At 71.0% G+C, this 42084-nt stretch carries 33 protein-coding genes and 3 pseudogenes (1 of these 36 only partly in view); 14 read left to right on the top strand and 22 right to left on the bottom strand.

The window, feature by feature from the left end; all coding sequences use genetic code 11:
* The 8 genes and pseudogenes from ACIHCL_RS08800 to ACIHCL_RS08765 form a co-directional block, all read left to right on the top strand.
* Positions 1–855 (top strand): annotated as a pseudogene (locus ACIHCL_RS08800) (histidine kinase); the annotation flags it as partial.
* A 9-nt stretch (positions 856–864) separates the two neighbouring features.
* Positions 865–1278: a roadblock/LC7 domain-containing protein gene (locus tag ACIHCL_RS08795; protein ID WP_399858974.1), complete on the top strand. Its 414-nt coding sequence runs from the start codon at positions 865–867 to the stop codon at positions 1276–1278.
* A 129-nt stretch (positions 1279–1407) separates the two neighbouring features.
* Positions 1408–1815 (top strand): DUF742 domain-containing protein, encoded by a 408-nt coding sequence (locus ACIHCL_RS08790; RefSeq protein ID WP_399858642.1) that lies wholly within the window; start codon positions 1408–1410, stop codon positions 1813–1815.
* A complete protein-coding gene (locus tag ACIHCL_RS08785) occupies positions 1796–2377 on the top strand; it encodes a GTP-binding protein (RefSeq protein ID WP_399858640.1) in 582 nt (193 codons plus the stop codon). Before ACIHCL_RS08790 ends, ACIHCL_RS08785 begins: the two co-directional genes overlap by 20 nt.
* A gap of 350 nt (positions 2378–2727) precedes the next feature.
* Positions 2728–6045 carry a nitrate- and nitrite sensing domain-containing protein gene (locus ACIHCL_RS08780; RefSeq protein WP_399858637.1) on the top strand — a complete coding sequence of 1106 codons (3318 nt, stop codon included), beginning with the start codon at positions 2728–2730 and terminating at the stop codon, positions 6043–6045.
* A 10-nt stretch (positions 6046–6055) separates the two neighbouring features.
* Positions 6056–6469: a roadblock/LC7 domain-containing protein gene (locus ACIHCL_RS08775; RefSeq protein WP_030757628.1), complete on the top strand. Its 414-nt coding sequence runs from the start codon at positions 6056–6058 to the stop codon at positions 6467–6469.
* Positions 6470–6556: 87 nt separating this feature from the next.
* Positions 6557–7183, top strand: a complete 627-nt coding sequence (locus ACIHCL_RS08770; RefSeq protein WP_399858635.1) for a DUF742 domain-containing protein — start codon at positions 6557–6559, stop codon at positions 7181–7183.
* Entirely contained in the window at positions 7164–7745 is a 582-nt protein-coding gene (locus ACIHCL_RS08765; protein ID WP_399858632.1) for a GTP-binding protein, read from the top strand. The genes ACIHCL_RS08770 and ACIHCL_RS08765 overlap by 20 nt, the downstream gene beginning before the upstream one ends.
* Before the next feature lie 192 nt (positions 7746–7937).
* Here the strand turns inward: ACIHCL_RS08765 and ACIHCL_RS08760 are convergent, their stop codons facing one another.
* The 7 genes from ACIHCL_RS08760 to ACIHCL_RS08730 form a co-directional block, all read right to left on the bottom strand.
* Positions 7938–8138, bottom strand: coding sequence for an acyl-CoA carboxylase subunit epsilon (locus ACIHCL_RS08760; RefSeq protein ID WP_399858629.1), 201 nt, complete (start codon positions 8136–8138; stop codon positions 7938–7940).
* A gap of 108 nt (positions 8139–8246) precedes the next feature.
* Positions 8247–9830, bottom strand: coding sequence for an acyl-CoA carboxylase subunit beta (locus ACIHCL_RS08755; RefSeq protein WP_399858626.1), 1584 nt, complete (start codon positions 9828–9830; stop codon positions 8247–8249).
* A gap of 425 nt (positions 9831–10255) precedes the next feature.
* Entirely contained in the window at positions 10256–12637 is a 2382-nt protein-coding gene (locus tag ACIHCL_RS08750) for a polysaccharide lyase 8 family protein (RefSeq protein ID WP_399858624.1), read from the bottom strand.
* 106 nt (positions 12638–12743) lie between these two features.
* Positions 12744–13046, bottom strand: coding sequence for a hypothetical protein (locus tag ACIHCL_RS08745; RefSeq protein ID WP_399858621.1), 303 nt, complete (start codon positions 13044–13046; stop codon positions 12744–12746).
* 214 nt (positions 13047–13260) lie between these two features.
* Entirely contained in the window at positions 13261–14130 is an 870-nt protein-coding gene (locus ACIHCL_RS08740) for an MBL fold metallo-hydrolase (protein WP_399858618.1), read from the bottom strand.
* A 243-nt stretch (positions 14131–14373) separates the two neighbouring features.
* Positions 14374–14772 (bottom strand): hypothetical protein, encoded by a 399-nt coding sequence (locus ACIHCL_RS08735; RefSeq protein ID WP_399858617.1) that lies wholly within the window; start codon positions 14770–14772, stop codon positions 14374–14376.
* A 367-nt stretch (positions 14773–15139) separates the two neighbouring features.
* On the bottom strand, positions 15140–16132 hold the full coding sequence (locus ACIHCL_RS08730) for a LacI family DNA-binding transcriptional regulator (RefSeq protein ID WP_399858615.1): 993 nt from the start codon (positions 16130–16132) through the stop codon (positions 15140–15142).
* Between the two features lie 117 nt (positions 16133–16249).
* On the opposite strand from ACIHCL_RS08730, the gene ACIHCL_RS08725 reads away from it, so the two are divergent.
* The 5 genes from ACIHCL_RS08725 to ACIHCL_RS08705 all read left to right on the top strand — a co-directional run bounded on the left by ACIHCL_RS08725 (position 16250) and on the right by ACIHCL_RS08705 (position 20421).
* Complete coding sequence (locus tag ACIHCL_RS08725; RefSeq protein ID WP_399858614.1) at positions 16250–17170, top strand: ribokinase; 921 nt, start codon at positions 16250–16252, stop codon at positions 17168–17170.
* Positions 17171–17210: 40 nt separating this feature from the next.
* Complete coding sequence (locus ACIHCL_RS08720) at positions 17211–18557, top strand: NtaA/DmoA family FMN-dependent monooxygenase (RefSeq protein ID WP_399858611.1); 1347 nt, start codon at positions 17211–17213, stop codon at positions 18555–18557.
* A 35-nt stretch (positions 18558–18592) separates the two neighbouring features.
* Positions 18593–19117, top strand: coding sequence for a flavin reductase family protein (locus ACIHCL_RS08715; RefSeq protein ID WP_399858608.1), 525 nt, complete (start codon positions 18593–18595; stop codon positions 19115–19117).
* Positions 19110–19568, top strand: coding sequence for a riboflavin kinase (locus ACIHCL_RS08710; RefSeq protein WP_399858606.1), 459 nt, complete (start codon positions 19110–19112; stop codon positions 19566–19568). The genes ACIHCL_RS08715 and ACIHCL_RS08710 overlap by 8 nt, the downstream gene beginning before the upstream one ends.
* 115 nt (positions 19569–19683) lie before the next feature.
* Complete coding sequence (locus ACIHCL_RS08705) at positions 19684–20421, top strand: nicotinamide riboside transporter PnuC (protein ID WP_399858603.1); 738 nt, start codon at positions 19684–19686, stop codon at positions 20419–20421.
* A 399-nt stretch (positions 20422–20820) separates the two neighbouring features.
* On the opposite strand, the pseudogene ACIHCL_RS08700 reads toward ACIHCL_RS08705, so the two are convergent.
* From ACIHCL_RS08700 to ACIHCL_RS08680, 5 genes and pseudogenes are all read right to left on the bottom strand, one after another.
* Positions 20821–21069, bottom strand: a pseudogene (locus tag ACIHCL_RS08700) (hypothetical protein); the annotation flags it as partial.
* 170 nt (positions 21070–21239) lie between these two features.
* Positions 21240–23387, bottom strand: a complete 2148-nt coding sequence (gene helR, locus ACIHCL_RS08695) for an RNA polymerase recycling motor ATPase HelR (RefSeq protein WP_399858601.1) — start codon at positions 23385–23387, stop codon at positions 21240–21242.
* Positions 23388–23745: 358 nt separating this feature from the next.
* Positions 23746–24735 (bottom strand): hypothetical protein, encoded by a 990-nt coding sequence (locus tag ACIHCL_RS08690; RefSeq protein WP_399858598.1) that lies wholly within the window; start codon positions 24733–24735, stop codon positions 23746–23748.
* A 110-nt stretch (positions 24736–24845) separates the two neighbouring features.
* A pseudogene (locus ACIHCL_RS08685) lies at positions 24846–25436 on the bottom strand (helix-turn-helix transcriptional regulator); the annotation flags it as partial.
* Between the two features lie 337 nt (positions 25437–25773).
* Entirely contained in the window at positions 25774–26298 is a 525-nt protein-coding gene (locus tag ACIHCL_RS08680) for a hypothetical protein (protein ID WP_399858595.1), read from the bottom strand.
* Positions 26299–26555: 257 nt separating this feature from the next.
* Here ACIHCL_RS08680 and ACIHCL_RS08675 point away from each other — a divergent pair, with 257 nt between their 5' ends.
* Complete coding sequence (locus tag ACIHCL_RS08675) at positions 26556–27179, top strand: YceI family protein (protein ID WP_399858593.1); 624 nt, start codon at positions 26556–26558, stop codon at positions 27177–27179.
* Positions 27180–27373: 194 nt separating this feature from the next.
* Here ACIHCL_RS08675 and ACIHCL_RS08670 read toward each other — a convergent pair whose 3' ends face one another.
* From ACIHCL_RS08670 to ACIHCL_RS08625, 10 genes are all read right to left on the bottom strand, one after another.
* On the bottom strand, positions 27374–30244 hold the full coding sequence (locus ACIHCL_RS08670; RefSeq protein ID WP_399858590.1) for a SpoIIE family protein phosphatase: 2871 nt from the start codon (positions 30242–30244) through the stop codon (positions 27374–27376).
* 119 nt (positions 30245–30363) lie between these two features.
* Positions 30364–31812, bottom strand: coding sequence for a hypothetical protein (locus ACIHCL_RS08665; RefSeq protein ID WP_399858587.1), 1449 nt, complete (start codon positions 31810–31812; stop codon positions 30364–30366).
* 256 nt (positions 31813–32068) lie between these two features.
* Positions 32069–33676: a citramalate synthase gene (gene cimA, locus ACIHCL_RS08660; RefSeq protein WP_399858586.1), complete on the bottom strand. Its 1608-nt coding sequence runs from the start codon at positions 33674–33676 to the stop codon at positions 32069–32071.
* A 278-nt stretch (positions 33677–33954) separates the two neighbouring features.
* Positions 33955–35298: an MFS transporter gene (locus tag ACIHCL_RS08655; protein WP_399858583.1), complete on the bottom strand. Its 1344-nt coding sequence runs from the start codon at positions 35296–35298 to the stop codon at positions 33955–33957.
* Between the two features lie 231 nt (positions 35299–35529).
* Positions 35530–36153 carry a TetR/AcrR family transcriptional regulator gene (locus ACIHCL_RS08650; protein ID WP_399858581.1) on the bottom strand — a complete coding sequence of 208 codons (624 nt, stop codon included), beginning with the start codon at positions 36151–36153 and terminating at the stop codon, positions 35530–35532.
* Positions 36154–36245: 92 nt separating this feature from the next.
* Positions 36246–37259 carry an agmatine/peptidylarginine deiminase gene (locus tag ACIHCL_RS08645; RefSeq protein ID WP_399858578.1) on the bottom strand — a complete coding sequence of 338 codons (1014 nt, stop codon included), beginning with the start codon at positions 37257–37259 and terminating at the stop codon, positions 36246–36248.
* Between the two features lie 90 nt (positions 37260–37349).
* Positions 37350–39038 (bottom strand): urease subunit alpha, encoded by a 1689-nt coding sequence (locus ACIHCL_RS08640; RefSeq protein ID WP_399858575.1) that lies wholly within the window; start codon positions 39036–39038, stop codon positions 37350–37352.
* A complete protein-coding gene (gene ureA / locus ACIHCL_RS08635; RefSeq protein WP_399858572.1) occupies positions 39035–39814 on the bottom strand; it encodes an urease subunit gamma in 780 nt (259 codons plus the stop codon). Before ureA ends, ACIHCL_RS08640 begins: the two co-directional genes overlap by 4 nt.
* Positions 39815–40248: 434 nt before the next feature.
* The gene (locus tag ACIHCL_RS08630) at positions 40249–41337 is read right to left on the bottom strand and encodes a branched-chain amino acid aminotransferase (protein WP_399858570.1); all 1089 of its coding nucleotides are present in this window, start codon (positions 41335–41337) and stop codon (positions 40249–40251) included.
* 404 nt (positions 41338–41741) lie between these two features.
* Positions 41742–42084 carry the final stretch of a 3-isopropylmalate dehydrogenase gene (locus ACIHCL_RS08625; RefSeq protein WP_399858568.1) on the bottom strand. 701 nt of this gene lie beyond the right edge of the window, so the window shows 343 of its 1044 coding nt (coding positions 702–1044); its start codon lies beyond the right edge, outside the window; its stop codon occupies positions 41742–41744.

The following is a 42084-nucleotide window of genomic DNA, read 5'->3' as shown; positions in this document are numbered from 1 at the left end:
GACCCCGCGGGCACGGCGCAGTTCGCCCGTCCGGACTTCGGGCAGCACCAGGACCCGGCGAACACCGGGCAGTTCACCCGCCCCGACTTCGGGCAGCACCAGGACCCCGCGGGCACGGCGCAGTTCGCCCGTCCGGACTTCGGGCAGCACCAGGACCCGGCGAACACCGGGCAGTTCACCCGCCCCGACTTCGGGCAGCAGCCCGCCCCGGTGCGGGATCAGGGGCTGTCGGCGCCGCGCCAGCGCAGCCGGGACGACGAGGACTTCGGCGTACCGCAGTCGCCCGCCGCGCCCACCGCCGCCGGTGACGGACAGTACCGCCCGGTCCCGCCGTCGCAGCCGCGGCACGACGCGCTGCCGCCCGTCGCCCTCCCGGGCGACGGCGGTACGCCGCTGTACGACACCCTGGAGACCGACTGGTTCCGCGGTCCGCAGCAGGGCGGCCAGCAGCCGCCCGACGAGCCGCAGGAGCCGGCCTCCCACCAGCGGACCGACCCGGAGGAGCCTTTCGCTCCTGCCGCGCCGGACCTCGTGGGAGAGGACTCGGGTGCCCCCACGAGCACCTGGCGCCCCTCGCCGAACGACGAACTCGTACGGCAGGCGGAGCGGGTCAAGAATCCCGCGGCAGGCGGAGTCACCACTTCCGGACTGCCTCGCCGGGTACCTCGCGCGAACCTGGTGCCGGGCACCGCCCAGCAGCAGAACCACCAGCCGGGTCCCCAGGTGTCGCGTGCGCCCGATGATGTGCGCGGGCGGTTGACCAATCTCCGCCGGGGCATCCAGCAGGGTCGGCAGGCCAACAACCAGTCGACCGGCAGCTTTCCACTCGGCCCCACTCACCAGCAGGAGCGTTAGTTGAGCCCGATGAGTCAGGCCGCGCAGAATCTGAACTGGTTGATCACCAACTTCGTGGACAACACCCCCGGGGTGTCCCACACGGTGGTGGTCTCCGCCGACGGACTCCTGCTGGCCATGTCCGAAGGTTTCCCCCGTGACCGAGCCGACCAGCTCGCGGCCGTCGCCTCCGGTCTGACCTCGCTGACCTCCGGCGCCTCCCGGATCTTCGAGGGCGGCGCCGTGAACCAGACGGTCGTGGAGATGGAGCGAGGGTTCCTCTTCATCATGTCCATCTCCGACGGCTCCTCACTGGCCGTACTCGCCCACCCGGAAGCCGACATCGGCCTGGTCGGCTACGAAATGGCCCTCCTGGTCGACCGAGCGGGCACCGTCCTCACCCCGGACCTCCGAGCCGAACTCCAAGGAAGCCTGCTCCAGTAGGCGACCGCGGAACCGGCACAGACCCGACCGCTCAGGAAACGCCCACAGCCCTCGCCCGTCCGGCCGCCTAGAGCCCCACCGGCCCTTCAGACGGCAAGCCGACACTCTGCTGTCACGCCCGGAGGATTCATGACCCCGCCACCCGCCTCATCCGATCCGTACGGCGCACTGCACCACGCGTCGTACGACGGTGAAGGCGACCAGCCGCTGGTCCGCCCGTATGCCATGACCGGCGGCCGGACCCGGCCCCGCTACCAGCTCGCCATAGAGGCGCTGGTCTCCACCACGGCCGACCCCGCGCACATGGCGACACTGCTCCCCGAGCACCAGCGGATCTGCCACCTCTGCCGTGAGGTCAAGTCGGTGGCCGAGGTCTCGGCGCTGTTGTCGATGCCGCTCGGCGTGGCCCGGATCCTCGTCGCGGACCTGGCGGAAGCCGGCATGGTGGCCATCCACCAGCCGGGCAACGGAGACGTCGGCGGCACGCCGGACGTGACACTGCTCGAAAGGGTGCTCAGTGGACTTCGCAAGCTCTAGCGGCGGAGCGGCCCGGGCCACTACCTCGGCGAAGATCGTGGTGGCAGGGGGCTTCGGCGTGGGCAAGACCACGTTCGTCGGTGCCGTCTCGGAGATCAACCCGCTGCGCACCGAAGCCGTGATGACCTCGGCCTCCGCGGGCATCGACGACCTGACGCACACCGCCGGCAAGACGACGACGACCGTCGCGATGGACTTCGGCCGGATCACGCTGGACCAGGACCTGATCCTGTACCTCTTCGGTACACCCGGACAGGACCGCTTCTGGTTCATGTGGGACGACCTCGTCCGCGGCGCCATCGGCGCCGTCGTCCTCGTCGACACCCGCCGCCTCGCCGACTGCTTCCCCGCCGTCGACTACTTCGAAAACAGCGGACTCCCCTTCATCATCGCCCTCAACGGCTTCGACGGACACCAGCCCTACACCCCCGACGAAGTCCGCGAAGCACTCCAGATCGGACCCGACACCCCGATCATCACCACCGACGCCCGCCACCGCGCCGACGCCAAGAGCGGACTGATCACCCTCGTCGAACACGCACTGATGGCACGGCTCAAGTAGGTACAAGTCGGAACAGCGGTACGGTAGTTACCTAAGCGACCCGCGGGGGCGGGGCTGTGTCCTTTGACACGATCCGCCCCCCGCTTCATAACGTTTCGACAGAGAATTACCCCGAGTTCAGCACCCGAAGCGACCGATCGGTGCCGCTACGCTCACATGAGCCTCGCCTTTTGGCGGGGCTTGTTCTTTATGCCCGTTTTATCTGAGGCTTGGACCACTCGGAATGGCCGATTCCGAGTGTTTGGAACGCGACCGCTCCCCGTGCTGGAATTCGACGAACTTCTGAGTAGTACGGCCCTGAACGAAATACGGCACAGCGTAGGTGCCGACGCCGAGAGGTTGTTGTTCGAGTGAGGCGAAGCAAGGATGGCTCCGCGGCGCAGCCTGAGCGGGGCAATTTCACCCCGCCGCCGCCGCGTGCCGTGGCATCGCCCGTCGACGCGTCCGAAGCGACGGCGCCCCGTGGCAGTACGAGCCGAATGGCCCCGCGCAACTGGCGGGTGCCCACCCGGCTGAACGCCATCCTCCTCATTCCGGTGCTGGTCGGCCTGGTCATGGGCGGCTTCCAGGTGAAGGGGTCCATCGACACCTGGCGGGAGGCCCAGGACGCGGAGAAGACCGCGCTGATCGTCCGTGCGGCCTCGGAGTACGGTCAGGCGCTCCTCGACGAACGCGACCTCTCCGCCCGCCCGCTGCTGTCCAACAACCGCGACGACGCCACCATCGACCAGGTCCGGGCCACCACCGACGCCGCCGCGGCCAAGTTCGACGAAGCCGTGAAGGACATGCCCGCGAAGCACGGTCTGGAACGGCGCCTGCGGCTGTTCCGGCTGGAGGAGCCCAAGCTCCCCGAGCTGCGCAAGTCCGCCTACGCCGAGGGCATGGACCCGGTGAGGACGGAAGAGGGCTACGTCCAGGTGCAGCACTCCCTGATGGAGTTCGCCAACGAACTGGGTCTGGGCACCGGCAACATCACCAGCTACGGCCGCACGGTCTACGCGATCCAGCTGGCCCAGGCCGCAGAATCGCTTCAGCGCTCCATCGGCATGCATCTGCTGGTGCGGCCGAGCCGGAAGGACGCCACCTTCGACGCCCAGGTGAAGGCGTTCGGCTCGTACAACTACCTGGAACGGATCGCGCTCAACGAGTTCAGCTCCGGTGGTACGGAGGCCGACGCAAAGCGGCTGAAGCAGGTCATGACCGCCCAGTCGGCCGCCGGGGCTCAGGAGCTGAAGAAGGCGAAGGAGCGGGCCGAGGCGGCGGGCACCCCGTTCGTCGAGCCGCCGAGCGCCGACGGCTCGGTCTTCGACGGCATGGCCCAGCACATCGCGCGGGGCGAGTCCCCCGAGAAACTGGCCGCGAAGGGCGTCACACCGGAGACGTGGATGGCGGCCGCCACGGCCAAGTTCGAGGGTTACGGCACGGTCGAGAAGGAACTCGTCGACAAGGCGGTGGCCGAGGCGGCGGGCATCTCGTCCGAGGCCCGCAAAGACGCCGTCGTCGACGCCGCGGTCGTACTCGTGGCCCTGCTGGCCGCCTTCGTCCTGGCCGGACTGATGGCACGGCAGATGAGCCGTTCGATGCGGGAGCTGCGCACGGCCGCCTTCCAGATCGCCGAGCAGCGGCTGCCGATGCTGGTCGACCAGCTGTCCAGGAACGATCCGGGGCTGGTCGACACCCGTGTCCGGCCGCTGCCGATCGACAGCCACGACGAGATCGGCGAAGTCGCCCGCGCCTTCGACCAGGTGCACCGCGAGGCGGTCCGGCTGGCGGCCGAGCAGGCCATGCTCCGGGGCAATGTCAACGCGATCTTCACCAACCTCTCGCGTCGCAACCAGTCCCTGATCGAGGGCCAACTGACCCTCATCACCGACCTGGAGAACAACGAGGCCGACCCGGACCAGCTGGAGAACCTGTTCCGGCTGGACCATCTGGCCACCCGCATGCGCCGCAACGGCGAGAACCTCCTCGTCCTCGCGGGCGAGGAGCCGGGCCGCCGCTGGAACCAGCCGGTCCCGTTGGTCGACGTGGTGCGGGCCGCGTGCTCCGAGGTGGAGTCGTACGAGCGCATCGATGTGTCCGGTGTGCCGGAGACCGAGATCCACGGCGAGGCCGTCACCGACCTGGTCCATCTGCTGGCCGAACTGCTGGAGAACGCCACCACGTTCTCCTCGCCGCAGACCAAGGTGCGGGTCACCGCGACCCGGCTGCCCGACGGCCGGGTGGTGATCGAGATCCACGACAAGGGCATCGGGCTCACCCCCGAGGACTTCGCCGACATCAACCACCGGCTGGCCAACCCGCCGACGGTGGACGCCACGGTGTCCCAGCGGATGGGCCTGTTCGTGGTCGGCCGGCTCTCGGACCGGCACGGCATCCGGGTCCAGCTGCGTCCCTCGGGCGAACTGGCGGGCACCACCTCGCTGGTCATGCTGCCGGACGTCATCACGCACGGCGGCGGTGGCGCACCCGCCGAGGCGCAGGGCGACTTCACCGTCTCCTCGATCATCCCGGAGCAGCCGGGGACCGAACAGCCCGTCGCGCCGAACCGGATGCGCACGGCGGCCGAGCTGGGCTTCGACGACTCCCGCTACGAGCAGCCCACCGGGGCCGCACCGATGGACCCGGTGGGCCGCTCGCTGCTGCGCGAGGAGCGCCGGGCCGCGCTGGGCGGCCCGGCGGCCGGTGAGCAGCCTCAGTTCACCCAGGATCCGTACGCGGAGAACGGGTACCCGGAGCACGGGTACACCGGGGCCGGGTACACGGAGAACGGATACCCGGAGAACGGCTACGGCCAGGAGCGGTACGCGAGGGAGCCGGAGCAGCAGCAGTACGCCCAGGGACAGTACGGCGGGGAACAGTACGGGCAACAGCCTTACGGCCAGGAGCAGTACGGGCAGGGGCAGTACGGCCAGGAGCCGTACGCCGCGGCTCCTCACGCGGGCGGCCACGCGTCCCCCGCCGGACAGCCCGGTCCCATCGCCCCGGACGGGTACCCGGAGCCGGCCTATCCGGAAGCCTCGTATCCGGAAGAGGCATATGCGTCCGGCGTCGCCGGCCGGCCGGTGCAGGAGGAAGCGTTCACCACTGGTCCGCAGCAGGACGAGTGGGCGGACCGGGACGCCCAACAGGAGTCGTACGAGCCGCTGTCCGGGGCGGAAACGGAATCGACTCTGAGCGCCCCCGCCGAAGCGCGGGAAAGCGTAGGCTTCAACCGTCCGGGGCCCATCCCGAACTCCGGCCACGAGTTGACCGAAGCCGGTCTGCCGCGGCGGGGCGGTCAGCAGCACTGGCAGCCCACCGGTCGCGGCGACAACCAGCCGCTTGCCGCGCAGCGGCCGGAGCAGCGGGAGGAACCGCCGCGGCCGTCACCGGCGCGGCAGGACGACGGCTCCGACGACTGGCGTTCGACGAACGACGAACGCTGGACGCGGGCCGAGCAGCTCCGTGACCCGAAGGCGGGCGGGGTCACCCCGTCCGGACTTCCCCGGCGGGTGCCCAGGGCCAATCTGGTCGAGGGTACGGCGGAGCAGACACCGCAGGGCGGCCCACAGGTCTCCCGCGCGCCCGAGGACGTCCGCGGCAGGTTGAGCAACCTGCGGCGAGGCGTACTGCGGGGACGTAACGCGGGTTCGGACACAAGTAACACCTACAACCAGGAGCGTTAGTGTGAGCCCGATGAGCCAGGCGGCGCAGAATCTGAACTGGTTGATCACCAACTTCGTGGACAACACCCCCGGGGTGTCCCACACGGTGGTGGTCTCCGCCGACGGACTCCTGCTGGCCATGTCCGAAGGTTTCCCCCGTGACCGAGCCGACCAGCTCGCGGCCGTCGCCTCCGGTCTGACCTCGCTGACCTCCGGCGCCTCCCGGATCTTCGAGGGCGGCGCCGTGAACCAGACGGTCGTGGAGATGGAGCGAGGGTTCCTCTTCATCATGTCCATCTCCGACGGCTCCTCACTGGCCGTACTCGCCCACCCGGAAGCCGACATCGGCCTGGTCGGCTACGAAATGGCCCTCCTGGTCGACCGAGCGGGCACCGTCCTCACCCCGGACCTCCGAGCCGAACTCCAAGGAAGTCTTCTTAACTGAGAAACGGACAGTGCGTTTCACGCCACCGAGCCATAAGGTGCGGTGGCGCGGACCCACCGGTCGGGACCGGCAGGCGGAGGAGGAATCGTGACAACACCCCCAGACGGGCACCGGTACAGCCGTGGCCAGGACGTGCCGGGTGAGCACGGGAGCAACCCCTTCAACTTCCCCTCCGCTCCCAGCGGACAGGGCGTACAGCGGCCGTACCGGCCCTACCAGCCCCAGGAGTGGCCTCAGCAGCCGGGGCAGCCGCAGAACGGCCCGCAGGAGCCCGCGTGGCCCTCGCAGCGGCCGTACCACGACGTCCCGCCCCGATCGCCCCGTAGTCAGCCCGTGCCGCCGCGACAGGCCACCGAGCCGGCCGCTGCCGCGCACATCCCCCTCGTCCGTCCGTACGCCATGACCGGCGGCCGGACCCGACCGCGCTACCAACTCGCGATTGAGGCGTTGGTCAGTACCACGGCCGATCCGTCGCGGCTGCAAGGGCAGTTGCCCGAGCACCAGCGGATCTGCCGGTTGTGCTTCGAGATCAAGTCGGTCGCCGAGATCTCGGCGCTGCTCTCGATACCCCTCGGCGTTGTCCGGATCCTCGTAGCCGACCTGGCGGAGGCCGGACTCGTCGCTATCCATCAGCCCGGCGGCGACGAGTCCGCCGGCGGCCAGCCAGATGTGACACTGCTCGAAAGGGTGCTCAGTGGACTTCGCAAGCTCTAGCGGCGGAGCGGCCCGCTCCACTACCTCGGCGAAGATCGTGGTGGCAGGGGGCTTCGGCGTGGGCAAGACCACGTTCGTCGGTGCCGTCTCGGAGATCAATCCGCTGCGCACCGAAGCCGTGATGACGTCCGCGTCCGCGGGCATCGACGACCTGACGCACACGGGGGACAAGACCACCACGACGGTGGCGATGGACTTCGGCCGGATCACGCTGGACCAGGACCTGATCCTGTACCTCTTCGGTACACCCGGACAGGACCGCTTCTGGTTCATGTGGGACGACCTCGTCCGCGGCGCCATCGGCGCCGTCGTCCTCGTCGACACCCGCCGCCTCGCCGACTGCTTCCCCGCCGTCGACTACTTCGAAAACAGCGGACTCCCCTTCATCATCGCCCTCAACGGCTTCGACGGACACCAGCCCTACACCCCCGACGAAGTCCGCGAAGCACTCCAGATCGGACCCGACACCCCGATCATCACCACCGACGCCCGCCACCGCGCCGACGCCAAGAGCGGACTGATCACCCTCGTCGAACACGCACTGATGGCACGCCTGCGCTAATGCCGTGACCTCCGTGTTCTGCTCGGGGACGTCCACGGGCGTCCCCGAGCAGAACACGGAGAGGGAACGCCGTACGACGCACTGATGCCCCGTACCTCCGGTCTCCCGGAGGTACGGGGCATCAGTGCGTCGTGGCGTCCCTCAGCACTGCCGGGAACTCAGCGCTCTCAGGAGCCCAGCGCTGCCAGGAGCTCAGCGCTGCCAGGAGTGCGGGGCGCGGAAGCCCGAGGTGCGCTCCAGACGGCGCCACCCGGCGGTGGTACGGCCGCAGTGGGCGGGGGTGTCGGGCTGGGCGGCGGCGCGGGCGAGCAGGACGGCGGTTATGGCGGCCAGCTCCTCGGGCTCGGCAAGGCCCTTTTCGACGCGCAGCACGGAGGCTGTGGCAGTGCTCATGGGTGGATTCTCCGTCTTCTCGGCAGGTCTTCGCAGGTCAGGGCGGGTTCTTCGCGGATCGTCGCGGGCCCGGCGGCCTCGCGGTGTTCTCGCGGCGGTGGCCGGGGACTACTGCGGGGGGTTGCCGTGCTTGCGGGCGGGCAGGTCGGCGTGCTTGGTGCGGAGCATGGCGAGCGAGGCGATGAGCACCTCGCGGGTCTCGGCGGGGTCGATGACGTCGTCGACCAGGCCGCGCTCCGCCGCGTAGTACGGGTGCATCAGTTCGGCCTTGTACTCCTTGACCATGCGGGTCCGCATGGTCTCCGGGTCCTCGGCCTCGGCGATCTGCCGCCGGAAGATCACGTTGGCGGCGCCCTCCGCACCCATCACGGCGATCTCGTTGGTCGGCCAGGCGTATGTCAGGTCCGCACCGATGGACTGGCTGTCCATCACGATGTAGGCACCGCCGTACGCCTTGCGCAGGATCAGCGAGATCCTCGGCACGGTGGCGTTGCAGTACGCGTAGAGCAGCTTCGCACCGTGCCGGATGATTCCACCGTGCTCCTGATCCACGCCCGGCAGGAAGCCGGGTACGTCCAGAAGAGTGACGATGGGGATATTGAACGCGTCACACATCTGGACGAAACGGGCCGCCTTCTCGGACGCCTCGATGTCCAGGACACCGGCCAGGACCTGCGGCTGGTTGGCCACGATCCCGATGACCTGGCCGTCCATGCGGGCGAGGGCGCAGACGATGTTGCGGGCCCAGCGCTCGTGGATCTCCAGGTAGTCGCCGTCGTCGACGAGCTCCTCGATGACCTTGTGCATGTCGTAGGGGCGGTTCCCGTCGGCCGGGACCAGGTCCAGCAGGACGTCGCCGCGCCGGTCGACCGGGTCGTCGGAGGCGACCGTCGGCGGGTTCTCGCGGTTGTTCTGCGGGAGGAGCGAGAGGAGGTAGCGGACCTCCGCGATGCAGGTCTCCTCGTCGTCGTACGCGAAGTGGCACACCCCCGACGTCTCGGCGTGCACGTCCGCGCCGCCCAGGCCGTTCTGGGTGATCTCCTCGCCCGTGACCGCCTTGACCACGTCGGGACCGGTGATGAACATCTGCGAGGTGTCCCGCACCATGAACACGAAGTCCGTCAGCGCCGGGGAGTAGGCGGCGCCGCCCGCGCACGGGCCGAGCATCACGCTGATCTGCGGGATGACGCCCGACGCCTTGGTGTTGCGCTGGAAGATCCCCCCGTATCCGGCGAGCGCGCTCACGCCCTCCTGGATACGGGCTCCCGCGCCGTCGTTCAGCGACACCAGCGGGGCACCCGCCGCGATGGCCATGTCCATGATCTTGTGGATCTTCGTGGCATGGGCCTCGCCCAGGGCACCGCCGAAGATCCGGAAGTCGTGCGCGTAGACGAAGACCGTGCGGCCCTCGACCGTGCCCCACCCCGTGACCACACCGTCCGTGTGCGGCTTCTTCGCCTCCAGACCGAAACCGGTCGCCCGGTGCCGGCGCAGCTGCTCGACCTCCCGGAACGAACCCGGATCGACCAGCAGCTCAATACGCTCGCGCGCCGTCAGCTTCCCCTTGGCGTGCTGCGCTTCGGTCGCCCGGTCGCTCGGTCCGCGACGAGCCTGCTCACGCAGCGCCAACAGCTCGGCCACCCGGCCGCGGGTGTCACTCGGGTCGCCCGAGGTTTCGTCCACAACGGTCATGTACCGACCCTACGAACCCCGGCAAGCAAATTCTTCCGTCGACTCCGCACAGTCTCCCGGCCCGATTCCTGGTGGGGCCCGACAGTGTGTCCACGCCATGCAGGCGAAGTTCCAGCTTCCACCGGTCCGACGTTGTGGGTTTTCGATAAACCACCCCTGTGGTCTGCCGCACACTCCCGTCAGCCTCGGGGCGTCCTCCGGTCGGGCGTTCCGCACAGGGTACGCCCCGCCGCAGGTCCGCCACCGGCCTCCCCCGGCCCCTTCCGTGCCCACGCCCCACGCACGCTCCGTGCACATCCCCGGCGCGCTCCGTACACACCCCCCGGCGTGCTCGTACGAACCCTGACACATGTGGGGCTCGGGCGCGGAAGGGAAGGTCCGCCGGCGCACGTCGCCCGACGGACCTCCCCGCGCCGGGGCGTCGCCTACCGGACGTCACACCTCAAGGTGCGCCCGTCCGTCCCAGGCCGGACCCGCAGTACCAGGCGCCGCCCGGTGGCGAGCACCTCGATGCCGGGGTCCGCGGAGACGACCCGGTGCACCGGGCGCTCCCAGACGACGTCCACCGGGGCGCCGCTCCGATCGGGACCGCTGACGCACACGGTCATGGTGCGTCCGCGTTCGCGCACGAGGACGCCGGCCGGGGCCGTGGCGGAGAGCGGTCCAGCCTCGCCCGGCTCCCAGAAGTTGGCGGCGGTGACGCCCAGGGAGCGGACGGAGATGGCCTGCGCGGCGGCGGTGTTGGCGTGCACGGTCAGCCATTGCCGGTCGGCGCCGCGGGCGGTGACGGCCGCCCGGGAGGCACCGGGCATCAGCAGATACGCGTAGTCGGCGTCGACGGGGTCGGTGCCGTGGTCGAGCCACAGGGTCTGGTAGCGGCGGGTACGGCGCTCGGGGGAGCTGGTGGTGTTGATGTCGGACCAGGCGCCGGTGCGGTCCTCGCGCAGGGTGCGCAGTCCGGCGGCGCCATCGGGGAACACCCAGCCGCCGTGCCCGTCCAGGTGGGCCCAACGGGGTGCGCGGCTCGCCTCGGTGGTGAAGGCGGCGGTGCCGTTCTCGCCGATCATGCGGTTGTCGACGACCGTCTCGACGGGCGTCGCGTCGGTGCTGGTGATGCCCGCGCCGAGGCAGACGACCGTGTCGTCGAGGCAGAACCACGACCTGCGGGCCTGCAGCGTCGAGCCGAGGCCCTTGAGGTGCTGGCCCACCGCCGCGAACTCTCCGTCGGTAGTCCCTCCGACCCAGCTCGTCGCGGGCTTGGCGGCGCCCCATTCGCCGCCCGCCCGGTCGGCGAGCCGCTTGGTGGACACCGTCGTGCCGGGCAGCCGGTAGGGGTCGACGGTGGGCCAGAACCAGTCGGTGTACTGGTCGCCCTGCCGGCCGTCGGGCCACCAGTAGAGCATTCCGGCGCCAGTGTGCCAGCCGCGCGGGTTCTCGCCGTTGCCGCACTCGTAGTACGAGATCCGCTGGGAGGCCATGGAGATGCCGGCGGCCCAGTGCGGACGGCGGTGCACGGCCCGGTCCATGCCCGCGAAGAGGTGGTGGCCGACCCGCTCGGGCGCGGCCCGCACGGCGCTCGCCTGCACCGCGTGCAGCCGGGACAGGTCCGCGATGCCGTACTGGGGGGCGGCGAGGATGGGGCTGGTGCGGTCGCGGGCGATCCAGCCCTTGATCATGCCGTACCACCGGTCGCGTTCCTCCACCGAGACGCCCTGGGCGAGGAGCGCGATGCCCGCGATGATCCCCTGCCCGTGGAAGTGGTCGCCGCGCAGGATCTGGAGGTCGTCGCTCTTCAGGATGCCGCGGCTGATGGCCCGGCCGTTGACGCTGTCCATGACGAGGCCGTTGTAGATCAGCGGGGCATAGGCCTTCTCGACGCTGTCGAGGATGATCTGCCGGTTCGGGTCGGTGACGGCCCAGGCCGATCCGGCGAGCAGCGCGAAGAGGCGGCCGAGCCCGTCGAGCATGACCTGGCCGTAGGTGCCGGAGTAGGCGATGGTGGTGTGCTGGATGAACGAACCGTCGGCGTACAGGCCGTCGCCCGAGGTGACGTACGGGAAGACGGGCGAGAGCGCGTCCCGGGCCAGTTCGATCTTGGCGGGGGCCCGGCCGAGGACGCCGCGCATGACGACGGAGCGGCACAGGTCGACGCGGTTGGCGCCGGTGGAGGTGCCGCTGTAGTCGCGGAGCACCGAGTCGGGGATGAAGTGGTCGACGGCGGCGCGGGCGGCCTCGACGCGGGCGGCACCCAGGTGCTCGTACAGGACGGCGGTGATGTCCATGAGGATGCGCGGGCTGCCGATCTGCCATTCCCACCAGTTGCCGTACGGCTTGACGGAGGTGTGGTAGGCGGTCGCGGCGAGGTGGTCGTAGCCGCGCACGACGTCGGCGAGGAGCGCGGCGTCACCGGTGGATCCGGTGCCGGGCTGGGCGTACGCCTGGGTCATCGTCCACAGCCTGCTGTATGCCTGGGTGATGCCGGCCGGCGGGTCGTACGGGGCGTCGGGCCACAGCGAGCCGGGCTGCGGGCTCATCGTGGACCGGAACGCCCGCGCCCGGGTGCCGAGGGCGGTGAGGCGGGACGCGTAGGGCTCGGCGGTCGCGTCGAAGCCGGTGCCGAGCGTGATGCCGATCCACCGTCCGCGCAGTTCGTCGAACTCGTCGGCGCCCGCGGCTCCGCCGAGCCCGGTCGCCGTCGTCGCGGACGCGCTCGCGGCCATGGCCGAGCCGGGGACGGCGACGGCCAGGGCCGTGCCCGCCGAGAGGGCGAGCAGGGTACGGCGTGACCATTCGGGCGGTGTGGGCATGTGCGGCTCCGTTCTTGGCGGGGTCGTCAGGGTCCGGGAGGTGGGGGTGTGGGGACGGGGCCGGTGTCCGGGCGGCGGCGCACCGTCCCGGATCTCGGGGGAAGGGTCAGTTTCCGCGGCGGAAACGGGCGTCACCCAAGTCGGCGTGGCCGTTTCCCTTGCCGCCGTCGCCGCTGCCGCTGCCGCTGCCGACGATCGGGGCGGCGTACGTGGCGCCGGTGGTGTCGGCGGTGGGCCTCCGGGCGCCGTCGGCCGCCGTCGGCAGCGGCGATCCTGCCTTCCCCGTGCCGTCGGCGTCGGCGGGCGAGGGGCCGGCGAATGCCGTGGCGGGAAGGGTGGCGGTCCCCGCCAAGGCCGGTACTGCGGCTGAGGCGGCTGCTGCACCCGCCGAAGTGATTCTTCGCGACATGTGCACTGCGTAGTCCCCGCGCCCGGACACCGTCAATGACCTGCGACTACTCCGCGTGCTCCAGTCCAACAACCGTGTTGCGTAAGTCCAAGTGACGGTGTGTCCGCCACCCCGCGCCGCTGTTCGGGCACGGTGGCGGGCGCTGCGCCCGGCTGTCGGCAACGCCGTGCCCACCGCGCCCGCCGCCTCCCGAACGGCGGCTCACCAGCCCTGCTCACCAGCGGACGGCCGTGAAGTCGACCGGCCGGGGCCGCAGCAGTGCCGCGCGTTCGGCCAGTGCGCGCAGCCGCCGGGACATCTCGTCGGCGTCCAGGCGGTGCCGGTCGCCGTGGCCGGGCAGCACCCACTCGAACCGCAGAAGCACGGCCGTCCGGGCCAGCGAGGCGGCCAACTCCTCGATGGAGTACCAGGTCACGCTGTCCACGACTTCGAGATCACCGGTCGTGCGCGACCAGTAGAAGCTGTCGCCGCTGAAGCAGTACCGGTCGTCCGCGAGGTAGAGCACACTGCCCCGGGTGTGGCCGGGCAGCGGATGGGCGGTGACGCCCTCGCCGATCTCCACGGGATCGAGTCCCCGGATCACCTGGTCCGCGTCCGGCACCGCGTCGAGGTCGTCTTCGTGGATCCACAGCCGGGCCCCGAAGTGATCGGCGTAGCGCCGCCCGTGCGCGACATGGTCGCGGTGGGTGAGCAGCACATCGGTGACGGGGCCCGACGCCGCGTACCGCTCGGCGAGTCCGGGGCTCCAGCGCGGGGTGTCGATCATCATGACCGCGCCGGAAGGCCGCAGGAGGAGATAGGAGTTGGCCCCCGCGGTGTGCCGGGAGTTGTGCCCGCACACGAGTACGCCGTCGTCCAGCGCCATCGGGAACGGGTCGAGTGCCGGGTCGATCCGCCCCGACGCGGGGCGGATCGAGCGGGTGTGACAGGCGAAGACCGCGGCCTGTAAGCGCCGTTCCTCCGCCTCGTCTCCGGGCTGCCGCAGGATCCGCGACTTGCCGTCTTCCTCGCCGATGAGGTCGGGGGCGAATTGCCGGGCGACGTCGCAGTTGGTGCAGCGGTCGTCCACGTACCAGTCGTTCACAGCCGGGTTCCTTCCACGTCCACGGGAACGACCCGTCGAGGGCCGCCGTCCCAGGAGTAACCGACGCACGGCTCGAACCGATAGGAGCCACCACTCTGGTGTTTCCGGTTCTGTGCCGCTCTCGGGACAGAACGACCGAAGCGAATCGGACATCCCGCACCGGGCGCAAGGCACGAACACGGATCGGCCACGCGACAGCCTTCGGACCCGCCGCTCAGGCCACCGTCACCCAGCCGCTGCCGCTCACGACCACCCCTTCGCCCGCTCACGGAACAAGGGGGTCGGCCCACTGGCCGGTGCGTCCGCCGCCGGGCACGGCCCTCGGCCGCGTACCGCGAACTCGCACCACACCACCTCGCCGGGCTTCCGCTCCCCCACGCCCCGCTTGTCCGCGAGCGCCGCCACCAGCAACAGCCCCCGCCCATCGTTCGGGTCGAGGTACCGGTGAATGTGCAGGAACCCCCTCGCGGGTCGTCCAGTGCGGCGATGCGCCGCACCGCTTCGGCCGCGGGAACGGTGGACTGGGCGTCCCGCGCCCGGTCCGTATAGCGCCCGACCAGCACGTGCTCGTCGTCGTCGAGCCGTACATGGACGGCCACAAGCCCACCCCGGCGCCCGAAACGGGCCAGTTCGCGCAGCCACTGGTGGGTGAGGGTGTGCGACGGCAGCACCGGAAAGCAGTACACCCCGCGCACACCGCCTTGTCCGTGGCTGGCCGCCCGGATACCGGACCGCCGGATGCGCTGTGCGTTCGCCGCCGACGTCAAGTGCACAAACATCGCCATGACCGAGCATGCTACTTACCCGAATCCGTGGGATCTCGCCGCGCCGGTCGGCGAACCGACTGGGGGAAAAGCACCTGCTGTGGAGCGTTCACGGGCCGGATCCAGCGGTGGAGGCCGTGCCCCGGATCGGGTGACGTAACGGCATCGGTCGGCCCGTGGGCGTCTCCCGCCGAGGCCCGGGCGGGCACCACCACACCGCGCTGAACCAGTGGCGTGACCATACGTCAGGGCTCCACATCGGTCGAGGCGCGAACGACGAGCTGGGGAGCGAACCGTTCGACCCGTTCGGTTCGTTCGCGGCCGGGTGCCTGAAGCAGAGTCAGTGCGCGTTCGGCCATGGCGGACAACGGGTGGCGGATGGATGTGATGGGCGGATCGAGGAGCTCAAGTATCTCGGTGTCGTCGAACCCGGTGACGGCAATCTGCCCGGGTACCGCGACCGATGAACGGTGCAGCGTGCTCACGAGCCCTACGGCGAGGACGTCGGCTCCGCAGACGACCGCGTCGACCTGGTCACGCTGTTCGATGATGCGGCGCCCCGCCGTCCGTCCGGCGTCGGTGGTGAAGCTGGGCAGCAGGATGGTGGTGGCGTCGGGCCCCTGCCTCTTGGTGAAGGCCGCGAGCCGTTCGGCGCCCGAGGAGGATGCCTGATCGGCGGCGACGAGAGCGATCCGGCGCCGCCCGATGCCCTCCAGGTGATCGACGAGAAGCTCGACCGCGGACGCGTTGTCGAGTGTGACGGCGACGGTGCCGGACCCTTTGGCCCACCGGTCGAAGAGGACGACGGGACGGCGTCTGGCGGCATTGCGGATGGCGGGTCCGGACGCGGTGGCCGATACGGGGACGACGAACAGTCCGTCCACTCGGCCATCGAGCAGGGTGTCGATCTGCTCGGCCTCGATCGCGGTGTCGTTCGCCGCGTCGGAGACCACGTGCGTGCCGCCGGCGGCACGCACGTGCTGTGCGATGGCATCGGCGAGTTGGACGAAATAGGGGTTGGCGAGGGTGGGGACGATGACGCCGATGGCACCGGTGGTGCCGGTGCGCAGTGCCCGGGCGGCGTGGTTGGTCTGGTAGCCGAGCCGGTGCGCGGCCTCTTCGACGCGGCGCGCAAGCTCGGGATCGACGTTGCGCGGCGTGCCCGCGAGGACACGTGATGCCGTCGCGCGGGAGACGCCGGCGGCCTCGGCCACGTCGAGGAGTCGGGGCACTGTCACGTGAGTGTCCTTCTCGGTCGGTGGGCGGATACGCCAACAAACAGCGTTGAGCAGATTACTTGACGGCGCGTAAACGCTGGTACAACATGTCGGAAATCGATCTCCCAAGGAGTATCAGTGTCGTCCATCACCGTCGTTGGTTCGGTGAACCGCGACTTCGTCCTGACTGTCAAGGACCTGCCGCACCCCGGCGAGACCGTGCTCGCACAGCACTTCGTGGAGGGGGCCGGCGGCAAAGGAGCCAATCAGGCCGTCGCGGCCGCCCGCCTCGGATCGCGGGTGCGTCTCGTCGCCAGGGTCGGCGCGGACGCGGCCGCCATCCTCGACGCGCTCGCGTCCGAAGGCGTGGACGTCGATGCCGTGCGGCCGGACGAGGGAGCCACGACCGGAATCGCCGCGGTGGTCGTCGACGAAGCCGGCGAGAACACCATCGTCGTGAATCCGGGGGCCAACGCCGACCTCGGTGTGCAGGATCTGCCGTCCCGGCTCGTCCGATCGACGAGAGAGGTCGTCCTTGTCCAGAACGAGATACCACCCGACGTGGTCGGCCTGGCCATCCTGCGGGCCCGCGAACAGGGCGGGATCGTCATCCTCAACCCCGCCCCCGCCCGCCCGGTCGACACGCGGGTACTGGCCGCCGTCGACGTCCTCGTCCCCAACCTCGGAGAACTCGCCTCACTTCTCGGCACCGCCCTGCCCGCGGACGTAGACGAGGCGCGTGGCCTGCTGGAGCGCGCCACGCTCCCGTGCCGGGCCGTCGTGGTGACACTCGGTGCAAACGGCGCCATCCTGAAGGAGGCGCGCAGCACGGACATCACACACATCCCCGCCCCATGCGTGGACGCCGTCGACACCGTGGGCGCCGGCGACACCTTCTGCGGTGCCCTCGCGGACGCCCTCGCACGCGGCATCGACCTTCCGACCGCAGCCCAACGTGCCGTGCACGCGGCGTCGCATGCCGTCACCGGCCTCGGTGCACAGGCATCCATGCCCTACGCGGCCCAACTCGACGTCCCCGCAGTCACTTCTGCTTCCTGACGTCCCACGAGCCACCCACCAGCACTACGGAGAACCACCCATGAGGAACCTCAAGCTCGGCGTATTCGAGAACGCGCAGACCAATGCGAGTGGCACGGCCACCTGGCGCCACCCCGACAGCCGACGGCACCATTTCGACACTCTTGAGTACTGGCGCGATCTCGCCGCGATCTGCGAGGACGCCAAGCTGGACTTCCTGTTCCTCGCCGACGCCTGGGGCTGGTCCGAGATCGACGGCGTGCGCCCGCCCATCGCCACGGAGGAGACCCTCGACCTTCCGCGGCTCGATCCGATGGTCGTGGCGTCCGCGCTGTTGTCCACGACGACCAACCTGGGCCTCGTCATGACGGGCTCCGTCCTCGTGGAACCGCCGTACGCGTTCGCGCGCCGCATGGCCACGCTCGACCAGCTCTCCGGTGGCCGGATCGGCTGGAACATCGTGACGACCGGCACGGCCGACACCGCGGTCAAGGCGTTCGGCATGGAGATGGTGGCGCACGACGACCGTTATCGGATGGCCGAGGACTTCCTCGACCTCGTCTACAAGTACTGGGAGGGGGCCTGGGAGCCGGACGCGCTGGAGAAGGACAAGGACGGAAGGTTCGCCGACCCTGCCAAGGTGCACCTCATCACCCACAAGGGCCCGTTCTTCCGCTCGGAGGGGTACGGCAACACCGCGCGTTCGCCGCAGGGCACGCCCGTGCTGTTCCAGGCAGGGGCATCGCCGGCCGGGCGCCGGGTCGGCGGCCGGCACGGCGAATGCATGTTCGTGGGGAGCGGCTCGGTCGAGCAACTCGCCGGGCACACCGCCTCCATCCGTGAGGAGGCGGTCAAGGCGGGGCGCCGGGCCGACGAGGTGAAGGTGATGTCGGCGTTCTCGTGTGTCGTCGGTGCGACGACATCCGATGCGGAACGGCGCTATCAGCAGATCCTCGACGCTCAGCGGCCCGAGGTGACCGTCGCCAGCTATGCCATGTTCACCGGGCTCGACCTTTCGTCCTACGCGCCCGAGACGCCCATGGCGGATCTCTCCACCGAGCTTTCGCAGACCCAGGTGGCCCGCTTCGCCGGCAAGACGGTCGGTGATGTCCTCGGCGACTGGCACACCCACGGCGTCGGAGCACGGCCCGTCGTCGGCACGGCCGAGGAGATCGCCGACGAGATCTGCGCGCTGGCGGAAGGCGCCGACCTCGACGGATTCCTGCTGTCCCCGACGATCCAGCCGACCTCGACGACGGACTTCGTCGAGTCGGTCCTGCCGATCCTGCGGGCGCGCGGAGTCTTCCGCGGGCAGTACGCGGAGGGGGAAAGCCTGCGCGAACGTCTCACCGGAGCATCCGACCGCGCGCTGCCGGCCAGCCACCCCGCGGCCCAGTACCGGCACTGAAATCAGCACGCGCGACGAGAGGATGTCGGAAGTCCATGGCCACGTTTGCCCACAACCCGCCCGCGACATCCGCGCCGGCGGAGCTGGACGCGGCGACGCTGCGACAAGCGTTCGGGGCCTACCCGACCGGTGTCGTCGCGATAAGCGCGCTGCGCGGGATGGAACCGGTCGGGTTCGCGGCGAACTCGTTCGTCTCGATCTCGCTCCAACCGCCCATGGTCGCGATCAGCGTGGCCCGCACCTCGGCCACCTGGCCGCGCCTCGCGGCGGCACCCGTTCTGGGGCTGAGCGTGCTCAGCCACGGTCAGGGTGCGCTGTGCCGACGCCTGGCGTCCCGGGAGGGCAACCGCTTCGACGGCGTCGCGTGGAAGGCGACGCCCGAGGGCGCCGTCCTGATCGAGGACGCCGCGCTCTGGCTGACCGCTCGGGTGTGCGCGACCTACGACGGCGGCGATCACGAGATCGTGCTCATGGAGTTGAGGACGGCTGAACTGTTCTCCGGTGTGGAACCACTCGTCTTCCACACCAGCCAGTTCCGCGAGCTCACCCCCCATGCGTGACAACCTGCCCGTCCACCCGGGCCTCACGGGTGTGGTGGTGCACGGTGCCGGCCGAGGCCGCGGGCTCGGGTTTCCCACCGCGAACATCGCGGCCGACCCCGGCTCACGCGTCCCACCGCCTGCGATCTACAGCGGCTGGGTCGTACGCCACTCGACCGGCACCGTCCACCGCGGAACGATCAGTATCGGGTCGAACCCGACCTTCTGCGACACCTCGGATGTACATGTCGAGGTGTACTGCCACGACACCTCGGACGAGTTCTACGGAGAGCGCGTCGGGCTGTGGTTCGTGGCACGGATTCGAGACACGGTGAAGTTCGCGTCACCCGACGACCTGGTGCGCTCCGCCCGGCAGGACGTCCTGCGGTCCGAGACGCTTCTCGATTCCGACCACGGGCGGCGCGTCCTCACCGACGTGCTCGCCGCGCACGGGAGCACCCTCTCCGCCTGAGGTATCCATCCGCACGGACTCGGCGCGCACCGCCGAACTCCGTGCGTCATGACCGGCCCGGTCCGGGCCCATCACTCACGCCCAGTCTTGTCCCGAACAAACAAAGGTGTTGGTAATGAGCGCATTCCAGTGGCTGAACGACCAATTCAGCTTCTTCGGCGTCTCCGTCTACTGGTCCGACTTCCTGGGCAACATCCTGGCGCTCGCAACCGTCTGGTTGGCACTGAGACGCCTGCTCGTGGCCTGGCCGGTGCAGATCCTCGGGTCGGTCCTGCTGCTGATCGCGAGCCTGAACGTCCATCTCGGAGGCAACGCCGCCCGGCAAGTTGTGATCATAGCATCGGCATCATGGGGCTGGGCGACGTGGCGGCGCAGCAGGGAGAAGGAAGGCACGATCAACGTCCGCTGGGCATCGTGGCGGGAACGCGTCGTGCTGATCGCCGTCATGGCCGTCGGCACGTTCGCGTTCGCTGCCCTGCTCAAGGCGACCGACGCGTCGTTCTACCCGGGTGCTCCCTGGTGGATGGTCCTGGCCGACGCCTGGATCTTCGTCGGTTCGATCCTGGCGATGTACACCCAGGCCCGGCGGTACGTGGAGTTCTGGTTCGTCTGGCTGGCCGTCGACCTCGTCGGGGTGCCCCTCGCCATCCATTCCCAGCTGTACTTCTCCGGGATCGTCTACGCGATCTTCTTCGTCATGGTCGTCATGGGAATCCGCGACTGGGCGTCTCACAGCAAGGCCCAGGAGATCGCCTCGCCGATCGAGCCGGCCGTCGTCCTGGAGAGCCGGAACGACACGCCACCGGCCACGGGGTCGTACGACTCCCGTCCTGAAACAGCAAGTGGCTCCTGAGCTGCTGACTGACCGATGGTCACGGTCGCGGACACACATCGGCCGACGCCACCCGGCTGAGCGCTCGGAACCTCACTCACCTTCCCTGGGCGGCGTCGCGCTGCCCTTCGGCTCAGTGCCCTGGCGGGCAACGAAACCCGGTCGGCCAGGGCCTGTCCCGAGTCCTGATCAGGGCGTGGGGCGGAGACTGCGCGTCCAGATCACCGCCCCACGCGGGTGGAGACCGGCGAGGTGGCTCTCGGGTCTCCTGTCTCGGCGGATCGCGAGGCCGCACCCGGCTGCGGCAGTCACCAGTGAGCCGGCTCTCCACCCGCACTTCGTTCTCTCCAGGCGCCGATCACATCGGCAACGCGGCGATCGTCGCACCGGGCGGCCTGCCCCGTCGGCGAGCCGCCTGCCTCAGCGAAACTCGTGGACCACCTGGCTCTCGCCGACCATGTGAGCGTTGAAGTCGTCCAACTCCTCGGCCAGAAGCCCCGGTTCGGGGACCGTCCGCCCTCTGGCCTATTGGACCGGATACCGGCTCGGAAACTCCGACTCGACCTCGAATCGGGTCACGGAGCCGACACCACTGTCCTTCACGCTCCAGTCCCTCACGATCTTGATCGCGTGGTCCTCGTCGAGGATCGGGGAGAAGATGCGTTCCGGGCTCGGCACCCGGCAGCTGCCCGATGACGAGTCGGACGTCGTGGCGCGGGCCGCCGGCGTTCCTCCGCGCCTACGCGCCCTGGACCGCCGGCTTTCACGGTCGGTGGTCCGCCCGCCCCTTGTCCGTCCGCCTCGCGCGGTGACGCCGCAGCGCCCCCACGGGAACCGTGTCAGTGGCTGGTGAGGACGACGAGTCGCTGGGTGGCCCGGGTCATCGCGACGTAACGGTCGACCGCTCCCTCGACGCCCTCGCCGAACCTCTCGGGATCGACCAGGACGACCAGGTCGAACTCCAGCCCCTTCGACAACTCCGGGGTCAGTGACCGGACGCGGGGAGTCGGCCGGAAGGCGGGATCGCCGATGACACAGGCGATCCCGTCGGCGTGCTCGGCGAGCCAGGCGTCGAGGATCGTGGGCAGGTCCCCGACCTGCCCGTGGGCGACGGGGACGCCACCGCCGCGGATGGAGGTCGGCACGTTGGCGTCCGGGAGCACGGCCCGGATGACCGGTTCGGCCTCCGCCATGACCTCCGCCGGCGTCCGGTAGTTGACGCTCAGGGAGGCCAGGGCGATCCGGTCGAACCCGACCCGCTCCAGCCGCTGCTGCCATGACTCCGTGAACCCGTGCCTGGCCTGGGCGCGGTCCCCGACGATGGTGAAGCTGCGGGATGGACAGCGGAGCAGCAGCATCTGCCACTCCGCGTCGGTCAGTTCCTGCGCCTCGTCCACGACGATGTGCGCGAACGGCCCGGCGAGCAGGTCCGGTTCGGCGCCGGTCGCCGCGGTCCCGTCGACCAGGGTGTCCCGCATGTCCTGCCCGTGCAGCATCGTCACCGCGCCCTCGCCGTCGTCATTGGCCTGGAGGATGGTGTCGATCACCCGGGCCATGTGCTCGCGTTCGACGGCGAGAGCGGCTTCGTGACGGCGCTTGCGCCGCGCCTCCTCCGGGTCTCCGAGCCGTTGCCGTGCCGCGTCGAGCAGCGGCAGGTCGGACACCGTCCACGCCCGTCCCTCCGTGCGCTGCAACAGCCGGACCTCCTCCGGGGCGAGCCAGGGGGCGCACATCCGCAGGTAGGCGGGGACCGACCAGAGGTCGGCGACGAGATCGGCCGCTTCGAGCAGCGGCCACGCGCGGTCGAAGGCGGTGCGCAGTTCCCTGTTCCGCAGCAGCGAGGTGCGGAGCATGTTCTCCGGGGCGCCGCCGTCGTGCTTGTCCATCAGGATCGTGAGCAGCTCCTCCCAGACCTGGTCGCGCGCCTCGTTGTGCGGGGTGCCGGGTTCCGCCGCCTCGAACGCCACGGCCCAGTCGTGGGCCGTCAGCCGGATGTCGGACCAGTGGGTTGTGACCGTCATGCCCGTGGCAGGCGGTTCCTCGTAGAACCTGACGGCCGCCTCGATCGCGTTCACCAGGTCCGCGGACGACTTCAGCCGGGCCGCCTCCGGGTCGGTCTCGGCCCCGGCCCCGGCTCCCTCGGCGACGAGGTCCCGCAGGGTGCAGGTCCGCACGCCGTCCTCCCCGAGGCTGGGCAGGACGTCGGCGACGTAGCCCAGGTAGGGCTGGTGCGGGCCGACGACCAGCACGCCGCCCCTGCGGTGGCCGAGGCGCGGATCGGAGTGGAGGAGATAGGCGGAGCGGTGCAGGGCGACGACGGTCTTGCCCGTGCCCGGACCGCCGTCGACGACGAGGGCGCCGCGTGATCCCGCGCGGATGATGGCGTCCTGGTCGGCCTGGATGGTGCCGAGCACGTCCCGCATCCGTGCCGACCGGTTGCCGCCCAGACTGGCGATGAAGGCGGACTGGTCGTCGAGCGCGGCGTGCCCGGCGATCCCGTCCGGGGTGAACACCTCGTCCCAGTAGTCGCTGATCCGACCGCCGGTCCAGCGGTAGCGGCGGCGGCTCGCCAGCCCCATCGGGTTGGCGTGGGTGGCTCCGAAGAACGGCTCGGCGGCAGGGGAACGCCAGTCGACCAGCAGTCGGCGCCCCGAGCTGTCGGCCAGGCCGAGTCGTCCGACGTACACGGGGTCGGCGCCGTCCGCACCGACCATGCGCCCGAGGCACAGGTCCAGGCCGAAACGGCGCAGGGTGCGCAGGCGTCCGGTCAGCCGGTGGATCTCCGCGTCCCGGTCCATCGCCTGCCGCCCCAGGCCGCCGGGCGCCCTGCGCTCGGCGACGAGGCGTTCGGACAACTCGGTGATCAGCTCGTCGAGGCTCTCCGCGATGGCCTCGAAGTGCCCTTCGTCATCGGAGATCAGCGCCGGATCCGCCTTCGGGGCGAGGCGGTCGGCAAGGTCGAAAGCGCTGGCGGTCAGGGGTTTCACATCATCAACTCCGTTGTGCGGCAGGTTGGGGCCGACGCGTGCGGCATGGCGTACGGACCGGGGTGACAGACCCGGTCGCCCCTGAGTTTCCGCAGGTCCCGACCCGGGCGGATGATTCTGCGACACAAGGGGGGCCTTGCCGCAAGGCCCCCCGTGCGTTATAGGCTGAAAGTGGCAAGGAACGGGCATGCCCCCAGGCCGCCTCCACGCGGACCGCCCACCTCATGGATGTCCGCCCGATGCCTGTACCCCATGGCCTTCTGCCGCCCGTCCCCGCGGACGTCCGTCCCGACGACGCACGGAACCCGGCCCCTCAGGTCAACAGCCCTGTGGGGCCGGTGGAACCGCCCCACTCCTGTCACACGCCGAAGCGTTCGATCAGCGCCCGCATGGCCTCGAAGGCGGGCTTCGGGGTGTAGTCGTCGGCGGTGAGCCCGAACCGGTGGAACAGGTCCGGGTTCGCGCTGTCGGCGTCGCGCAGCGCGAAGTGGGTGTAGCCGCTCAGCCGGAGTTCCCTCGCATGGGCTGCGATGACGCGCACCACGGTCTCGACGACCTCGGCCTGACGGCGCGGGGAGCGGTCAGGGCCGGTGGGCCAGCCGTGTTCGGTGATGTGCAGCGGCAGGTGCCCCAGGCCCGCCGGTTCCAGGACCGTGTGGCGGTGGTGGCGCAGCAGTCCCTCGACGGACGGCGCCAGCTCGGCGGCGGGCACGGGTCGGAACACGTCCGGGAAGAAGTCGAGCCCCACGTAGTCGAGTTCGGCGACGAAGCCGTCGCCTCCGAGGGCGGTGAGGCCGGTGACGAAGGAGGCCGCGGGCCCGAAGAGCGGCGTGGTGTTGAAGCCGACCCGCAGGTGGGTGTGGCCGAGTTCGCGGGCCCGTGCCTTGGCAGCGGACACGCCTCGGACGATCGCCTCGCTCACGCCCGGGTAGTAGCCGTCCAGTACGGAGTTCGACGCGACGTTGGGCTCCTCCGCCACTTGCAGCGTTCCGGTCGACGCCCCGTACTGTTCGACGAGTTCGCGCAGGAAGGCACAGTATCCGTCGATGTCCGCGGCTGCCGAGCGGTACTGGGCCACCAGGTCCAGTCGGCGCCCCCGGCCGGCGTACCGCTCCGCGGCGGCGGGCGTGCCCGTCGGGTGCGGGCCGCCGAGCCGGGTGTCGTCCCCGAAACCCGTGTAGGCACGTACCAGGAACGGGCGCCCGGCCCGGCCCTGGAGCAGGTCGAGGGCGTGGGACACGCGGGCGGGGTCGTCCGGCGGACCGGCGGCCAGCCCTCCGGAGTCGTCACCGGCGACCGAACCCGGATAGATCCCGAAGAGCAGCCCCTCGTGGGCGTTCGGCGTCATGCGTCCTCCCCTGCTTCCCGCTCCCGCCCCGCTTCGGGCCCCTCTCTCCCGGCTTCGGGCGGCTGCCCGGTCTCGGGCGTCTCCCGCCCGGCCCCGGGGCGCTCCCACCCGGCTTCGGACCTCGGTGCCGGGACTTCGGGCCAGGCCAGTCGCCCGGTGCGGATGTCGTCGACGACCGTGTCGATCCAGGCCAGTTCGGCGCGCGCCAGCCCTAGCGCGTACTCCGCCTCGATGACGTGCAGCCGGGGAACGCCCGACGTCAGCGTGTCCGCGAGGCGTTCCTCGTCCGCCGCCGTACGCCGCCCGAGGCGCCGGGCCCGTTCGGTCAGGGCCTCGACGGCCCCTTCCGGCCCCAGTGCGCCGAGATAGCTGACGGCGCCCAGGAACTGGGAGAACTCCCTTTCCGGCGTACGGATGTGGTCGTCCAGCCGGCGTACGAGTTCGTCGCGTCCGGCGTCGGTGAGGGCGTACACGGTCCGCTCCGGGCGGTTGCCCGAGCGCTGCTGCCCCTGGGCTGCCACCCATCCCGCCTCTGCCAGGGCGGCGACGGTGTTGTAGAGGGTGCCGCGGGTGATCGCGGCCGCGTGGTTGTCACTGCGTTTTCGCAGCTCGGAGAGCATCTGATACGGGTGCGAGCTCTGCTCCAGGAGCAGTCCCAGCACCGCGAGGACGATCGGGTTGTCGAGTGCGCGACGAGGCATGGTCGAAATCTATCAGTCCAAATAGACTATTGAGGCGGGATACGGAGCCTGCGCCACTCGCGCGAACGGAATCGGCCAACTCCCCCCTGGATCCACGGAGTGACGGAGAGTCTGGACGCCGATCGCCTACGCCCCCCTGCCGGCCGACGACGGCTCCGTCCGGCCGGGCGCGGCGGCGCCGGTCCGGGCGCGTACACGCGTGTGGGTGCCGACCCCGACATAGTCGTCAGGGCCAGCACCCACATGTTCACTTCGGGCGGCGCTGCATGCGTGGCGCGGTGTGCGCGGCGCGGTGTGCGCGGCGCGGTGTGCGCGGCGCGGTGTGCGCGGCGTACGGTCAGCAGCCGCCGCAGTTGTAGTACGTCACGTCCCAGTGGTTGCCCTCGTCGGCGTAGATGTTGCCGGAACCGGACTTGTACTGCGGAGCGCCGTCACCACGCACTCCGATGTAGGTGAAGGTGTTCTTGACGTAGTTCGTCAGGCAGGTCGACTTGGCGAAGTCGAGCTTGTAGCCGTTCCAGTGCGAGTACGTGCCGCTCGCGTGCCCGGTCTCGGTGCCGCCCGTGATGTTCAGCGCGCAGCCGGTGGCGCTCTTGAGGGTCTGGGCGCCCTGAGCGGTGGGCAGGTTGAGCTGGTCGAACGAGGTACAGGTGGAGACGTTGCGGTTGGAGCAGCCGCCGGAGGACGACCAGGTGACCCCGGAGGAGCTGAACCGGGCGGTGGCCTGGGCGTGGGTGAGCTTGGTGACGGCGTGCGCCTCGGTGGCACCACTGCCGAGGACACCGATGCCGGGGGCGAAGAGCACGCCCAGGACGAGGGCGAAGGCGGTCAGGACGGGGCGCAGTGTCATACGGGACACCATGGGGGGACTCCTCCTGGTCATGACAAACAAGGGCCAGGGAGATGGTGCCCGACTTCTATGCGCGTCGCCAGAGGGCTGGAGGCGTCAACCAGAGGACTGAGGGCGTCGGGCGAGCAATGCCGGCCACCCGCGAGGTCGCGCCCGCCATCCACACGAGCTGCATATTGAAACTTTAACAAGATGGCACTACAGTCATTCTCGTTGAAGGTTAAACAACACCTTGATCGCCGCTCGCTCACGTCCCCCGAGGAGAAGTCATGGCCCTGTTCGGCCGCAAGAAGAACGACACGCCGTCCGCCACCGCCGTCGCCACCACCGCCGTCGACCCCGCCCTGGCCGCTCTGACCGGCGAGTACACAATCGACCCGGCGCACAGCAGCATCGGCTTCACCGTGCGGCACGCCATGGTCACCAACGTGCGCGGCGCCTTCGGCGAGTACGAGGGCAAGCTGGACCTCAACGGCCACGACCCGGCCCACTCCTCCGCCTCCATCGACGTCAAGATCGCCAGCATCGACACCGGCATCGCCGACCGTGACGGCCACCTGGTCAGCGCGGACTTCTTCGACGTCGAGAAGTTCCCCCTCATGACGTTCCGGTCCACGCGCGCCGAGCAGCTCGGCGGCGACACGTACCGCATCACCGGCGACCTCACGATCAAGGACGTCACGCGTCCGCTCTCCATCGACCTGGAGTTCAACGGCTCGGCCACCGACGTCTACTGCAACGAGCGTGTCGGCTTCGAGGGCAGCGCGGACATCCTGCGCTCCGACTGGGGCCTGACCTGGAACGCGGCGCTGGAGACCGGTGGCGTGATGGTCAGCGACAAGGTCAAGCTCAACTTCGACATCTCCGCGATCAAGGCCGCCCCCCAGGCCTGACGCCTCTGCCCCCTCCCCCTTCGTGCCCCCGCCGTCCCGGCCGGCGCACGACCGCGAGCGCGCCCGCCTCCTCCCTCTCCCCCTCCAGGGATGGAAGGCGGGCGCTCGGCATGGGGCGCGAAGCCCGTTCCGGCTCCGGTCCGCGGAGCCCGCCCGTCCGGTCCGTCACCGGGGGCGACGCCCCGGCGGGTCCGTCACCGGGGCCCCGTTCCGCCACCGGAGTCCGGCTCGCCGCGCTCCCCGTCCGCCGCGCCGGTGTCGTTTCCCGCCCGTTCCGCGGGCCCCTCCGCGGCCCCCTGTTCGCCGACCGCCTGCTCCGACCAGATCACCTTGCCCGCCTCGGTGTAGCGCGTGCCCCAGCGCTCGGCGATCTGGGCGACGAGGAACAGGCCCCGACCGCCCTCGTCGGTCGTCGCCGCGTAGCGCAGATGCGGTGAGGTGTTGCTGGTGTCGGACACCTCGCAGATCAGGCTGCGGTCGTACAGGAGACGGACCTCGATCGGCCCGGTGCCGTAGCGCATCGCGTTGGTGACGAGTTCGCTCAGGATCAGTTCGGTGGTGAACGCCTCCTCGTCCAGGCCCCGCTCGGACAGCCATGCGGCGACGTTCCTGCGGACCCCGGCCACGGCCGCCGGATCGGTGGCCACGTCCCACTGCGCGACCTGGTCGGGATCGAGGATGCGGGTACGGGCCACGAGCAGAGCGACGTCGTCCGTCGGCGGATCGGGCAGCATCGCGTCGAGCGCGGCGTCGCAGGTCTCCTCCGGCGTGCGGTCGCGGCCGGCGAGCGCGTCGCGCAGCATCTCCAGCCCGGCGTCGATGTCCCGGCCGCGGCGCTCGAAGAGACCGTCGGTGAAGAGGACCAGGCGGCTGCCCTCCGGCACATGGAACTCGGCCGACTCGAACGGCATCCCGCCGATGCCGAGGGGCAGACCCACCGGACCCTCGGGGAACTCGACGGTGCCGTCCGGGAGGATCAGTGCGGGGCCGGGATGGCCGGCGCGGGCCATCGTGCAGTTCCCCGACACCGCGTCGTAGATCGCGTACAGGCAGGTCGCGCCGCTGATCTCGACGCCGCTTTCGCCGGCCGCCTCGGCCCGGTCGATCCGGCTGACGACCTCGTCCAGGTGCCCGAGGAGTTCGTCGGGGGCCAGGTCCAGGGCGGAGAAGTTGTGGATGCTGGTCCGCAGCCGTCCCATGTTGGCGGCGGCGTGCAAGCCGTGCCCGATCACGTCGCCGACGACCAGCGCGACCCGGGCACCGGGCAGCGGGATCACGTCGAACCAGTCGCCGCCCACCTCGGCCCGCGCCGGCAGATAGCGGTGGGCGACCTCCAGGGCGGTCTGCTCGGGCAGGCCGCGGGGCAGCAGACTGCGTTGCAGCGTGACCGCCATCTCGTGCTCACGGGTGTACCGGCGGGCATTGTCGATGCTGACCGCGGCACGGGCCACCAGCTCCTCGGCGAAGGACTCGTCGTCGCCGTCGAACGGCTCGGCCCCCCTGAAGCGCCAGAAGTTCGCCAGCCCCAGGGTGACCCCCCGCGCGCGCAGCGGCACGGAGAGCACCGCGCGGAACCCGAACAGCCGGAGGTCCTCGGCCCGTTCGGGATTCCAGTTCTGCCACCCCAGCCGGGCGATCACATCCGGCCCCAGCCCGGTCTCCGCGACGTCCAGGCGCATGGCCGCGGTCCTGGTGGGCAGCAGTCCGACCTGGTGGCCGACCGGGTAGAGAGGCTGCTCCGGGTCGGTGGACGCCACGGCGGTACGGTGCATGTTCAGCGGGACATCGGCGGCGGGCTCCTCCCCCGGCGGTGCGGGGGTGGCGAGGTCGACGGTGGTGACGTCGGCGAACCCGGGGGTCGCGACGTCGGCCAGCTCCTGGGCCGTCCGGGTGACGTCCAGGGTGGTGCCGACCCGGGCCCCTGCCTCGTACAGGAGCAGCAGCCGCTCCCTGATGAGTGACGCGCGGCCGGTGACGGCGCTCAGTTCCGTGGTGTCGCGCAGTGTCACCACGGTGCCGGGAGGGCCGCGGCGCATGTCGGTGTGCCGCACATTGACCGCCAGCAGCCGCTTGCCGCTGCGCAGCACCTGGTCCGTGACGATGTCGCCGCCGGTGAGGAGCGCGGCCGCGTCCGGGGGCAGTCCCAGGTCGGTCACCGCTCGGCCCTCCGCGTCCGGAGGCAGGTCGAGCAGCCTGCGCGCCTCGTCGTTCACGAGCGTGAGCCGCTGGTCGGCGCCGACGATGAGGACGCCCTCGCGTACGGCGTGCAGCACCGCGTCATGATGTTCGTACATACGGGTCATCTCGGCGGGACCGAGCCCGTGTGTCTGCCGACGCAACCGTCGGCTCAGCAGGGCCGCGCCGGTCGTGGTGAGCGCCGCCGCGATGAGGGCGACGGCCGTGGCGAGCGGGATGTAGCGGTCGGTCACACTGCTCACCGACTCGTTGGTGAGCCCGACGGACACCAGGCCGGCGACCGAACCGTCCGGGCGGATGACCGGTACCACCGAGGTGACCGAGAGTCCCTGGCTGCCCTTGAACGTCCGGGTGAAGCCCGGACCGGTCAACGCCTCCTTGTACGGGCCGATGAGGTGCTTGCCGATCAGCGCGGGGTTGGGATGGGTGTAGCGGATGCCCTGGGTGCTGGCCACGACGACGGAGTCGACGTGGGCGTCCCTGCGGACCTCCTCCGCGCGCGGCTGCAGGATCGCCGTGGGGTCCTTGCCGTCCAGCGCCGTCACGATGCCCGGCGCGGAGGCGAACGTCTGGGCCACGCTCAAGGTGCGCATCCGGGCCTCGTCGAGACTGTCCCTGCGCCCCTGCACCACCAGGGCGACCGCGCCTGCCACGACGAGCAGGAGGACGAGCGCGAGCACGAGGCAGAACACCTGGCCGGCCACGGTCCGCACGGTGAACAGGGACCGCAGTTCGCGGGCCGGGGAGGGGTCCGCCGCACCGCGACCGGGCGGCGCGGGCGCGGCGGGATCCGGGCGTTTCTCCTCGTGCTGATCCGGCCGCCGGACGGAGCGTCGCAGCCTCGCCCGAAATCGACCGATACCGAACATGAGTTTAGGTCTAGCATGAATCGCCCCTACCGGGGAGCGGGCTCGGGGTGGCGGCCCCTCGGGGGAGGCCACCGGTCGGCGCTTCGGAAGCCACCACCGCCTCAGAAGCCACTGGTGCCTCAGAAGCCGCCGCCGTCGAAGCCGCCGCCTCCGAAGTCGCCGAATCCCCCGCCGTCGAACCCGGACGGGTCGTAGTCGGAGCCGGAGAAGTCCCCACCGCCCCAGCCGCCGGAGCCGAAGTCGCCACCGCCGTACTCCGCCGCGTACGCCGGGCTCGACAGCATGGAGCCGAGCATGGTGCCGACCAGCAGGCCGGGAAGCAGTCCGCCGCCGAAGTATCCGCCCGCCCAGGGGCCGTAGGCCGGGCCCGCCTCCCAGTACGGGCGGCGACGGCCGTCGTCCGTCTCGACGGTGCGGCTCAGCGGCGCCTCGCCCTCGCGCAGCCGGATCTCGTCCGCCGCGCAGACCGGGACCTCGCGAACCGCACCCCCGGACGGGGACCACCGGACATCGGTGACCGAGGGGCCGTGGCGCGGGTCGAAGAAGCACGGCGGGCGCCGGACCGGCAGTTCGCCGCCGGTCCGGCGGGCCTCCAGGACGGCGAGGGAGAAACGTCCGTCCTCCAGCGCCCGCGTCACCGCGCGCACGTCGGAGGGGTGGCGGGCCCGGACCATCAGGACCTTCGCGGTCTCGTAGGAGTCGAGGGCCCGTTCGTAGTCGGCGCGCATGGCGTCGTCGGCGCCCGGTTCGGCGGGGTGGAAGTCGAGTCGCTCCAGGGTCTCGCCGTACGCCGTGATGTCCTCGTCGACGACCACCCGGAGCTTGTCGAGAGCGGCCCGTTCCTCCTCCGCCCCGCGCCTGCGGTTGCGTCGGGCGATCAGGTAGGCCGTGCCGCCGCCCAGCACCAGGACCGCACCGAGCGCGACCAGCCCGGCGGTGGGGGCCCCGCCCCGCGCGGTGGTGCCGCCCCAGGAGGCGGGGGCGCTGCCCCTGGCCTGGTCGACGGCCTGGTCGACGAAGGCGTTCAACTGGGTCGCGGCATCGGTGCCCGTCCCCGGCGTCTTCACGGCGGCGGTGAGGTTGTGGACCGCGCGCGTGGACATGACCTGCGGATCGGCACCGGCGGCGAACCGGTCGCCGAGGCGGACGGCGTAGACGCCGGTGATGCCGGTGAGGGTGCGCAGGGTGGGCAGCAGGGTCCGTTCGGGGAACGCCGGGGTACGTGGCAGGACCGCCACGAACACGGGCTTGTCGGCATCCTTGATCTTCCGCGTCAGGGCCGCCGCCTGGGCCGCGGAGAGCTGGTTCGCGGCGGCCGGGTCGACGTACACGGGGTTCTTGCGCAGCGCCCGCGCGACCTCGTCGACGCTCGACGCGCCGACGGCCGTGAACGGCCCGACCGCTTCCCCCGTCCCGATCGCCCCGTGGTCCCGGTCCGCGGCGGCCGCGACGACCGGGGACGGCGAGGACGGCGGGACGGCCGGGGCGTGCGCCGTGGCGGGCACGGCCACCGTCAGCATCAGGAGGAGCAGACTGGCCAACCAGGTCAGGAACGTCCTGTTCCGCATACTTCGACGCTAACCCGCGCGGGCGAGCCGCGCCCCGCCACGCGCCCCGGACGGCGAGCAGACGGGACCGGCCGGAAAACCGGGGAAGCCGGAGGACCAGGTCGGCCGGGAACGGGACGCCGGGTACCGTCCGGCCTCGGCCCGGGGCCAAACGGCCCGGGAGCAGGCGGCCCTGGAGCAGGCGGCCCTGGAGCAGGCGGCCGGACACCGGGCCGGTCCGTTCGAAGGCCGGACCGGCCCGCCGCGTGTCGGCGCGCTACTCGGTCGGCTCGATGCCGGCCCGCAGCAGCCCGTAGGTGTACGCGTCCGCCAGCGCCTGCCAGGACGCCGCGATGACGTTCTCGGCCACGCCGACGGTCGACCACTCGCCGTCGCCGTCGCTCGTGGTGATGAGGACGCGGGTGATGGACTCGGTGCCGGTGCGGCCTTCGAGGATGCGGACCTTGTAGTCGGTCAGTTCCAGCTTGGCGAGCTGCGGGTGGATCCGCTCCAGCGCCACGCGCAGCGCCCGGTCGAGCGCGTTGACCGGTCCGTTGCCCTCGGCGGTGGCGACGATCCGCTCCCCCTTGGCCCAGAGCTTCACGGTCGCCTCGTTGGCGTGCGAGCCGTCCGGGCGGTTCTCGACGATGGCGCGCCAGGACTCGGTGCGGAAGTAGCCACGGTGGCGGCCCTCGACCTCGGCACGCAGCAGCAGCTCGAAGGAGGCGTCGGCCGCCTCGTAGGTGTAGCCCCTCAGCTCGCGTTCCTTGACGCGTTCGACGACCCGGCCGACGAGTTCGCGGTCGCCGCCGAGATCGATGCCGAGTTCCTTGCCCTTGAGCTCGATGGAGGCGCGGCCCGCCATGTCGGAGACCAGCATCCGCATGGTGTTGCCGACCAGCGCGGGGTCGATGTGCTGGTAGAGATCGGGATCGACCTTGATCGCGGAGGCGTGCAGCCCGGCCTTGTGGGCGAAGGCGGAGACGCCCACATAGGGCTGGTGGGTGGACGGGATGAGGTTGACGACCTCGGCGATCGCATGCGAGACGCGGGTCATGTCGGCCAGTGCGCCCTCGGGCAGCACGGTCTTGCCGTACTTGAGTTCCAGCGCGGCGACGACGGGGAAGAGGTTGGCGTTGCCGACCCGCTCGCCGTAGCCGTTGGCGGTGCACTGGACATGGGTGGCACCCGCGTCGACGGCGGCCAGGGTGTTGGCGACGGCACAGCCGGTGTCGTCCTGGGCGTGGATGCCGAGCCGGGCGCCGGTGTCGGCGAGGACGGTGGAGACGACGGCCTGGACCTGGGCGGGGAGCATGCCGCCATTGGTGTCGCAGAGGATGACGACGTCGGCGCCGGCTTCGGCGGCGGCGCGGACCACGGACTTGGCGTACTCGGGATTGGCGCGGTAGCCGTCGAAGAAGTGCTCGCAGTCCACGAAGACCCGGCGCCCCTGTTCGCGCAGGTGGGAGACGGTGTCGCGGACCATCTCCAGGTTCTCTTCGAGGGTGGTGCGCAGGGCGAGTTCCACATGGCGGTCGTGGGACTTGGCGACCAGGGTGATCACCTGGGCACCGGAGTCCAGCAGCGCCTTGACCTGGGGGTCCTCCGCGGCCTTGCCCCCGGGGCGGCGGGTCGCGCCGAAGGCGACCAGCTGGGCGTTCCTGAACTGGATCTCCTGCCGGGCACGGGCGAAGAACTCGGTGTCGCGGGGGTTGGCGCCGGGCCAGCCGCCCTCGATGAAGCCCACGCCGAAGTCGTCCAGATACCGGGCGATCGTGAGTTTGTCCGCGACCGTCAGGTTGATGCCTTCACGCTGGGCCCCGTCGCGCAGCGTGGTGTCGAAGACATGGAAGCCGTCGTCGGTGGCCGTGGCCTTGGTGGTCATGCTGGTCTGACTCCTGTCGGATGAGTGGATCCGGGCGATCTGGCTCCACTTGCCCCCATCATCCCGCGCGCCTCGCCCCGACCGAGGTGAGGGCCGGAAAACGAAAAAACCCCTCGCGGGTGCGAGAGGTCTGCGCGCGGGTCTGGGGCACGGTGGCCGTGCCGCACGGGGTGGTGCGGGACGGTCACTGCGGACCGGCGCGCCTGTTGCCAATAATCATGACGAACGAGGGCACGGAAGCAGTGTCGCACAAGGTGGCCTCCATGCCGTGTCGTGTCTCAGGATGCGGGCGTGACGCTCGGGGCATCGGGGCTACCGGACGTCTCCGCCCCCTGCTTCTCCGGCCTTCCGGCACCGACCCGCCCCAGGTCGATGTCCCGGGTCTCCCGCATCGTGAGATAGACCACCAGGGAGACGGCGGCGCAGCCCGCCACGTACCAGTAGAAGCCGGACTCGGCACCCGCCTTCTTGAACCACAGGGCCACGTATTCGGCGGTACCGCCGAAGATCGCGTTGGCGAGGGCGTACGGCAGCGCGACGCCGAGGGCTCGGACACCGGTCGGGAAGAGTTCGGCCTTCACACAGGCGTTGATGGAGGTGTAGCCGGTGACGACGACCAGGGCGAGGAGCGCCAGGCCGAAGGCGGGCCAGAAGGTGCCGGCGTGTCGGAGGAGCGTCATGATCGGCACCGTCAGAAGGGTGGAGCCGATCGCGAAGGTGATCAGCAGCGGGCGGCGGCCGATCCGGTCGGAGAGCAGTCCGGCGAGCGGCTGGAGGCACATGAAGACGAAAAGGGCGCAGAAGCTGACGAGCGAGGCGGTGGACTTCTCCATCCCGGCGCTCGTGGAGAGGAACTTGGTGAGGTAGGTCGTGTACGTGTAGTACGCGACGGTGCCGCCCATGGTCAGGGCCATCACCAGGAACGCCTCGCGCCTGTGCCGCCACAGCGCCTTCAGGGTGCCCCGGTCCTTCTGCTCGGCGGCACCCGACTCGGCGTACACCTCGGTCTCCAGCATCGAGCGGCGCAGGTAGAAGACGACCGCGGCGCCGAGCGCGCCGATGATGAAGGGGATGCGCCAGCCCCAACTGTGCAGGGCTTCCTCGGACATGGTGCGCTGCATGACGATCTGGAGCCCGAGGCCGACGAGTTGGCCGGCGGTCATCGACACGTACTGGAAGCTGGAGGCGAAGCCGCGGCGGCCGGGGGCGGACGCCTCGGTGAGGTAGGTGGCGCTGGCGGCGTACTCGCCGCCGACGGAGAGGCCCTGGAGGAGCCGGGCCAGCAGCAGCACGGCGACGCCGCCGTATCCCGCGGTGCCGTACGTGGGTGCGGCGGCGATGAGGACCGCGGAGGCCGACATGAGGGTGACGGTGAGGGTCAGTGCGGCCTTGCGGCCCCTGCGGTCGCCGACCCGGCCGAGCAGCCAGCCGCCGACCGGTCTCATGAAGAAGCCCACGGCGAAGATGCCCATGGTGTTCATGAGGTTGGCGGTCTCGTTGCCCTCGGGAAAGAACGAGTCCGCGAAGTAGACGGCGAAGGTCGCGTACACGAACCAGTCGAACCACTCGACCATGTTGCCGGCGGAGCCGACCCAGATCTTCTTCCACTGCTCTCGTCCCATGGTCCGTCACCGTGCCCGAACGGCCGGGAGCGCGACAAGGGCGCAACCGGCGACGGTCAACGCGTACATGCGTACGACCGGTTCACTGCGGCGCGACACGTCCGTCCGGGGCGGCGCGCTCGCCCGTGCGGGGTGCGTCCGGGCGGTGCGCCCGCTCACGGCGGCGCGTGTGCCGGGAGACGTGCGGGGGGAGGCGGGTGCCGGGGGCGGCCGGCCCGGCGGCCGGAGCGTTCACGAAGCGGCGGGCGGTACGGGGGCGATGAGCGATTCGTCGATGAACTCGCGCACCTGGTCCAGGATCTGGGGGCGTCCGGTACCGGGGAGGCCGACCGCGACATGGACACTGAATCCGTCCAGCAGGGCGCGCAGCCGGGTGGCGAACCGTTCGGCGTCGACGCCACGGAACTCCCCGCGCGAGGCGCCCTCCGCGAGCAGCGCCACCAGGTCGCGGTGCCAGGCACCCTCGATCGCGGCCTGCCGGGCGCGGGCGTCGTCGTCGGCGTTCTGCGAGCGGTTCCACACCTCCAGCCAGAGCGTCCAGTGCGGGTCGCGCGGGCCGTCGGGGAGGTAGAGGCCGATGTACGCGTCGAGCCGTTCGCGTACGGTCGCGGGCCCGGCCAGCAGGGCGCGCCGCCGTGCGCCGAGCCGGCCCTCGCTCCACTCCAGGGTGCGCAGCAGCAGTTCGTCCTTGGTGCGGAAGTAGTAGAGGAGGTGCCCGCTGCTCATCCCGACCTCACGGCCCAGCCCGGCCATGGTGAGGCCGTCGAGGCCCCGTTCGGCGATGGTGGCCATGGCGGCGGCCAGCACCTCCTCGCGGGGCGGGGCGGTGTTGCGGCGGCGTGGGGCGGGGGGCACGGTTCGGACCTTCGGCTGGGTGGGATGGCCGCGGTCTTCCGGACCTTCGGCCGCTGCTGGGCGGTTCGGACCCTCGGCCGCGGCCGGGCGGTTCAGACCTTCGGCTGCTGCTGGGTGATGCAGTGGATGCCTCCACCGCCCGCGAAGATCGTACGCGCGTCGACGAGGGTGACCGTGCGGTCCGGGAACAGGTCGCGGAAGATCGCCGCCGCCTCCTCGTCGCGCGGGTCGTCGAAGGCGCAGAGGACCACGCCGCCGTTGCAGAGGTAGTGGTTGATGTAGGAGTAGTCGACCCATTCCCCCTCGGCCTTGAGCACCGTGGGGGCGGGGACCTCCACGACGTCCAGGGAGCGGCCCCGCGCATCGGTGGCCTCGCGCAGGATGCGGACGGTCTCGCGGGTGATCTCGTGGTCGGGGTGGGCCGGGTCCGGCTGGACGTGGGCGACGACGGTGCCGGGGCGGGCGAAGGCGGCGACGATGTCGACGTGGCCGAGGGTGCCGTACGTGCCGTAGTCGCCGGTCAGCCCGCGCGGCAGCCAGACGGCCTTCTCGGTGCCGAGCCGGGCGTGGACCTCGGCCTCGACCTGTTCGCGGGTCCAGCCGGGGTTGCGCTCCGGGCCGAGCTGGACGGTCTCGGTGAGCAGGACGGTCCCCTCGCCGTCGACGTGGATGGCACCACCCTCGTTGACGAGCGGGGAGCCGTGCACGGGGACGGCGGCGGTGTCGGCGACCGCGCGGGCGATGTGCCGGTCGTTCTCCCAGCGGGCCCAGCCCTGGGCACCCCAGCCGTTGAACGTCCAGTCGACGGCGGCCAGTCGCCGCCCGTCGGTGACGAACGTGGGGCCGATGTCACGCATCCAGGCGTCGTCGAGGGGGCGTACCACCAGGTCGACGTCCGGGCCGAGGAGCGCGCGGGCACCGTCCTCCTGGCCGGGGCCGACGACCATCGTGACGGGTTCGAAGCGGCGGACGGCGAGGGCGACGGCGGCCCACGCACGGCGCGACTCGTCCAGTTCGGCCTCGGTGGCGAAGGTGGGGTTGGGGCCCGGCCAGGCCATCCAGGTGCGTTCGTGCGGGGCCCACTCGGGCGGCATGCGGAAGGTCATGGAGTGTCCTTGAGAGATCTCGGGGGAGCTTGGGGAAGCGGGGAGCCCACAGGCAACCGGCCGTCGGAGAAGCGCCGGGCGGCGCCGGGGTCAGAGGAAGTAGAGGCGGTTGAGGGAGACGGTGTCGGCGGGCTCGGAGCGCAGCGGGTCGCCGTCCAGGGTGACCAGGCCGCTGCGGGTGTCCACGTCGACCGCTCCGGTACGGGAGTTGTGGACGAGGTCGCCGGGGCCGATGCCGCGCGTGCCGCGTACGCCGACGCGGCGCCGCCGGGTGGGCATCTGGTCCGCGCCGAGCTCGGTCGCCGCCTGGGAGACGAAGGCCACGGAGAGGTCGGCGGCGGTCGCCCCGTACGCGCCGAACTGCGGTCCGAGGACGAGGGGTTCACAGGTGTCGGTGGCGGCGTTCGGGTCGCCGGTGACTCCGTACGCCGGGAATCCGGCTTTCAGCACGAGTTGCGGTTTCGCGCCGAAGAACTCGGGCCGCCACAGCACGATGTCGGCGAGCTTGCCGGTCTCGATGGAGCCGATCTCGTGCGCGAGGCCGTGGGCGATGGCGGGGTTGATGGTGAGCTTGGCGATGTAGCGCAGCACCCGGGCGTTGTCGTCGGCCGGTCCGTCGCCGTCCAGCGGCCCGCGCTCGGCCTTCATCTTCCCGGCCATCGCGAAGGTGCGGCGCACGGTCTCCCCGGCGCGTCCCATGCCCTGCGCGTCGGAGGAGGTGATCCCGATGGCCCCCAGGTCGTGCAGCACGTCCTCGGCGCCCATCGTCCCGGCGCGGATGCGGTCGCGGGCCATGGCGGCGTCGCCCGGCAGATCGGTCTTGAGGTCGTGTACGGAGACGATCATCCCGTAGTGCTCGGCCACCGCGTCCCGGCCGAAGGGCAGCGTCGGGTTGGTGGAGGAGCCGATGACGTTCTCGACGCCCGCCATCCGCAGGACGTTGGGAACGTGCCCGCCGCCGCAGCCCTCGATGTGGAAGGCGTGGATGGTGCGGCCTTCCAGGACGCGCAGGGTGTCCTCGACCGACAGGCACTCGTTCAGCCCGTCGCTGTGCAGGGCGACCTGGACGTCGTGCTCCTCGGCGACGCGCAGCGCGGTGTCCAGGGCGCGGGCGTGGGCGCCCATGTCCTCGTGGACCTTGAAGCCGCAGGCCCCGCCCTCGGCCAGCGCCTCGACCAGCGGGGCGGGGCCGGAGGACGAACCCCGGCCCAGGAAGCCGATGTTGACCGGCCAGGCGTCGAAGGCGTTGAAGGCGTGGCGCAGCGCCCAGGGCGAATTGACGCCGACGCCCCAGACCGGACCGAACTCCTGGCCGATGATCGTGGTGACGCCGGAGGCGAGCGAGGCTTCCATGATCCGCGGGGAGAGCAGGTGGACATGGGTGTCGACGGCGCCCGCCGTGGCGATCATCCCTTCGCCGGAGACGATGGTGGTGCCCGTGCCGACGACGACGTCGACGCCGTCGAGGGTGTCCGGGTTGCCCGCCCGCCCGATCGCCGCGATGCGGCCCTCGCGGATGCCGATCGACACCTTGCGGATGCCCTGCACGGCGTCGATGACCAGGACGTTGCTGATGACGACGTCGCAGGTGTCGCGGACGGCCGCCGCCTTGAGGTGCAGCCCGTCGCGGGCGGTCTTGCCGAATCCCGCGAGGAACTCGTCGCCGTACGCCTGGGCGTCGGACTCGACGCGTACGGTCAGCCCGGAGTCGCCGAGCCGGACCAGGTCCCCGGCGCGCGGGCCGTGCACGGAGGCGTACTCGTGTCCGTCGATGCTCATCGCTCTCCCCGTTCGGTTCCGTGTCCCTGTCCGGTTTCCGCCGTGCCGTCCTGCGCGGGTTCCGGCCCGCTTCCCGGCCCGGCGTGGCGATCGGGTCCGGGGACGGCACCCAGGTATCCGCAGGCCGCCGCGCGCCGCAGGGCCTCCTCCCGAGCGCCGGGCGCGTCGAGCGGACCGTCGACGAGTCCGGCGAACCCGATGGCGATCCGGTCCCCGCCGATGGGCACCACACCCACCTCGACGCTCTCCCCCGGCTCGAACCGGACGGAGGACCCGGCGGGCACGCAGAGCCGCATGCCGTACCCGGCGGACCGGTCGAAGTCGAGCCGGGGATTGGCCTCGAAGAAGTGGAAGTGCGAGGTCACCGAGACCGGGACGGTCGCGGTGTTGTGGACGGTCAGTCGTGTCGCGGGCTCGGGCTCGGGGGTGGCGGGGCCGGGGACGACGGCGCCCGGGGCGTCCGCGCCGAGCCCGTCGCCCAGCGGGCGGGAGACCACGGCCAGTCGCGAGCCGTCGTCGAAGACGGCCTCCACATGGACCTCGGTGACGACGTCCGCGACGCCGGGCAGCACCTCGTCGGGCGCGAGCACGGACCGCCCCGCTTCGACGGCCTCGGCGAGGGTGCGCCCGTCGCGGGCCGCCTCGCAGACCGTATCCGCTATCAGCGCCGTCGCCTCGGGGACATTGAGCCTCAGCCCGCGGGCGCGGCGGGCCCGGGCCAGTTCGGCGGCGCCGAACAGCAGCAGCCGGTCACGTTCCGTCGGGGTCAGTCGCACGCCCGTACCACCTCCTGTTTAGAGCAGCACTCTAACCACAGGCTTGCGGAAACCGAAAAGAAGTCGTCGTCATATTCGAGTGACGCTCCACACCTCTCGGCAGTGGCCGGACATGACGAAGGCCGCGCCCGGCGGGGAGCCGGACGCGGCCTTGGCGCGCCTGTCGAGGACGTTCGCACGAGGACGTTCACATCGGGGGACCGTGCGTCCCGGACGCGGGGAACGGAGACCACCGGACGACCGGTCCGAGCGGGAACCGGCCGGGAGGGGCCCCAAGGGCTGTCCCGAAATCCCTGGCGGGCGCGCGACGACAGCTACGGCACCTCGCCGCGTTGTCGGAACGTCCGAATACATCGCGTATCCGGGCGCACCTCCGCCTTGCGATGCGCCGCATCCGGCGCCGCGCGCTGATCCACCGGGGTACGGAACAGCCCTTAGCCGAGCGGGTGCATCCAGCCGTGGGTGTCCTCGGCGACGCCGCGCTGGATGTCGAGCAGACGCTCACGGAGCTTCAGCGTGACCTCGCCGGCCCCGCCGTCGCCCTGGGTCCATTCGCCGCCCGCGCACTTGACGGTGCCGACGGGGGTGATGACGGCGGCGGTGCCGCAGGCGAAGACCTCGGTGAGGGTGCCGTTCGCGGTGTCCTCACGCCACTGGTCGATGGAGATGCGGCCCTCCTCCGACGCGTAGCCGAGGTCGCGGGCGACCGTGAGCAGTGAGTCACGGGTGACGCCGGCCAGCAGCGAGCCGGTCAGGGCCGGGGTGACGATCTTGTCCCCGTACACGAAGTACAGGTTCATGCCGCCGAGCTCCTCGACCCACTTGTGCTCGACCGCGTCGAGGTAGGCGACCTGGTCGCAGCCCTTCTCGCCGGCCTCGGCCTGGGCCAGGAGCGAGGCGGCGTAGTTGCCGCCGGTCTTGGCGTCGCCCATGCCGCCGGGGACGGCCCGCACCCGGTTCTCGGAGAGCCAGATGGAGACCGGCTTGACGCCCCCGGGGAAGTAGGCACCGGCCGGCGAGGCGATGACGACGAAGAGGTATTCGTTGGCGGGCTTCACCCCGAGACCGACTTCGGTGGCGATCATGAACGGGCGCAGGTAGAGCGATTCCTCGCCGCCGTGCGCCGGCACCCATGCCTTGTCCTGCTGGACGAGCACGTCGCATGCCTCGATGAACGTCTCGACGGGCAGCTCGGGCATGGCCAGCCGCCGCGCCGACGCCTGGAACCGCCGGGCGTTCGCGTCGGGGCGGAAAGTGGCGACACCGCCGTCGGGCCGACGGTAGGCCTTGAGGCCCTCGAAGATCTCCTGGGCGTAGTGGAGCACGGTGGTCGCGGGGTCGAGGGAGAGCGGGCCGTAGGGGACGAGCTGGCCGTCGTGCCAGCCGCGGCCCTCGGTCCACCGGATCGTCACCATGTGATCGGTGAAGTACCGGCCGAATCCGGGCTTGGCCAGAATCGCCTCGCGCTCCGCTTCGGACAGCGGAGTCGAGGAGGGCTTGAGCTCGATCGTGGGCGTCGTCATGAGTGCGTGTCCTTCACCTGTCGTGTGTGTGAGGCCGCACTCGCGCCGCTCATGCCGGGCGGGCGCCGGGCGTCCGGGACCGGACCGGCCGGCACATGCGGGGGTGGTGCGACGGGGCCGCCGCGCCCCTCGGCCGGGTGTCGTCCCTCGTCATGGCCGTGCCCGCACCATGTCGATCCTTCACCCGGCAGCCGCGCGCACCGGTCCCCGCTCCTCGTTCCACCCCTCCATGTGCCGGTCGGTCCGGGCCGCGAGTCGCGACCCCGTTCGATTATCGCTCCCGGGGGGTCGCGCACGAAATGACGCGAATGCGGTCCTGTGCTCGATGGTGGCACCCGGGACCGCACAGGAGAAGCCGCCGGGCGCTGTCTGCGACCCGGCGGCCTCGAAACGGCGTCGTCGGGTCAGCCCGCCACGCGTACCGCGAGCGCGTCACCGATCTCGTCGGTCGTGCGGGGCGAACCGCTGTCGCGCTCCGCGAGGTCGGCGGAGACGGTCTCCTCGATGCGGACGGCCTCGGCCTCGTACCCGAGGTGGCGCAGCAGGAGGGCGACGGAGAGGATCGTGGCCGTCGGGTCGGCCTTGCCCTGACCCGCGATGTCGGGCGCGGAGCCGTGGACCGGCTCGAACATCGACGGGAACTCCCCCGTCGGGTTGACATTGCCGGAGGCGGCCAGGCCGATACCGCCGGTCACGGCGGCCGCGAGGTCGGTGAGGATGTCACCGAAGAGGTTGTCGGTGACGATG

This window comes from Streptomyces sp. NPDC052042, from assembly GCF_044548345.1.
Taxonomy (GTDB): Bacteria; Actinomycetota; Actinomycetes; order Streptomycetales; family Streptomycetaceae; genus Streptomyces.
The sequence above is the reverse complement of the archived record's forward strand: the minus strand, read 5'-3'. Positions and strand labels throughout refer to the sequence as shown.

What these genes read in the sequence shown, in the direction of transcription:
- ACIHCL_RS08715 (WP_399858608.1), top strand. Translation starts at nt 18,593, where the DNA reads ATGGCCACGTTTGCCCACAACCCGCCCGCGACATCCGCGCCGGCGGAG.
- ACIHCL_RS08790 (WP_399858642.1), top strand. Translation starts at nt 1,408, where the DNA reads ATGACCCCGCCACCCGCCTCATCCGATCCGTACGGCGCACTGCACCAC.
- ACIHCL_RS08755 (WP_399858626.1), bottom strand. Translation starts at nt 9,830, where the DNA reads ATGACCGTTGTGGACGAAACCTCGGGCGACCCGAGTGACACCCGCGGC.
- ACIHCL_RS08665 (WP_399858587.1), bottom strand. Translation starts at nt 31,812, where the DNA reads ATGCGGAACAGGACGTTCCTGACCTGGTTGGCCAGTCTGCTCCTCCTG.
- ACIHCL_RS08645 (WP_399858578.1), bottom strand. Translation starts at nt 37,259, where the DNA reads ATGACCTTCCGCATGCCGCCCGAGTGGGCCCCGCACGAACGCACCTGG.
- ACIHCL_RS08670 (WP_399858590.1), bottom strand. Translation starts at nt 30,244, where the DNA reads ATGTTCGGTATCGGTCGATTTCGGGCGAGGCTGCGACGCTCCGTCCGG.
- ACIHCL_RS08795 (WP_399858974.1), top strand. Translation starts at nt 865, where the DNA reads ATGAGTCAGGCCGCGCAGAATCTGAACTGGTTGATCACCAACTTCGTG.
- ACIHCL_RS08675 (WP_399858593.1), top strand. Translation starts at nt 26,556, where the DNA reads ATGGCCCTGTTCGGCCGCAAGAAGAACGACACGCCGTCCGCCACCGCC.
- ACIHCL_RS08760 (WP_399858629.1), bottom strand. Translation starts at nt 8,138, where the DNA reads ATGAGCACTGCCACAGCCTCCGTGCTGCGCGTCGAAAAGGGCCTTGCC.
- ACIHCL_RS08710 (WP_399858606.1), top strand. Translation starts at nt 19,110, where the DNA reads ATGCGTGACAACCTGCCCGTCCACCCGGGCCTCACGGGTGTGGTGGTG.
- ACIHCL_RS08640 (WP_399858575.1), bottom strand. Translation starts at nt 39,038, where the DNA reads ATGAGCATCGACGGACACGAGTACGCCTCCGTGCACGGCCCGCGCGCC.
- ACIHCL_RS08775 (WP_030757628.1), top strand. Translation starts at nt 6,056, where the DNA reads ATGAGCCAGGCGGCGCAGAATCTGAACTGGTTGATCACCAACTTCGTG.
- ACIHCL_RS08680 (WP_399858595.1), bottom strand. Translation starts at nt 26,298, where the DNA reads ATGGTGTCCCGTATGACACTGCGCCCCGTCCTGACCGCCTTCGCCCTC.
- ACIHCL_RS08630 (WP_399858570.1), bottom strand. Translation starts at nt 41,337, where the DNA reads ATGACGACGCCCACGATCGAGCTCAAGCCCTCCTCGACTCCGCTGTCC.
- cimA (WP_399858586.1), bottom strand. Translation starts at nt 33,676, where the DNA reads ATGACCACCAAGGCCACGGCCACCGACGACGGCTTCCATGTCTTCGAC.
- ACIHCL_RS08705 (WP_399858603.1), top strand. Translation starts at nt 19,684, where the DNA reads ATGAGCGCATTCCAGTGGCTGAACGACCAATTCAGCTTCTTCGGCGTC.
- ACIHCL_RS08745 (WP_399858621.1), bottom strand. Translation starts at nt 13,046, where the DNA reads ATGTCGCGAAGAATCACTTCGGCGGGTGCAGCAGCCGCCTCAGCCGCA.
- ACIHCL_RS08720 (WP_399858611.1), top strand. Translation starts at nt 17,211, where the DNA reads ATGAGGAACCTCAAGCTCGGCGTATTCGAGAACGCGCAGACCAATGCG.
- ACIHCL_RS08690 (WP_399858598.1), bottom strand. Translation starts at nt 24,735, where the DNA reads ATGACGCCGAACGCCCACGAGGGGCTGCTCTTCGGGATCTATCCGGGT.
- ACIHCL_RS08750 (WP_399858624.1), bottom strand. Translation starts at nt 12,637, where the DNA reads ATGCCCACACCGCCCGAATGGTCACGCCGTACCCTGCTCGCCCTCTCG.
- ACIHCL_RS08655 (WP_399858583.1), bottom strand. Translation starts at nt 35,298, where the DNA reads ATGGGACGAGAGCAGTGGAAGAAGATCTGGGTCGGCTCCGCCGGCAAC.